The sequence below is a fragment of the Spirosoma sp. genome, from assembly GCF_026391055.1.
GTDB lineage: Bacteria > Bacteroidota > Bacteroidia > Cytophagales > Spirosomataceae > Spirosoma.
In genome coordinates, this window is the sequence record NZ_JAPLET010000019.1 from 57,672 (window position 1) to 115,342 (window position 57,671).

Annotated in this window: 47 protein-coding genes (2 of these 47 cut by a window edge); 24 read left to right on the forward strand and 23 right to left on the reverse strand. The window is 48.9% G+C overall.

Annotated elements, in window-relative coordinates:
• A protein-coding gene (locus tag NT073_RS11010; protein ID WP_297372944.1) for an MMPL family transporter crosses the window boundary here: on the reverse strand, window positions 1-1,758 show its 5' portion. The gene continues 573 nt to the left of window position 1, outside the view; 1,758 of the gene's 2,331 nt are visible here — the first part of the coding sequence; it begins with the start codon at window positions 1,756-1,758; its stop codon lies beyond the left edge, outside the window.
• A gap of 547 nt (window positions 1,759-2,305) precedes the next feature.
• Between NT073_RS11010 and NT073_RS11015 the strand changes: the two genes are divergently transcribed.
• Both NT073_RS11015 and NT073_RS11020 read left to right on the forward strand, forming a co-directional pair.
• Window positions 2,306-4,678: a glycosyltransferase family 4 protein gene (locus NT073_RS11015; protein ID WP_297372946.1), complete on the forward strand. Its 2,373-nt coding sequence runs from the start codon at window positions 2,306-2,308 to the stop codon at window positions 4,676-4,678.
• A gap of 131 nt (window positions 4,679-4,809) precedes the next feature.
• Window positions 4,810-6,300 (forward strand): glycoside hydrolase family 130 protein, encoded by a 1,491-nt coding sequence (locus tag NT073_RS11020; protein WP_297372948.1) that lies wholly within the window; start codon window positions 4,810-4,812, stop codon window positions 6,298-6,300.
• A gap of 100 nt (window positions 6,301-6,400) precedes the next feature.
• Here the strand turns inward: NT073_RS11020 and NT073_RS11025 are convergent, their stop codons facing one another.
• The 3 genes from NT073_RS11025 to NT073_RS11035 form a co-directional block, all read right to left on the reverse strand.
• Complete coding sequence (locus NT073_RS11025; protein ID WP_297372950.1) at window positions 6,401-7,261, reverse strand: DUF1735 domain-containing protein; 861 nt, start codon at window positions 7,259-7,261, stop codon at window positions 6,401-6,403.
• A gap of 64 nt (window positions 7,262-7,325) precedes the next feature.
• Window positions 7,326-8,825, reverse strand: a complete 1,500-nt coding sequence (locus tag NT073_RS11030; RefSeq protein ID WP_297372952.1) for a SusD/RagB family nutrient-binding outer membrane lipoprotein — start codon at window positions 8,823-8,825, stop codon at window positions 7,326-7,328.
• A 24-nt stretch (window positions 8,826-8,849) separates the two neighbouring features.
• Window positions 8,850-12,104: a SusC/RagA family TonB-linked outer membrane protein gene (locus NT073_RS11035; RefSeq protein ID WP_297372955.1), complete on the reverse strand. Its 3,255-nt coding sequence runs from the start codon at window positions 12,102-12,104 to the stop codon at window positions 8,850-8,852.
• 753 nt (window positions 12,105-12,857) lie between these two features.
• On the opposite strand from NT073_RS11035, the gene NT073_RS11040 reads away from it, so the two are divergent.
• The 4 genes from NT073_RS11040 to NT073_RS11055 all read left to right on the forward strand — a co-directional run bounded on the left by NT073_RS11040 (window position 12,858) and on the right by NT073_RS11055 (window position 18,939).
• Window positions 12,858-16,073 carry a SusC/RagA family TonB-linked outer membrane protein gene (locus tag NT073_RS11040; RefSeq protein ID WP_297372956.1) on the forward strand — a complete coding sequence of 1,072 codons (3,216 nt, stop codon included), beginning with the start codon at window positions 12,858-12,860 and terminating at the stop codon, window positions 16,071-16,073.
• A 96-nt stretch (window positions 16,074-16,169) separates the two neighbouring features.
• Window positions 16,170-17,615: a SusD/RagB family nutrient-binding outer membrane lipoprotein gene (locus NT073_RS11045; protein WP_297372958.1), complete on the forward strand. Its 1,446-nt coding sequence runs from the start codon at window positions 16,170-16,172 to the stop codon at window positions 17,613-17,615.
• Window positions 17,616-17,989: 374 nt separating this feature from the next.
• On the forward strand, window positions 17,990-18,499 hold the full coding sequence (locus tag NT073_RS11050; RefSeq protein WP_297372960.1) for a hypothetical protein: 510 nt from the start codon (window positions 17,990-17,992) through the stop codon (window positions 18,497-18,499).
• 50 nt (window positions 18,500-18,549) lie between these two features.
• Window positions 18,550-18,939 carry a hypothetical protein gene (locus NT073_RS11055; protein WP_297372962.1) on the forward strand — a complete coding sequence of 130 codons (390 nt, stop codon included), beginning with the start codon at window positions 18,550-18,552 and terminating at the stop codon, window positions 18,937-18,939.
• A gap of 91 nt (window positions 18,940-19,030) precedes the next feature.
• Here the strand turns inward: NT073_RS11055 and NT073_RS11060 are convergent, their stop codons facing one another.
• From NT073_RS11060 to NT073_RS11090, 7 genes are all read right to left on the reverse strand, one after another.
• Window positions 19,031-20,506, reverse strand: a complete 1,476-nt coding sequence (locus tag NT073_RS11060; RefSeq protein WP_297372964.1) for a hypothetical protein — start codon at window positions 20,504-20,506, stop codon at window positions 19,031-19,033.
• 56 nt (window positions 20,507-20,562) lie between these two features.
• Window positions 20,563-21,639 (reverse strand): plastocyanin/azurin family copper-binding protein, encoded by a 1,077-nt coding sequence (locus tag NT073_RS11065; RefSeq protein ID WP_297372966.1) that lies wholly within the window; start codon window positions 21,637-21,639, stop codon window positions 20,563-20,565.
• Between the two features lie 29 nt (window positions 21,640-21,668).
• Window positions 21,669-22,658 (reverse strand): methylmalonyl Co-A mutase-associated GTPase MeaB, encoded by a 990-nt coding sequence (gene meaB / locus NT073_RS11070; protein WP_297372968.1) that lies wholly within the window; start codon window positions 22,656-22,658, stop codon window positions 21,669-21,671.
• A 53-nt stretch (window positions 22,659-22,711) separates the two neighbouring features.
• Entirely contained in the window at window positions 22,712-23,440 is a 729-nt protein-coding gene (locus tag NT073_RS11075; protein ID WP_297372970.1) for a 2-C-methyl-D-erythritol 4-phosphate cytidylyltransferase, read from the reverse strand.
• 71 nt (window positions 23,441-23,511) lie between these two features.
• Window positions 23,512-24,555, reverse strand: coding sequence for a tRNA preQ1(34) S-adenosylmethionine ribosyltransferase-isomerase QueA (gene queA / locus NT073_RS11080; protein ID WP_297372972.1), 1,044 nt, complete (start codon window positions 24,553-24,555; stop codon window positions 23,512-23,514).
• A gap of 117 nt (window positions 24,556-24,672) precedes the next feature.
• The gene (locus NT073_RS11085) at window positions 24,673-25,035 is read right to left on the reverse strand and encodes a hypothetical protein (RefSeq protein WP_297372974.1); all 363 of its coding nucleotides are present in this window, start codon (window positions 25,033-25,035) and stop codon (window positions 24,673-24,675) included.
• A 155-nt stretch (window positions 25,036-25,190) separates the two neighbouring features.
• On the reverse strand, window positions 25,191-25,835 hold the full coding sequence (locus NT073_RS11090) for a DUF1080 domain-containing protein (RefSeq protein WP_297372976.1): 645 nt from the start codon (window positions 25,833-25,835) through the stop codon (window positions 25,191-25,193).
• A 234-nt stretch (window positions 25,836-26,069) separates the two neighbouring features.
• Between NT073_RS11090 and NT073_RS11095 the strand changes: the two genes are divergently transcribed.
• From NT073_RS11095 to NT073_RS11105, 3 genes are all read left to right on the forward strand, one after another.
• Complete coding sequence (locus tag NT073_RS11095) at window positions 26,070-29,588, forward strand: PAS domain-containing protein (RefSeq protein WP_297372978.1); 3,519 nt, start codon at window positions 26,070-26,072, stop codon at window positions 29,586-29,588.
• Between the two features lie 201 nt (window positions 29,589-29,789).
• The gene (locus NT073_RS11100; protein ID WP_297372980.1) at window positions 29,790-30,683 is read left to right on the forward strand and encodes a PE-PGRS family protein; all 894 of its coding nucleotides are present in this window, start codon (window positions 29,790-29,792) and stop codon (window positions 30,681-30,683) included.
• 64 nt (window positions 30,684-30,747) lie between these two features.
• The gene (locus NT073_RS11105; protein WP_297372982.1) at window positions 30,748-31,929 is read left to right on the forward strand and encodes a sodium:proton exchanger; all 1,182 of its coding nucleotides are present in this window, start codon (window positions 30,748-30,750) and stop codon (window positions 31,927-31,929) included.
• Between the two features lie 8 nt (window positions 31,930-31,937).
• Here NT073_RS11105 and NT073_RS11110 read toward each other — a convergent pair whose 3' ends face one another.
• Window positions 31,938-32,264 carry a hypothetical protein gene (locus NT073_RS11110; RefSeq protein WP_297372984.1) on the reverse strand — a complete coding sequence of 109 codons (327 nt, stop codon included), beginning with the start codon at window positions 32,262-32,264 and terminating at the stop codon, window positions 31,938-31,940.
• 95 nt (window positions 32,265-32,359) lie between these two features.
• Here NT073_RS11110 and nhaD point away from each other — a divergent pair, with 95 nt between their 5' ends.
• The gene (gene nhaD, locus NT073_RS11115; RefSeq protein WP_297372986.1) at window positions 32,360-33,655 is read left to right on the forward strand and encodes a sodium:proton antiporter NhaD; all 1,296 of its coding nucleotides are present in this window, start codon (window positions 32,360-32,362) and stop codon (window positions 33,653-33,655) included.
• An 80-nt stretch (window positions 33,656-33,735) separates the two neighbouring features.
• Window positions 33,736-34,446: a hypothetical protein gene (locus NT073_RS11120; RefSeq protein WP_297372988.1), complete on the forward strand. Its 711-nt coding sequence runs from the start codon at window positions 33,736-33,738 to the stop codon at window positions 34,444-34,446.
• Window positions 34,447-34,505: 59 nt separating this feature from the next.
• On the opposite strand, the gene NT073_RS11125 is transcribed toward NT073_RS11120, so the two are convergent.
• The 4 genes from NT073_RS11125 to NT073_RS11140 are packed head-to-tail and all read right to left on the reverse strand — an operon-like array spanning window position 34,506 to window position 36,554.
• Window positions 34,506-34,805, reverse strand: coding sequence for a transcriptional regulator (locus NT073_RS11125; protein WP_012925786.1), 300 nt, complete (start codon window positions 34,803-34,805; stop codon window positions 34,506-34,508).
• Window positions 34,802-35,455 carry a hypothetical protein gene (locus tag NT073_RS11130; RefSeq protein ID WP_297372990.1) on the reverse strand — a complete coding sequence of 218 codons (654 nt, stop codon included), beginning with the start codon at window positions 35,453-35,455 and terminating at the stop codon, window positions 34,802-34,804. The genes NT073_RS11125 and NT073_RS11130 overlap by 4 nt, the downstream gene beginning before the upstream one ends.
• A 47-nt stretch (window positions 35,456-35,502) precedes the next feature.
• Window positions 35,503-35,871, reverse strand: coding sequence for a diacylglycerol kinase family protein (locus tag NT073_RS11135; RefSeq protein ID WP_297372993.1), 369 nt, complete (start codon window positions 35,869-35,871; stop codon window positions 35,503-35,505).
• Complete coding sequence (locus NT073_RS11140) at window positions 35,868-36,554, reverse strand: DUF1361 domain-containing protein (RefSeq protein ID WP_297372995.1); 687 nt, start codon at window positions 36,552-36,554, stop codon at window positions 35,868-35,870. Before NT073_RS11140 ends, NT073_RS11135 begins: the two co-directional genes overlap by 4 nt.
• A 313-nt stretch (window positions 36,555-36,867) precedes the next feature.
• Between NT073_RS11140 and NT073_RS11145 the strand changes: the two genes are divergently transcribed.
• The 5 genes from NT073_RS11145 (at window position 36,868) to NT073_RS11165 (ending at window position 42,098) form a co-directional block, all read left to right on the forward strand.
• A complete protein-coding gene (locus NT073_RS11145) occupies window positions 36,868-38,229 on the forward strand; it encodes a DUF1800 domain-containing protein (protein WP_297372997.1) in 1,362 nt (453 codons plus the stop codon).
• A 52-nt stretch (window positions 38,230-38,281) separates the two neighbouring features.
• Window positions 38,282-39,823 (forward strand): DUF1501 domain-containing protein, encoded by a 1,542-nt coding sequence (locus tag NT073_RS11150; RefSeq protein ID WP_297372999.1) that lies wholly within the window; start codon window positions 38,282-38,284, stop codon window positions 39,821-39,823.
• Window positions 39,824-39,926: 103 nt separating this feature from the next.
• Complete coding sequence (gene mazG, locus NT073_RS11155) at window positions 39,927-40,766, forward strand: nucleoside triphosphate pyrophosphohydrolase (RefSeq protein ID WP_297373001.1); 840 nt, start codon at window positions 39,927-39,929, stop codon at window positions 40,764-40,766.
• Between the two features lie 50 nt (window positions 40,767-40,816).
• Complete coding sequence (locus tag NT073_RS11160; RefSeq protein WP_297373003.1) at window positions 40,817-41,560, forward strand: metallophosphoesterase; 744 nt, start codon at window positions 40,817-40,819, stop codon at window positions 41,558-41,560.
• A 319-nt stretch (window positions 41,561-41,879) separates the two neighbouring features.
• On the forward strand, window positions 41,880-42,098 hold the full coding sequence (locus NT073_RS11165; RefSeq protein WP_297373005.1) for a hypothetical protein: 219 nt from the start codon (window positions 41,880-41,882) through the stop codon (window positions 42,096-42,098).
• Window positions 42,099-42,234: 136 nt separating this feature from the next.
• Here NT073_RS11165 and guaB read toward each other — a convergent pair whose 3' ends face one another.
• Together guaB and NT073_RS11175 are read right to left on the reverse strand one after the other, a co-directional pair.
• Entirely contained in the window at window positions 42,235-43,707 is a 1,473-nt protein-coding gene (gene guaB / locus NT073_RS11170) for an IMP dehydrogenase (RefSeq protein ID WP_297373007.1), read from the reverse strand.
• 149 nt (window positions 43,708-43,856) lie between these two features.
• Window positions 43,857-44,291 (reverse strand): DUF2141 domain-containing protein, encoded by a 435-nt coding sequence (locus NT073_RS11175; protein WP_297373009.1) that lies wholly within the window; start codon window positions 44,289-44,291, stop codon window positions 43,857-43,859.
• A 40-nt stretch (window positions 44,292-44,331) separates the two neighbouring features.
• On the opposite strand from NT073_RS11175, the gene recJ reads away from it, so the two are divergent.
• Together recJ and lptB are read left to right on the forward strand one after the other, a co-directional pair.
• Window positions 44,332-46,086 (forward strand): single-stranded-DNA-specific exonuclease RecJ, encoded by a 1,755-nt coding sequence (recJ, locus tag NT073_RS11180; RefSeq protein ID WP_297373011.1) that lies wholly within the window; start codon window positions 44,332-44,334, stop codon window positions 46,084-46,086.
• A gap of 151 nt (window positions 46,087-46,237) precedes the next feature.
• Window positions 46,238-46,969, forward strand: coding sequence for an LPS export ABC transporter ATP-binding protein (gene lptB / locus NT073_RS11185; RefSeq protein ID WP_297373012.1), 732 nt, complete (start codon window positions 46,238-46,240; stop codon window positions 46,967-46,969).
• A 22-nt stretch (window positions 46,970-46,991) separates the two neighbouring features.
• On the opposite strand, the gene recO is transcribed toward lptB, so the two are convergent.
• A complete protein-coding gene (gene recO, locus NT073_RS11190) occupies window positions 46,992-47,684 on the reverse strand; it encodes a DNA repair protein RecO (RefSeq protein ID WP_012925799.1) in 693 nt (230 codons plus the stop codon).
• Window positions 47,685-47,771: 87 nt separating this feature from the next.
• Here recO and NT073_RS11195 point away from each other — a divergent pair, with 87 nt between their 5' ends.
• On the forward strand, window positions 47,772-48,608 hold the full coding sequence (locus tag NT073_RS11195; protein ID WP_297373014.1) for a fumarylacetoacetate hydrolase family protein: 837 nt from the start codon (window positions 47,772-47,774) through the stop codon (window positions 48,606-48,608).
• A 38-nt stretch (window positions 48,609-48,646) separates the two neighbouring features.
• On the opposite strand, the gene NT073_RS11200 is transcribed toward NT073_RS11195, so the two are convergent.
• Both NT073_RS11200 and NT073_RS11205 read right to left on the reverse strand, forming a co-directional pair.
• A complete protein-coding gene (locus tag NT073_RS11200) occupies window positions 48,647-49,786 on the reverse strand; it encodes a 5-(carboxyamino)imidazole ribonucleotide synthase (protein ID WP_297373016.1) in 1,140 nt (379 codons plus the stop codon).
• Between the two features lie 87 nt (window positions 49,787-49,873).
• A complete protein-coding gene (locus NT073_RS11205; RefSeq protein ID WP_297373018.1) occupies window positions 49,874-50,566 on the reverse strand; it encodes a head GIN domain-containing protein in 693 nt (230 codons plus the stop codon).
• A gap of 288 nt (window positions 50,567-50,854) precedes the next feature.
• Between NT073_RS11205 and NT073_RS11210 the strand changes: the two genes are divergently transcribed.
• Window positions 50,855-51,541, forward strand: a complete 687-nt coding sequence (locus tag NT073_RS11210; protein ID WP_297373020.1) for an ABC transporter ATP-binding protein — start codon at window positions 50,855-50,857, stop codon at window positions 51,539-51,541.
• On the opposite strand, the gene NT073_RS11215 is transcribed toward NT073_RS11210, so the two are convergent.
• Entirely contained in the window at window positions 51,518-52,351 is an 834-nt protein-coding gene (locus NT073_RS11215) for an aminotransferase class IV (protein ID WP_297373022.1), read from the reverse strand. The two genes, NT073_RS11210 and NT073_RS11215, sit on opposite strands and share 24 nt — an antisense overlap.
• A 75-nt stretch (window positions 52,352-52,426) precedes the next feature.
• Here NT073_RS11215 and NT073_RS11220 point away from each other — a divergent pair, with 75 nt between their 5' ends.
• The 3 genes from NT073_RS11220 (at window position 52,427) to NT073_RS11230 (ending at window position 56,812) form a co-directional block, all read left to right on the forward strand.
• On the forward strand, window positions 52,427-53,926 hold the full coding sequence (locus NT073_RS11220; RefSeq protein WP_297373024.1) for a TolC family protein: 1,500 nt from the start codon (window positions 52,427-52,429) through the stop codon (window positions 53,924-53,926).
• 68 nt (window positions 53,927-53,994) lie between these two features.
• Window positions 53,995-55,410, forward strand: coding sequence for an efflux RND transporter periplasmic adaptor subunit (locus tag NT073_RS11225; RefSeq protein WP_297373026.1), 1,416 nt, complete (start codon window positions 53,995-53,997; stop codon window positions 55,408-55,410).
• A 397-nt stretch (window positions 55,411-55,807) separates the two neighbouring features.
• Window positions 55,808-56,812: an NAD(P)H-dependent glycerol-3-phosphate dehydrogenase gene (locus tag NT073_RS11230; RefSeq protein ID WP_297373028.1), complete on the forward strand. Its 1,005-nt coding sequence runs from the start codon at window positions 55,808-55,810 to the stop codon at window positions 56,810-56,812.
• A gap of 108 nt (window positions 56,813-56,920) precedes the next feature.
• Here NT073_RS11230 and NT073_RS11235 read toward each other — a convergent pair whose 3' ends face one another.
• Entirely contained in the window at window positions 56,921-57,112 is a 192-nt protein-coding gene (locus NT073_RS11235; protein ID WP_297373030.1) for a hypothetical protein, read from the reverse strand.
• Window positions 57,113-57,254: 142 nt separating this feature from the next.
• On the opposite strand from NT073_RS11235, the gene NT073_RS11240 reads away from it, so the two are divergent.
• Window positions 57,255-57,671, forward strand: the 5' portion of a protein-coding gene (locus NT073_RS11240) for a sigma-70 family RNA polymerase sigma factor (protein WP_297373035.1). 171 nt of this gene lie beyond the right edge of the window; 417 of the gene's 588 nt are visible here — the first part of the coding sequence; it begins with the start codon at window positions 57,255-57,257; its stop codon lies off the right edge, out of view.

Genomic DNA, 57,671 nt, shown 5'->3' on the forward strand with positions numbered 1-57,671 from the left:
TACGCGCTTGCCCGTTGCCCGATCTATGTTGAAAATAGAGTCGGCTTTGGGCTGCAATTCCCTGAGCAATTGAGTGGTTCGCACGGTGCCCACATCGGGCATCTGGAAGCTCACACGGGTGTACCGATATGTACTGTCGAGATAGGCTTTGAACGCAAGCCCTCCGCCCGCGTTTTTTGCTCCCTTCAACTGGGGAGCGTAACTGGCCAGCTGATTCAGTTCGAGCGCACCGGGGAGTGCATAATATTTTGGGTCGCCACCACGGTAAGCCTGATATAGAAACTTGACCGCTTCGACCAACGAAAGGGGGCGGGTGAACTCGCCGTATTTATTGAATTCACGCTCAAGCAGCTTTATCTTGGTTAACGTCTGGGGCGTAAGCACCCGCCCCGCGCGTTTGGTATCAATGCTAACTTCAAAGGGCATTACGCCCTTAAACCGACTCTCAATGAACTTTAGATCGGTATAAATCGGATCATTTTTTGGCAGATCATCGACAATAAAACCAATGGGGTTTATCTGTAGCGCCCCTACAATGGAAATGGCCGTCAAGATACCGATAAACGTATAGATGGCCGTTCGGCGGGTGCGTACCAACTGGTCTACCCAGGTCAGAAAACCGCTTACCTGCCTGCGTTCCAGATGGCCACGCTGCTTAGTCGATGGCTGTTTCAAGTAACTGAAAATAATGGGCGTCAGGATGAGCGATACGACATAAGTCGTCATGATCCCGAAGGCCGATACCAGACCAAACTGAACCAGAAGGGGGCTGCCGGTGAAGTAGAAGACAAAGAAGCCGATGCTTGTGGTGATGTTGGCAAAGAAGGTCGTTTCGCCCACTTTCTCGGTCGCGATCATCAGGGCATCATGCTGGCTCCGGTGCCGGTTCAGCTCCTCATGGTATCGGTTAAGCAGAAAAATGACGTTGGGAACACCAATAACGATAATCAGGGGAGGAATCAGGCCCGTCAGCAAGGTGATGTCGTAGCCCAGCAGAACAATGTAACCCGTCGCCCAGATTACTCCCACGCCCACCACTGCCAGCGCTGCCAATACGACCGTGAATGAACGGAAAAAATAAAAGAGAATCAGGGCCGTAACCAGAAACGCCAGTCCCAGAAAGAGAAACATCTCTTTACTGACCTTAGCTGTAAATTCAGTGCGTATATAGGGCATCCCAGACATGTGTACTGTGCCGTCGGAAGGGGAAGCCATTGAACTAACCAGCTGGTGCTGCCGACCAAACGAATCCGCAACAGCTTCGACCCGTCTGACGAGCGAAATGCGGTTCTTGGTATTGACAACTTTCTGGTCGAAGGTAATCGCCATCAGGTGCGCCCGCCCGCTGCTGTCGGTTACCAAGCCCCGGTAAAAGGGGAGGGCGGCAATGCGCAATTTCAGGCTGTCGAGGCCCGCTTGTGAGTTGAGTGGCCCCGAAATAAGCGGGCGAACGCGGAAGGTGTGCGCCGAATCGTCGCGGGTAACGCCGACTAAGTTTGCGTTGGAGACTACATCTTTGATGCCTTCAATACGACGGATTTTCTGCCCCAGCGCGTACCAGTCGTTGAAAAAGCCGAGCTGGTACATACTATCGGTCTCAATGGCAAGTACCATTACACTGCCATCCTGCCCAAAGCGCGATTTGAAGGCCTCGTAACGCTGGTAATCAGGGTCGGTAACGGGCAGGATTTTTGCCAGTTCGTACGATAACTTGACTTTACTGGCCTGATACCCCATGAAGACTGTGCCCAGGAGCACAGCTACTAATAAGACGATTCTATTTGTTAAGATAAACGATGCGATACGGTGCCAAATCATACCTGAATGAACGCGAAATAAGTTTGCAAGGTACGGAAAAACGGTGGCGTACGACGAACAAACCCATCGTTTGGCGGGTAGATTGCAGACCTGGCAGGTAAGAGGGGTATACTATAACTGGCTTATACGCTGATAAAGTATACGCGCTGTCATTTGGGAATCAACCCGGAATCGGTGTGAAAGCGGACTACAACAAACGCATCAGAAAGAGTTAATGTAATTGGTAAGTTCGTTCATGAAAGTCGAAAAAAAGTAGTTAATTATATTGATCGATATACTTGTTGTCCTGTACATTTCCTTTCGTATGCAGCAATATTAATCCATAAATTATAGGGTAAAATGAAGTTTTTGTTGGATAATAATTTGTAATGAAGGAAGCCGTCATTGCAAGACGGTTAAATCCTTTCGTAAAACCAAACAAAAGAGTCTATAACTCGATTATAGTAACAGACTTTGTGGTATTTATAAATTCCCTAACAGAACAATCATGACAACTCATACGCACCGCACCGGAAGCTTATCTAACCGGCACTCTGAACAACCAGATTTAGACGCATCAGTATGGGGCCACAATCCTAAGAATGTAGCATTTATTGGTGACTACCTTCCCCGCCAATGTGGCATTGCTACCTTCACTTCCGATCTCTACCAGTCGTATAATTCGTTTATTCCGGATTCCCGTGCGCTGGTGGTATCCGTTAATGATACACCCGAGGGATATGACTATCCGTCTGAAGTTCGATACGATTTCTATCAGCACGACCAGCCCGCCTACCGTAAAGCGGCCGAGTTTCTGAATTCCAAAGATGTAGATGTCGTCTGCCTGCAACATGAATACGGTATTTACGGTGGTCCGGCAGGAAATTATATTCTGACGCTGCTGCGAAATCTTACGATGCCCATCGTGACCACCTTTCACACCATCCTTAAAGACCCCAATGAAGATCAATTGCTGGTGCTGAAAAGCATTGCCGATCTATCATCGCGAGTAGTGTGTATGTCGGAGAAGGGCCGCGATTTCCTGATCAATATCTACGAGATTCCAGAAGAAAAAATAGACCTTATTCCACACGGTATTCCCGACATGCCCTTTGTCGATCCGCATTTCTTTAAAGATAAATTTGGAATGGAAGGTAAGCAGACCTTGCTGACGTTTGGCCTGCTTTCGCCGAATAAAGGCATTGAAAACGTAATCCGGGCGCTGCCCCGTATTGTTGAGCAGTACCCGAATGTGGTGTATATGGTTTTGGGCGCTACGCATCCGAACCTGCTCAAGCATGAAGGGGAAGCGTACCGAGATAGCCTCAAAAAACTGGCCAGCGACTGCGGTGTTCGCGATCATATCCGGTTCTATAACCAGTTTGTCGAATTGGATGGACTGCTCGAATACCTGGGTGCGGCCGATATTTACATTACGCCTTACCTGAATCCGGCCCAGATTACCTCCGGAACGCTATCATATGCCTTTGGCTGTGGAAAAGCAGTTGTGTCAACACCTTACTGGCATGCGGAAGAATTGCTGGCCGACGGACGGGGTGTTCTGGTTCCTTTTGGCGATTCGGAGGCAATTGCTGCCGAGATTATCAACCTGCTGACCGATGAGGCTACCCGCCATCAGATGCGTAAAAAGGCTTATTTGATGGGCCGGGAGATGATCTGGGAGCGGGCCATAAATGCCTATGCCAATTCATTTGCCCACGCCCGCCAGGAGCGCATGAGTACGTTTAATAATCAGGCTTTATATACGATGGGGTCCAATAGCAGTGCTACATTTAAGTTACCTACCCTGCGACTCGATCACCTGTTTCGCCTGACAGATTCGACCGGTATCGTTCAACATGCCCGGCATCACCTGCCGTTCTACGAAGAGGGCTATTGCACGGATGATAACGCCCGTGCGCTAATTCTGGCGTTGACTATCAATACGGCCGGATTAAGCGATCCTAAACTGGCAAAAGCAGCCGATAACTACTGTGCGTTCATCAACCACGCGTATACTGATGAACACCGCCGTTTTCGTAACTTCATGAGCTATGACCGGCGCTGGCTCGAAGAATTCGGGTCTGACGACAGCACCGGACGCACCATTTGGGCATTGGGTACCTGCATCGGGCAATCTTCTGACCGTAACACGGTTACCTGGGCCATGAGCCTGTTCGAAAAAGTATTGCCAACGGTGGTGTCGATGTCGTCGCCCCGCTCGTGGGCTTTCGCGCTACTTGGTATTTATGAGTACCAGAAAAAATTCAATGACGACCGGCTGGCCAAAACCATTGAGCGCCAATTGCTCGATAAACTGACGTTCCGTTATACCGAAACAGCGACGGAAGAATGGCCCTGGTTTGAAAACACGCTGTCGTACGACAACGCCGTGCTTGCTCACGTGCTGATCCGGTCGGGTGATTCGCATCTGGTCAACATTGGCCTGAATTCGTTGAGGTGGCTGGTCAGTTTGCAAACATCGCCACATGGCCATTTCCAGCCAATAGGCTCCAACGGCTTCTATACCAAAGGGCAACCCCGTGCCTTTTTCGATCAGCAACCACTCGAAGCTCAGAGTACGGTTTCTGCCTGTCTGGCCGCTTTGGCGGTCACGGGTGAAGACGAGTGGCACCGGACGGCCATTCGGATATTCAAGTGGTTCTCAGGTTTTAATGACCTGGGCTTGCCGTTGTACGATCAGCAAACCGGCGGTTGCCGCGATGGGCTGCACATCGATCGGGTCAACCAGAACCAGGGCGCCGAATCGACGCTTTCCTACCTGCTGGCGCTGGCTGAGCTGTATACAGTGCAGAAGCAACGTCCGGATACCAAAGCTGTCAATGTAAGCATGCCAGTACCCGCCTTAATGAATGGGTAATAACAGGCCGGAATAATAACTTAATGATTGATTAAGTTGTACAAGAGTAAGTACCTTATAAAACTGGTTTATGAGGTACTTACTCTTTTGCAGCTTTGTAACCTGCCTTACCTACTAACGTTTTTAAACAGATGAGTATCAAAGCCATTCGTACGGGCATCGTGCTTCGGCCAGACCCCACCCGTGTGCTGTTTCGCCCGTTTGATCTGGGGAGCACCACCCGAACACTGAAGATTGTGGCCAGAGTGGGTAGCATGACGGATGAAGAGGCCGGAAAAAAACTGGATGAGGTTATCCGCGAATTTGGCGGCCGACATTATAAACTAGAGCGGTTTCTGCTAAATCGATTTGAGCAGATTAAAGCACATCTGCTGACGGATGAGCCACTGACGGAGGACCGTAAACTGTTGCTTGGTGCATATTTTACGATGGAATACTCGCTCGAATCAGCAGCCCTGTTCAATCCGTCGATGATCTGGCACCCAGACCAAACCAATGTTCCACCCGGCTATAAACGCTTTATACTAAGTTTACGGGCAACGGGCGAAGGACATGTGTCCTCTATTTCGTTTCGGATGGGGTATATTGATGAAGCCGGTAAAATTGTGCTCCGGCAGCCATCCCGTTATGTAACATCGCCCGAAATTGTTCCGAATCATCGCTTCAACCGGGCACAGTTCGAACGTAAATTGTATGAACTGCGGCTGGAAAACAGCATTCAGGAGAAAATGATGGTAGGGCTGGGCGACGAATTTGCGCTGTCGGAACTGGATGCGCAGATCAAACGTGTACTAGCGCAGTTCCGGTACAATGCCGAATACGAAACCATTGCGAGCGGTTTGCTGGCCTTGGCAAAGTCGAACTACGAAATTCATTTCGACGATGACCAGAGCCTCGACGAGCGATGCATTTTTCCCACTTCGCCCAACGAAACGAATGGCATTGAAGATGCCCGTTTTGTGCAGTTCACCGACAACGATGGCGACGTAACGTATTACGCCACCTACACTGCTTACAATGGCCGGGTAACCTTTCCGCAATTGCTGGAGACCAAAGACTTTACGCATTTCAGCGTGAGTACGCTGAATGGTGCCGAGGTGTCCAACAAAGGCATGGCATTGTTTCCGCGGAAGATCAACGGAAAGTACGCCATGATTTCGCGCCAGGACGGCGAAAATATCTACCTGATGTATTCCGATGATCTGTATTTCTGGCAGACAAAAGAACTCATTCTCAAACCAACGTTTCACTGGGAGTATGTGCAGTTGGGGAACTGCGGGTCGCCCATCGAAACGGAAGCCGGTTGGCTGGTGCTGAGTCATGGCGTTGGCCCCATGCGCAAATACGCCATTGGTGCGTTTCTGCTTGACCTGAATGATCCTTCGAAAGTGATCGGCCGTACCAGCGAACCCATTCTTAGCCCTGATGAGAACGAACGGGAAGGATACGTACCCAACGTAGTATACAGCTGTGGCGGACTCATTAACAATGGCGAACTGATCATTCCCTACGCCATGGCCGACTACGCCAGTAGCTTCGCCACCGTCAACGTAGCCGAACTTCTGACCGAACTTACCGGACAAAACAAAACCGAAGACATAGCGGCTGAGAATGTTGCGTAACGATTTCGTTTTCTACAAGACGGAATACTATCGTCAACTCCGGCTTCGCTAACTAAAAAAGCCCCGCTATTCAGATAGCGGGGCTTTTTTAGTTAACGAATTATTTCAATGTAATCACTTCATTGATTACTCGGTCGCCACCGGCTCCGGCGTATTTGTAATTTAGGGTAAATGCGTGCGTAGCCGGGTCGTATTTGTTCACACCAAACTGAACGGTAGCTGCATTGGCGGTTCCTTTTGGCGTCAGCGTTACCGTGTTGTCGGGATTTACGGTTAGCCACATCTGAGCTGCATCGCCCAAATCGGCATATTCCGTCTGAACAGTCGTTCCGTTGACCGTCGACAAGGTTTTATCCTTGTTAATCGCCCGGGTACCCGCAGTTGGGTGATTGAATGTACCTACCGCCCGGTAATCGCCATCGTACTGATTCTTTATTTTCAATACGATAATTTTTATCCCGTAATTGCTACTCACGGCAACGTTGTTCGACGCACTGGTGATTTTAACCGGCAGCGCGTATTCAGCGTCATTGTAGGCCGTTGGGTCCGGTACTTTATCGGTTCCCGAGAAAAAGGAGAGGTTGATGGGAGCCAGTCGGCTACCGGCTTTCACCGTAGCCGTCAGCGACGACACCTGATACAGCGTGGCGGGCAGCAATTTGTACGATGTTTCATTCGCCGTATTATATGCATCCAGCGTGGCCTGGTCGATTGAAAGTGTAACCGTTACATCCTGCGTAGGCGGATTGGGCGACGCAATGTTCACATCGAAGCTGTAGTTGGTTGGGGCTGTCTGAATCGGCAAGCCCTGATTGTACTCAATACCGTAAAAAGCTGATGAGGGAATCTCGGCAACGGCACCGACACCCTGGAAATTGGTGAAGTGTTCGTCATCTTTCAGGCAACTGGTCATACTCATGGCCAGGCCGCCCAAAACGAGGCTATACAAAAGTTTTTTCATGATCGTCAGTGGTTGGATCGGTCAGATACGAGCTTGTATTGCCGGTATCTGACCGGTGTTATGGTTATCTTACCCAAAAGATTTTTGATGTAAACTGATTGATATCGCCCTGCTGCCGTACTACGCTGCTGTTGTAGTTGTATTCGCTCTGTGGATAAAACAGCCGGACGGGTATCTGTTTGACGGATGTGCTGGGGTCCTGCGAAATAGGTACATTTGGAACTCCGAGTCGCCGGTAGTCCGACCAGGCTTCAAACGGCGACCAGCCGTTGAGCGAGGCCCACTTCTGGGTAACAATGAGCTGAATCTTATTCGTCGAAGCATCCCAGCCCACATTTGCCGTTGCCTGTGCATAATAGGCAGCTGCATCGGCCGCTGTAAGGCCTACATTGACAAATGATTCGGTGATTGCCTGTTGATAAAGCGTCTTTGGATCACCTTCGATCCAGCCCCGCTGGGCGGCTTCGGCCTGCAGGAAGAAAGCCTCGTGCGAGGTCATAATATAAGCGGGCTGATTGACATCGCTCAGTAAACCGGGGCCAATGCCCGACGTCTGGTTGTTTGCCACTGGCGCGATGGTACCGAAAAACGTACCGTTGAAGGTAGTCCCTGACCCACCAACCGGAGCGTAGAACCGGGCTAACCGGGGGTCGTTGGTCGATTGATAGAAATCAATGGCGTACTTGTTGCTCCGGTTAATGTTATAGGCTTCAATTGGCTGGCCGTTCACCTGATAGCCGTAGGTGCCGTAAAACGGGCTTTGCTGACCCGCCGAGTTCGCATAGCCGGGGTTGACTGCCGCATTTTCACCACTTTTCAGAAAGCCATAGCCCGAGGCTTTAATCGTTGCCAGCTGCGTCTGAATAAACGCCTGCCGGTCGGCCTTCTCCGACTGACGCAGCAGCATCCGTAATTTCAGCGTGTTGGCAAACCGACGCCATTTGGCAATGTCTCCTTTAAACATAATGTCGTTGGTTCCCGGATTAAGCACCGTACCGCCCTGAGCCGCCAGTTTATCCGCATCGCTGAACAAGGTCAGGGCTGCGTCAATCTGCTTGAACAGATCCTCATAAACCGCCGTAGCGTTATCGTACGCTGGCTGCGACGAGGCTAAGCCCTGCAGCGACTGGGTATAGGGAATGTTTCCATACGTATCTACCAGAATCTGAAAGTGCAGTGCCTTCATGATTTTGGCTATTCCCTGAACCAGAGGTTGCTTTAGCGAAGCGGCCTGGGTTTCGGTGTAATCGTAATTTTTCAGGATTATATACCCGTTATCCCAGATGCCCGTACCGAAATTGGAGGTAAACTGGTAGTTTTTGTCCGACGTAGCGATGGAGTAGTTTCCACTCCAGTTCCAGTAGCCCATCCACAAGTTCAGAAAAGTGAAACTGGTTGAGAAGTACGACCCGGACGAACTAAGGGCAGAGGGCAGTACCAGTACCGGCGTAGCGGCTGTTACCTGGTTAGGATTATTATTGATGTCGAGGTAATTCTTCTGGCAACCGGACGCGAAGGTCATCAAAGCTGCCAATACCCCGATCGAAAGTTTCCTGAGGTTCATATTTCGTGTTGATAAGAGTATGACTTAAAACCCAACACTCAGCCGGAAACCGTACTGGCGGGTTGGTGGTGTCTGGTATTCGTTCGTAACGCCCTGGGCATTGCTATTGTCCAGCGAAAACTCGGGGTCCGTGAATACGTTTGTTTTCGGCCGAAGCATCAACAGGTTGCGGCCCGTTAAGCCCAGGGTCAGTGATCGAATAAACTTGATATTGCTGAACAACTGGGTCGGGAAGTTGTAGCTTAAGGCTACTTCACGAAGCTTCCAGAAGGCCGCACTCGTCACATAACTCGACACAGCGTTGTGATAGCCCGAATTCGTCCAGAATTCCAGATTGCCATCGCGGGTCGATACGCTGGTATTGGGCGCATAGGTGGTAGTTCCATCGGGGTTGGTGGTAGCCAATACGGAGTTCGGATAGATGAAGTTCTGCCGTCCGTTGTAAGTCGAGCGGATACCGGCTCCTGTAAACTCCAGCGCATTTCCCAACTGGTTATAAATCACGTTGCCACCTCGGTACTCAACCAGCGCATTCAGCGTTAGTCCTTTGAATGCAAAGGTGTTATTCAAACCGAACCGGTACTTTGGCTGTGTATTGCCCAGGTACTTGATGTTAGCATCCAGAATAGGGTAGCCCGTTGATGGGTTAATAATCGACTGACCAACAAACTGGCCCGTAGCATCATAATAGGCAGCAGTGGGGTCGGTATTCTGTACACGGGCAATATCTGTCCCGAAAAGAGACGGATAGGTGTAATTCACGGCGGCATAGATATTGGCCGATGCGGCACCATTGGCCTGCGTGATATTGATACGATCCAGGTTCGGATAAACGGACGTTACCGTGTTGTTCAGGTAAGTAAAGTTTGTGTTGATGTTCCAGGTAAAGCCACCCGTATTGATAATCGGTCGAAGGGTCTTCAACTCCACTTCAATCCCATTATTGACCATGCTACCTGTGTTGATCAGTGCACTGCCATAGCCCGTAGCCCGCGAAACCTGAATGGGAACCGTTTGGTTAGTAGTTTCCATCGTGTAATACACGACTTCGGCATTGACCCGGTCGAACAGGCCAAACTCAACACCTACTTCCTTGTTCGTGGTGAATTCGGGTTTCAGGTTGGGGTCATTCTGCTGGGTGCTGAGCGAAAAGCCGGGCTGGCTGCCGTAGGGGAAGCCCGAACCAGGGTTAAATACGTTCTGTAACTGGTAAGGCCCAACGCTGATGTTCCCTGCTCTGGCAATACCCCCGCGCACCTTCAGATAGGAAAGGGCGCTACTTCCCTTCAGCGCAGGAATGGCTTCTGTCAGGATAACCGATGCATTCACGCCGGGGTAAAAATAAGACCGGTTACCGGCGGCCAGCAACGAGGTGTTATCATAACGGCCGGTAGCGTTGATGAAGGCGAAATTCCGGAACCCGGCGGTAAAATCATAAAAATAGCCCAACAATCGGCTCTGGTAGGAGTTCTCACTGGCAAGCACATTACCCAGCCGGTTGGCAATGTTATAGGTACCGGGCACTACGAGTGAGGTTGCCGTCGTCGAGATAAACCGCGAATTGTCGACCCGGGCCTGTTGCCCCAGAATGAGCTTAGTGGTGAAGTTCCCAAAATTGGGAGCTATCGTAATCAGCAGGTCGCCTGTAACGCGGGAAGTAGTACGACCGTAGTCACTCACGTTACCATTCACCTGTTTCAGCGACGAGGGAATATTTCCCGCACCCCAAGGGTCGCCCAGCGCGTAGGTACTGAACGAAACAGCCGCCAGGTGCGATTTAAACTGTGTGTTGGATACCTGACCACTCACCCGGTAGGTAACATTGAGCCAGTCCGTAAACTTGTAGCCAACATCGGCCGTCCCCTGAATCGAGTATTTGTTGGTAACGGCTCGAGAGTTGTCGCCGGTTACCTGCCACCAGGGGTTTGGGTAATAGGCATTGAAATAACCGTTTACATCGCCGTACGGGGAGTTAATATCTTTGATACGCGGATCGTTGAGTGGCGCATGGGCGGGCTGGTTCAGCAGGTTCCAGTACAGCGGGCGCCCCTGGCCGAAATCGCCGTTCTCCTGATCCGTATTTTCGTAAGTGAACTGCATTTTGGCATTGGCCGTAAAGCGATCTACCGCCCGGCCGCCGTTCACGGTGAAGTTGGTACGGCTGTATTTATCATTGGGAACAATTCCTTTCTGATCGACGCGCTGGACACTAAGTCCAAAATAATTCTGAGCATCGCCCACCCGGTAGGCCAGATCGTGCTGTTGCGTAACGCCCGTATTGAAAAATGCCCGGCGGGGGTCCTTCCCCGTTGATGAATAAGGTACCTTCAACGTGTCGATTCGGATGGAGCCATCTGGATTTATGACCTGCACTCCATAGCCCAGCGGTTGCAGCGAGCCGTTATACAGAGGACCGAACTGCTGGTTCTCATAGGGTACGTAAAGCCGCTGGCCGTTGGCATCCAGAAATGGAGCGCCTTCGCCCCCGTTGGAGCCATACAGGCGCTGCAGATCTGGCATGTACGACACACTTTCTAACTGGGTGTTATTGGTATAGGAAATTTGGGGCTTATTGTTTGTTGTACCGCGCCGGGTAGTGATGACCAGCACACCATTAGCTGCGTCAGAACCATATAAAGCCGCAGCGCTCGGCCCTTTCAAAATGGAGCTGCTTTCTATGTCGTTGGGGTTAATAGCCGACAGAAAACTCACGTCCGTCAGGGCGCCGTCAACGACCAGAAGAGCCTGGTTGTTGCCCAGAAACGAACGATTCCCCCGAATGGTTATACGTGGGTTCGAACCGACGCCATTGTTGACGGCGTTGATCTGCAGCCCGGCCACTTTACCGGTCAAGCCATTCGCCAGATTAACCGGAGCTGCCTGGTTGATCAATGTGTTGTTGATCTTGGTGACAGATGTGCCAATCTCACGTTCGTTGCGCCGAATACCAAAACCCGTAACAACAACTTCATTGAGGGTAGATGCATCGGCAGCCAGCACTACATTAATCGTTGTACGATTGCCCACAGCTATATCCTGTGGTTTGAAGCCAACGAACGAAAATGTCAGCGTTGTGGCGGAGCCTGCATTTATCTGGTAAGTACCATTGGCATCGGTTGTGGTGCCGCGGGTGGATCCTTTAACGACAACGCTCACACCGGGCAATGTGGAGCCATCATCTGATGAAGTGACCCGGCCAGTTATGGCTATCTCCTGGGCTAGCACAGGTAAACCAACCAGCAGCAATAGCAGCCAGCTTCCTATTAGAGCTTTTTTCATAAAAGTTGATGATAAATAAGTTAAGAAATAAACTACCTCAGTTGAGGGAAAAGAATCTTCAATTTCTTTGAGGATTTCGGAATAACAATAACTTAAAATGCTAGCTAACAGGATTTTAATCTAGCATTAATGTCATAAAAGGTGAGGTAAATTTCTATGCGTAGTATCGAGTATTTATACTAAAAATATACTTCAGTAATTACTCAATTTATTAGTGAGTAATTAAATTTAAATTCTCTTTTTAATGAATGCTGTGTTTACTTATGCTGAGTTTAGCTTAATAAGCCATATTATATTTTACTATAGTGTTAGTAGAATAATAAATTCTGAAATGAAAAAATACTTATTATAAAGTCAAAAAAAATATAAATTCCATATAAAATAGTTTAGAGATGCTGATTCCAAACGAATCAAAATGATTTGGATTTTTAAGTAAAATCTTCTGATAATTAGATAGTTATCTTCCTTTTATTGCCCCAATAGTATCGTAAGTGAAATTTTTTAATGGAGAGTAACGTACTGTTAAATTCATGTTAATGAAATTTAATTATTGCCTTTTACTGGATAGAGGGATATTCTTCTGATAAAATCCGGCTATTGTTAAAAGGGTAAAATATTATTCTGTATAATGACTTTTTGTTATCTCGGGAATACTGTAAACCAACTGCATCGGAATATTTATTTTAACATATTTTTAATAATTTTGGGGAAGTGTTTTTTTGAGTTTTTCTTTCTTAACTTAAATCATGTTCTATGCGTAAATTTCTATTAACACAGTTTGTCCTGTGTTTATTCGCACTTCCATTGATAGCTCAGGATGTAGCCATCAGTGGGAAGGTCACATCGTCGGAAGATGGTTCAGTGCTTCCCGGTGTTAACATTACAGTCAAAGGAACGTCTCGCGGAACCAGCAGCAATGCTGAGGGAACGTTTCAACTTAACGCTCCAGCCAACTCAAGGCTGGTATTTAGTTTTATAGGCTTCACAACACAGGAAATTGCCATTGGCAACCGAACAAACATCAGTGTTAATCTTGCCCCCGACGCGTCTCAGCTTCAGGAGGTTGTCGTTACGGCGCTGGGTATCTCCCGCGACAAGAAGGCACTGAACTATGCCGTTCAGGACTTGAAAGCCGATAAACTAAACTTTGCACGTGACCAGAACGTGGGTAACGCGCTGGCCGGTAAAATTGCCGGTGTGCAGGTACTCGGCCAGTCGGGTGCTAAGTTTGGTAACCCCAACATTCGCATCCGGGGTGTTAACTCGCTGTCGGGTGGTGACCCGCTCTACGTTGTAGACGGTACGCCAACAGACATCAGCCAGGTGAACATGGATGATGTGGAAAACCTGACCGTTCTGAAAGGACCCTCAGCAACGGCCCTGTATGGTAACCGTGCTTCGGCTGGTGTTATCGTCATTACGACCAAACGTGCCAAAGCCGGTGAAACCCGTCTGGACATTAACCACAGTACAACGCTCGACATGGTAGCCCTGCTGCCTAAGTACCAGAACGAATACGGTGGTGGTTACTCGCAGGAGTGGGAAACGTTCCAGTTCGATCCATCCATTCATCCGGCGGCCTGGTCGTCGTTCAATGGACAGAAAATTCTGGATTACTCGGCCGATGAAAGCTGGGGGCCCCGTATGGATGGCTCACCCCATCGGTCGGCGTTTTCCTGGCAGCCAGGTGCTGAATTTGGTCAGCTGACGCCGTTCTCGCCACAGCCCAACAACGTTCGCGACTTCTTCGAGAAACCGATCAGCAACAACACGAACATTGCTTTTGCGCGCGGAACGGAGGCTTTTCAGAGCCGTATCTCGTATACGCACATCATCAACAACGGGATTATCCCCAATTCGTCGCAGTCTCGTGATTATGTCAGTGCGAAGAACGCCATCAAGTTTGCTGAGAAACTGACGGCTAATTTGAATATCAACTACACGTCGACAAACACGAAAAACCAGCCTGCCGACCGGTATGGCTCGTCGGGAGGAACAACGCCACAGAACAGCCCGCTGGGTATCTCCAACACAACCCTGAACGGATTCAACCAAACGATCGGGATGTTCAACCAGTGGTTCCAGCGTCAGTTGCGGATGGAAGACTTGCGTAATTACAAAAACCCGGATGGTACCTTCCGTAGCTGGAACATCGGTGGCCCACTGGAAGCGGCTCCTAAATACTGGGATAGCCCTTATACTCAGGCCTACGAAAATACCAATACCAACCGGAGCGACAGGTTATTTGGCGATATTGGCCTGACCTACCAGTTCACTCCTGCCCTGAAAGCTTCGGCTACGGTACGCCGTGACCAGAATGCCTACTATCAGCAGGGACGAGTGGCGATTGGTACACTGAATGAAGGACAAAAAGGCGGATTCTCGACTTTTAACTCCAACAGCCGCGAGAACAACTATGAGTTGCTGGTGAACTACAACGAGAACTTTAAGAACCTGTCTGTCGTCGCCAACGCGGGGGGGAACATCCGTTACAACCGTACTGATGGGCTTTTCCAGGCTACAGTAGGAGGCTTATCGGCGCCGGGTTTCTATAACATCGCGGCTTCTATCGACCGGCCACTCGCTAACAACTATTTGTATGAGCGCCGGATCAACAGCGTATTCGGAAACGTAAGTGTTGGTTTCCGCGATTTTGTCTTCGTTGAAGCATCGATCCGGAATGACTGGTCGTCTACGCTGCCTAAAGCGAACAACGCCTACCTGTATCCGTCGGTATCGGCCGGTGTTATCCTGACCGAGTTGCTGCCCAAGAGCCAGGTACTTTCCTACGCTAAAGTTCGGGCAGGGTATGCCCAGGTGGGTACCGATGTTGGCCCTTATCAGACAGCCCTGGCCTACACGTCCGGGCAGCCTTACGGCAGCAATGCAACGGCATTTTTGCCTGGTACACTGCCAAATGCTAGCCTGAAGCCCGGCTTGTCGTCTTCCTATGAAGGTGGTATTGATTTGAAATTCCTGAACAACCGGATCGGTGTGGAATTTACTGCCTATCAGAATGACAACAAGAACCAGATCATCCCACTGCCGGTAGCCCCAACGAGCGGGTACACCAATGCCGTGGTAAACGCCGGGTTGATCCGCACGTCGGGTCTGGAACTGCACATTTACGCCAACCCGATCCGGTCGACGTCTGGCTTTAACTGGGAGTTCGACATCAATGCTGACCGCAACCGTTCGCAGGTAGTCGAACTGGCCAATGGCCTGACCAACTACCAGATCGACGGTCCGCAGTGGCGTACACTGACGCTGAATGCCCGTACAGGCACCGATGGCACGCCCCGCGATTGGGGTACGCTGGTAGGGCAGGGGATTCAGAAAGATGCCAACGGTCGTAACATGGTGTATGGCAGTGGTCCAAACGCCGGTTTGTACATCAAGCAGGATAACGTTGAGCTTGGCTCAGTACTGCCCAAGTTTAAAGGCGGCTGGTTGAATACCTTTAGCTACAAAAACGTGACCCTGCGTGTAAATACCGATTTTGTAGTTGGCGGTAAATTCTTCTCTACGACTAAGATGTTCAATGCCGGATCAGGTCTGGCTGCAGAAACAGCTGGTTTGAACGAGCTGGGTAAGCCACTGCGTGATGATCCGGCTTCGGGCGGAGGTGTTCTGCTGGATGGCGTAACCGAAGACGGCAAGCAAAATACGACGCGTGTTGATGCGCAGAACTTGTATGAAGGCTGGCTGTTCGCTCTGAACGAGCGCTGGATCTACGACAAAACGTACGTGAAACTGCGTGAAGTTTCGTTCGGTTACAATCTGCCGAAGCAAATGCTGGGCAAGTGGCTGAAGTCGGCAAATATTTCGTTGATTGCCCGTAACCCGGTTCTGATCTACAGTGCTATTGGCGGTGGTATCGACATCTCCGAGTCCGAAACGATCTGGTACGAAGGCGGTCAGTTGCCTCCTGTTCGCTCGTTCGGTGTAAATCTTAGATTAGGCCTCTAAGTTGATAGGAACAAGGTATTATTTCTCCCTGAAATTCGTTTTTAGCGATAGGGAAATTATGCTGTGCTATTGACCTCATAAACGACTTAATAAACAATGAAAGGATATAAATATTTGCTTTTTACAGGCTTGCTGACCACAACCCTGGCCTGTAATGATTTTGGGGATATAAACGTAAACCCCAACAGTGCCCTGTTTCCCAACACAGCCAGTTTGATTACGGGGGCGGAACGCACGGTAGGAACAATGAACGCACAGGTCGGACCGGGTGGGTTTAACATTGCCCCTGCTTTATACGTACAGCAGTTCTCGGACGTAACGTATATTGAGGACTCCCGCTACAAGACAATCAACTTCAGCTACAACGGCTTGTATTCTGGGCCGCTGGTGAACCTTCAGGCGATCATCGATCAGAATACCAACGAAGCAACACGGGGACTTGCCGCTACCTACGGCTCCAATGGAAACCAGATTGCTATTGCCCGTATTCTGAAAGCGTACGTGTTTCAATATATTACCGACCGCTGGGGCGATGTGCCTTACTCGCAGGCTCTGAAAGCCGATCAGAACTTCTCACCCGCTTTCGATAAGCAGCAGGATATTTACAACGACCTGTTCAAGGAGTGGAAAGCAGCGGCCGCGCAGTTTGATGGCGGTAAGGCCGTCACCGGTGATATTATGCTGTCCAGTAACGCTACCCGCTGGAAAAAATTTGCGGCTTCCCTGCGGTTGATTGCTGCGTTACGGTTGTCGAAGGTTGACCCAGCCAAGGGTAAAACGGAGTTTGCTGCGGCCCTGGCTGATGGCGTACTGGCGTCAAACGCCGACAACGTTCAGTATAAGTATCTGGCGGATGCTAACAATGAAAATCCGCTCTATACGAACTACGTACGGTCGAACCGGAAAGACTTCGCCCTGAGCAACACGTTTGTTAATTACCTGAAGCAGGTGAACGACCCTCGTTTGACCGTCTTTGCGGCCAAAAACCTGAAAGGTGAGTACATAGGTGCTCCTTACGGTGTTTTCCCGGCTCCTGGTAAAGCTCAGGATTATTCGCTGGCAGGCGCTGCTATTAGCGCGCAAACGGCTCCGGTTAACATTATGACCTATGCTCAGGTGTTATTTGCACAGGCCGAAGCTGTTAAGCTGGGCTGGATTACCGGCGATGCCAAAGCCCTGTATGAATCGGCAATTAAAGCGTCTATGCAGCAGTGGTTGGGTTCATCGTACACAGATGCCGCTTTGGCCGCCTATATTGCTCAGCCAGATGTTGCCTATAGCGATGCCAAGGCTATTGAGCTGATCGGGAATCAGCGCTGGATTGCGTTGTTCTTCCAAGGAACCGAATCCTGGAACGAATGGCGTCGGACGGGATACCCAAGCTTAAAACCGGCACCAACCACCCTGAACGGTGGAACAGCTATCCCCCGCCGGTTAGCTTACCCAACCACAGAAACAACACTGAATGCTAAAAACTATGCTGAAGTAGTGACCCGTCAGGGAAAAGACGATCAGTATACACGCGTTTGGTGGGATAAATAATTGATCGTAGCATAAAAAAGGGGGGCGACAATGTCGGCCCCCTTTCTGCATTACGCTTTATCCAACTATTAAAAATTCGTACATCAATAAAACCCTTTCTTGCATGAGCAATGCTTGTTTCTAGTTAAGTATTCTTATTTACTAGATTAGCAAGAGAAGTAAGGGTTGTGCTAGTGCTTACGACTAGGGTAGAAATATAAGGGATAACGGGATTTCTCAAGGGGGTACTATACCCAATGTATATTAAGCGGTAGGTATATATATTTTCCGGTAAGCCACTTCTCGGCTAGTGTAAAAGACTTGAATGCTAGGAAAAGTGCGCAAACTTTTTGCCAGAATGGAAGTTAATCTATTAAATAAGACGACTCAACGCCATGAAAGACGAAAAGGATGTAGATCGGGAAGATGCTCAGATAAACGGCCGCACAGAAGGTCCATTTGGTACGGATGATACTGATATAGACCGCGTAAGGACGGATAATAAAAATACGTTTGAACAGGAGAATACGGCCAATGGCCTCGATAGCGAACAGGTTCGGGGCGGACAGGATGGTCGCAACATCCGGGGCATGGGTAGTACCGATATGGATAGCAAAAACGGTGTTCTACGCATGGGCGATATTACCAACAGTACTATGGAAGTTACCGAAGAGGGTATGGAATCGGCAGTAGCCGACGGTAGTAAAACGAATACGTCAACCGTAGACGTTACCACCGAGGGGCCAGACGATTATGCTTCGGCCGATCAGGTTCCGACACCAAAAGCGCAGGAAGCAGCTAAAAAGCAAGACGATGGTCGGCAGTCTGACAACGACCAGCAGCAGGAGCGTGAGGAGGATGTAGCCGAAACCGGCACAGATCTGAACAACCAGCCAACTTATTAATGATTACCAACGACTTTTCTTAAATTCTCAACACTTAACTAATTAACGTTATGAGCGTAAGCAGCAATTCCCGCAAAGAAAGCACTGAGTCCTACGCGGCTCAGCGTATGCACAGCACAATGGGTATTCCCCCTGAGTTGGCACAACTAAACGATAAGAACTTGGATAATGACTTGCCATCCCGCGTCGCTGACAGCAGCGATACCGATGTGCCGGGCGATATGGCCGATGCAACGGCAACGGCTGCAGTAGCTGATGATAATGATGTTATTTCGAGTGAAGCGATCGAAGAATCGAAGCGGGCTTCGTGGGGGCAGGCACCTATGTCGACAGACGATGATGTAGAAGTCCGCAATGCCGACTGGAATACAAGTACGGACGGAGAATCTGTTCCGGTTACCCGCGTTAACGAGCCAGACCGCACCCTAGGCAACTCCTGAGGAGTGGATTGGTCAATATAAACAGAGACGTTTCACCAGACTTGTTTTGGTGAAACGTCTCTGTTTAGTGGGTATACCAACGCAAAAAAAGCTATTCCACCAGCTTATTCAGGGTATAGCAAATCAGGTGGTTCATCAGCTTTTTCTGTCCATTACCAGCGGCCAGGTTACCCAGCGTCAGTTCGTAGATACGGTTCGGTTTTATTGTTTCCAGACGCAAAAGAACGGTTCTGCGGTCGGCCGATACCTCGACATCGGAAACAGAAACCGACTGCATATCCATCTGTGGTGAGCCATAGGCCTGGTGGTACTCATAATAATAGCTTCGCAGCTTGTAGTTAGTTATCTCACGCGCCGTTGCCTCATCTAAAGGCTGTGTAAAGGTTAGGGTAAAGCCGGTGTGCGTCAGTTTCATCGCCATGATATCCAGCGGAACACCACCCTTATAGCGTATCCGCTGAATACCCTTTGAGCCAAGCCAGCCATGATCGGTCTGGCCCAGATACAAGCTGCCATCGGGGCCAAAGGCCAGCCGGTTATTGCCAATTCGCATGGCGACTCCGTTAGAACCTGCTTTGCTGAAAAAAGGAATACAAGCACCCTGAATCTGTCCATTTACTTCGTCGGGCAGAATTCGTAACAGGTGGGCGTAATCCATATCGCCTACGAACATCTGTCCGGTAAACGGCCCAAACTTACCACCCGTATTGTCAAAGACAACCTGGGTGGGGGAGTGGGCCATACTTTCGTGCGGAAAGGCAATACTTTCGACCGTTCTCAGACTGTCGAGTGTGCGGACCGGTAAGGTGAGCGGGTCGACACTCGGAAAGCCCGGACGCCAGACAAGGCTGGCCGGATGGCCATAAAACTTCCCCTCTTTAACGTGGTAGAGCTTACTTGTACCCAGCCAGTCACCCTGGTTATCGGTAACAAACAGTCGTCCTTTAGCATCAAAGCCAATGCCGTTCGGCGACCGGAATCCACTGGCAAACGGCTTTACTTTGCCATCCGGCGTAATCTGAAGTACCCAGCCCCGATACGGAACACAGGCATACATGCGCCCCTGCCGGCCAAGAGGCTCATACTGTCCCCGAACTTCATCACGAATACCCGCGCCGTTTGAGCCTGTGTTCAGACTGATGTACAGATTTCCTTTAGCGTCGCGGACAGGGCCAAACGCAAACTCATGGTAATTCCCAGACATGCCATACTGATCGGTAACAGTTTCGTATAGATCAGCAACGCCATCGCCATTGGTGTCGGTCAGGCGGGTTAATTCCGGCCGCTGAATAACGAGTAGCTCCCGATTGCTGACGGCTACCACGCCCAGCGGATCATGGAGGCCATCGGCAAAGAGTTTCCATACTTTTGTCTTCGGATTGTAAAGCATAATCTCCCCCCGATGAAAGCAAGCGGCCATTCGTCCATCGGGCAGGAATGAAAGCCCACCCGTTTCAGCGACTAAACCGGCTGGAGTAAGAATCGTTTCTACCTCATAATAATCCGAAATCGTATCAGCCGGAGTAGCCGCAAAGAGAAACGAGGAGAGGATAAGGAGAGCGAACATATCTTTGGAGGCAGTGGTGAAGGTATGCGATGAACAACAGAAGTATCTGGCTCAAATCATACATCATACATCATTTTTAAAATCACCTGTCTGGTTCCGGGTGGCAGGGTTAGTATTTCTCTCTGAAAACGGCCCAGGGATGATTGGAGTCGAATACCTGGCTGCGGTTTGTTAATGAACGATAACGACTGTTTGGTTGGGCTAAAAGTGAACGTACGGATCAACCCGCGTCCGGCGGGAAGGGGTTTGACCAGTTCATGTACTTCGACCCCATTTATAACGTACCAGAACTCGGGGTACCGATTAACGAGCCGGTATCCTTTGAACTGTGCCTTAGGTACTGCATTACCAACTCGCCAAGGAAACCCGCCCGTATCCCGAAAGTAAATATCACCGACCACCTTTGTCAGCAACTGTCCTTTCCCTTCCCATTGCTCCGTATTATCGACAAATCCACCCGACCAGGCGTAGCGTATCCGGCATTCACCAGCATCAAATACATACGACTGGCCACCATTGGGGCCTGGTAAGCCAACGGCAATGGCCGCCGGACCGCAATCAGGCATAAACGTTCGGTAAACGGCCGGGAGTTTCATCGGAAAAGGATGACCGGATACAGTCGGGTGATGCCCCCGATGCGCAGCCTCTTGCATACGGGTGGGGTTAGGTATGTTGATGTCCTGATCAGGTGCAGGAAGCCGTTTTACATCTTTTGTAGCGTAAATAATGCCGTACATGATGGACCCATGTCCCGGAAAGGTGCATACGAACGGGTAGCCGCCTTCGGCCAGTTTCACGGTTATGGAGTCGCTATTGCCGGGCTCAACGCTGGTGGTGTGAGCCAGTACATCGTCGATAGCGGGAATGTAGTGTTTTTGGGCCCCTTTATCGCCCAGGGCCAGGGCAAACTCTACCACCCGAAGCCGGGAGTTTGGCCGGGTAACTACCAGGTTATGCGCCATGTCATCTTTGTTCTGGAAAACGAGCGTCAGGCGCGTATTAGGCTTCACAACAATGCGTTTCTGGCTGTACTGTAAGCCACCCGTTGCAGAGATCTGAATCACCGTATCCCGTTGTGCATGAGCGGATATACAGAGTAGTAAACAGCTGAACTGGAAGAGAATTTTGAGCATGAGTATGGAAGCGATTACAGCCCTCAAACCTACTGATTATCCATTGAATAATGAAGGAGCCGGTCAGCCGCCGGAGCCGGAAGGAGGGCTCCTGTCCGGACTTGTTCTTCAATAATTGACAGTTGGGTTCGTATGCCAGGCTTCTCATAGAAACGGCTCTCGAGTCGTTGTCTGAGTAAAGACCGGAACCAGCTAAGTTGTTGTTCCTGTCGCCGGTGAGCACGATGTCCGTTCTGCGCCGTTAATGCCTGATGCGCCTGTATCGTTTGCCAGATGGTGGCTACACCATCGGTCGTTACTGCAGAGCAGGTCAGTACCGGCGGAAACCAGCCCGTACCGGTAGGCGGAAACAGGTGCAGGGCGTTCTGGTACTCAAGGCGGGCACGATTGGCCGCTGACTCGTTGGTCCCATCGGCTTTGGTAATGGCCAGCGCATCGGCCAGTTCCATAATGCCGCGTTTCATGCCCTGTAGCTCATCTCCTGCTCCGGCCAGCATGAGCAGCAAAAAGAAGTCGACCATGCCGTGTACGACCGTTTCCGATTGACCTACGCCGACCGTCTCGACCAGAATGATGTCAAAACCAGCTGCCTCGCAGAGGAGCATCGTTTCGCGAGTTCGATGCGCCACACCCCCCAGCGAATCACCGGCCGGAGAGGGACGGATATAAGCATTTGGATTCACTGAGAGGGTTTCCATCCGGGTTTTGTCTCCCAGCAAACTACCGCCTGACCGCTGGCTGGTAGGGTCAACGGTGAGTACGGCAAGGGTATGACCCAGGCTGGTTAAGTATGTGCCGAACGATTCAATGAAGGTGCTTTTTCCTACGCCAGGTACACCCGTTATACCAATTCGGGTTGATTTTCCGGTGTTCGGAAGAATATGTTCCAACACCTGCTGCGCCAACGCCTGATCGTCGGCCCGTCGGCTTTCGATGAGTGTAATTGCCTGACTAAGCACCAACCTGTCACCGGCAAGTATTCCGGTAGCGTATTGATCTGTCGTAAGTCGATGGCGCATGGCAGAGCAGTAGAGTGGTTGAATGTGCAGTAAGTGACAGTTGCTGTCTTGGGCTACCTTAAGTCGTCTGGGGTGGTAATTTTAATATTTTCGTAAGCGCCATCAATCAGCGTAATCGGAAAACCGGCGAACTCGACAACGCTGGCGCAGTCGGTGAAGAAAGTTTGCTCTTCCACTTGAAAAGACTGCCTGAATAGGTCCAGCCGAAACGTTTGGGGCGTTTGCACGAGTCGATATTGAGCGCGGTCGACTGCCTGACTGGTGCCATCGGCTCCAACAACCCGTACCGAATCCTTAACCGGGACACAGGTTACGGCCGAACCGGTTTGGGCGGCTGTTTCAAAACTGTTTTGAATAATAGCTGGCGTAACAAATGGCCGGACACCATCATGAACCGCCACTAATCCATCCGGAGCATCTATCGCCTGAAGCCCATTGCGTACCGACTGAAACCGGCTATTGCCACCAATGACCGTCTGAATGGAGGGGTGGAAATTATGCTCATCGCACAGTTTATTCCAGATGGGCATATCCCGGGCGGGTAGTACGACAATAATGCTGACCGCCGAACGCCGGGTGTATCCGGTCATTTCCGTTGTCTGAGAGGACACAGGCCGGTCGGGGAGTTGAACCGCCAGAAACTGTTCGATAGTATGTTGAAGGATGGGTTTGCCGTTGAGAAGTAGAAACTGTTTGGGTACGTCCGACTTCATTCGGCTGCCACTGCCGCCGGCAACGATGATGGCAAAAAAATTAGTGGTAGGTAGTAAAGGGTCTGTCATACGTGAAAAACTCGCTCGACAAAGCTACTTACTACTTACCACTAATCAATTGCCGTGAGGGCACCTATACCTTAAATAATCAGCATGGCATCGCCGTAGCTGAAGAAACGATATTTCTCTTTAATCGCTACCTGATAGGCTTCCTTGATGAGTTCATGGCCACCAAACGCACTGGTCATCATGATAAGGATGGACTCGGGCAGATGAAGGCTCGTCAGCAAGGAGTTGGCGATCTTGAAATCGTAAGGCGGGAAAATAAACCGGTCTGTCCAGCCCTCAACAGGTTTTAACCGGCTGTTGGCCGAAACCGACGACTCGATGGCTTTCAGAGAAGTTGTACCCACGGCACAAACCCGCTTACCGGCATCAAGTGCCTTGTTCACGATCTGGGCTGAATCTTCGGGAATCCGGTAATTTTCGGAATCGGTCTTATGCTTTGTAAGATCTTCTACGTCAACCTGACGGAACGTTCCTAAGCCAACGTGCAGTGTAACAGGCGCAAAGTTGATCCCTTTAATTTCCATGCGCTTCATCATGGCACGGGTAAAGTGCAGACCGGCCGTAGGAGCCGCCACTGCGCCCACATGCTGAGCAAACACCGTTTGATAGGCGTCGCGGTCAGCGTCTTCGGCTTCCCGGTTCATTTCGCGGGGAATGGGTGTTTCGCCCAGTTCGTCCACGGCTTTCATAAATTCCTCGTGGTTGCCGTCGAACAGAAAGCGGATTGTCCGACCACGTGAGGTTGTATTATCAATAACTTCAGCAACGAGGTCACTATCTCCGAAATAGAGTTTATTGCCAACGCGGATTTTGCGGGCTGGGTCAACCAGTACATCCCAGAGTTTCATCTCGCGGTTCAGTTCGCGCAGGAGGAAAACTTCAATCTTAGCACCCGTTTTTTCTTTATTGCCATATAGGCGGGCTGGAAAAACTTTTGTGTTATTGATCACCATCACATCGCCATCGCCGAAGTAACTCAGCAGATCCGAAAACTGCTTGTGTTCAATAGTTTTCGCTTTTCGGTCAACAACCATCAACCGTGATTCACCCCGCTCGACCGGGTATTTGGCGATAAGACTTTCGGGTAAATCAAATTTGAATTCGGATAACTTCATAATCTATATAGCACGAAAAAGAACGGCGCATTTTTTGTAAAGGCCGCAAAGATAACTAAAAATCCCGAAAAATTTCACATCTTCCGGGATTTTTCTTGCAAATATCATTCAAATGACTTATTGGTCGGCTGAAACGGTGTCGATGGGCTTTACAGCACCATCCGTATTCACCTCGGCGCGGTCAGAAACGTTGAATTTAGCCATTAATTCAGGCGACACTTCGTTAGCGTAAGTGCCCTGTGCGGATACAAACACACCTTTCATGCCGTTAGCGGCTGTTATAGCATACAAGGTCATTTCATCGCCGGGGTCGGATGTGCCCTCAAAACGGTGGAATTCGTCGACGTTAAATTCTTCCCCTTTCAGCTTTGTTTCTGTACTCTTCTCTTCCAGGAAATCGTGTTTCGGGCCAAATTCATGCGTATAACCGCGATTCCGAAGGTCTTCCATAGCTTCGGTAAGGGTGGTGAAATGGTTCATAAGCGTAGAGCGATTGTGTATGCTAAGTAAACTCAAAAAGAGCCGTATGGTTTGAGGGGAGGCATGCGACGTAACGCAGGGGGTAGAAAAGGAGCCGACATTGATTGCCGTTAGCCCTTTTCCACCCCCTGCGTTACGTCGCTTCTCCCTTTCTTTTAATCGGGTAAGACTTTGATCTGGATATCTTTATAAAATACTTTGCTTTTCGGGTCGTGGCCTTGTAAGGCAACGGTACCGCTGCTCAGCTTTTTTGTCGACTTGCCTGTGCTGATGCTGTCTGGTTCGGTATAATCGTTAATGACTTTGTCATTGATTTTAATGATTACCTTTTTGCCCTGCACAATAATGTGTTCCGTATACCATTCTTCGTCTTTCACGAAAACTTCCTTAACATCCTGAAGGCCGTAAACGCTACCCGTTTTACGCCAGTCGGTATGGGTTTGATTGACCTGGATCTCGTAGCCTTTGGATGGCCATCCCGATGGCTGATAAGCCGTATGGATAAACATCCCCGAGTTTGAGCCCGGCATGGTTTTTACTTTAGCCTTCCATTCAAAATTTTTGAAGTTGTGGTCGTTCACGGGCCCTTCGTAAAATAAATGTGCCCGTGGACCGGCTACAACAATGGCACCATCCTGAACACTAAACGTCTCGGGGCTCTCTTCAGTTACTTTCCAACCATTAAGTGTTTTGCCGTCAAAAATAGTCACCCAGCCCTTTGCGGCAGGACGGCTAATAAAACTAACACAGAGGCCAACCAGTAGCGTAGCTACTAACAGGCGGGGTAAGGTCTTTTGCATAAGGATTTAAATCAACTCAGTGATATTGTTCAGAAAGTAAAGCAAAAACAAGTCTGAAACTAATGTTTCAGCTTCAATACTTATAGGCTATTCATTGGGGTAAAGTTCGTTGGAGAGGTTCACACGAGTTGGCAGATCATGATTAAAAGACACATGCCGGAATCTGTTTACCGTAATTTTAAGTAACTTGCTAAGCGCTTTTTAGACTATATTAATAACAACGTTATCGTTCTGATGCTCGCCGATTTACCAACGAAACTTTCTTTAGCTCAAGTTTTTGATACGTTACCCGATAGTGTGTTTTGGATGCGTGCCGTGCGGGCAACTGAAGAAAACACTGACAGTCAGGTACGTGGAGATGCAGGCCTAACTGCTGGCCGGCTAATTGACTTTGTCGTTGAGTATGTCAATCCACGCGTTAGCGAACTGTTTACGGGTGAAGCTCAGGTAGAAATTGGTTTATCCGTTCGTTCCGGAGATTATTGGCATTCGGACTTTACGGAAGATGTATTTCAACAACTCTGCCACATCATGGAAACAGGGCAGTCCATGGAGGTTGAGTATTTCAATCCTGTGCTCAGACAGTGGCTTTGTGTAAGCCGGTCCAAAGCAGGTGATGGTGTTCTGGGAATTGCCCGAACGATTGCTACCCCCAAAGAGGTGGTTTTAGAAACGGAACGCCAGCGGTTACTGCTGGATAGTATCCTTAATACATCCCTTAGTACGGTATTTGTTTATGAAGCCATCCGCGATCAGAAAAACGAGATTCAGGATTTCAGTTTACGCATGGTTAATAAACAGGGCCGGATAGAAGCCCAAACCCATGCCGGGTTCGATGTGGTTGGTAAAACCTTGCTGACTATAAACCCCAATTCGCGACAGTCAGGCCAGTTCAACCTCTTTGAACAAGTAATTGAATCGGGCAAGCCTATTGAGGTTGAACAGTACTATGCTTTCGCGGATGTTTGGTATAACACATCCATAACCAAATTGAATGATGGGGTTGTGGTCATGGGAAATAATATTACCCATCAGAAGATAGCGGCTCTGGAGACAGAACGACAGCGAACATTACTGAATGAAATCATCAATATATCTCAGGATACCATTCTTGTGCTGGAGTCGATTCGGGATTCGACCGGAGCGATTTCTGATTTTCGATTTACCCACGCCAACCCTGCGGTAACATCTTTGCTTGGGCAGTCTATCGAGACGCTGCTTCAACGGACGTTTCTGTTCTTCTACCCGGGTACGCAACAAGAAGGATTGTTCAGGATCTATCAGCAGGTTGTCGAAACCGGTGAAGCCTACCAGGGCGAACACTTTTATAATCGGGATGGCCTGAACAACTGGTTCGATATTTCAGCGGTGAAGCACGGAGACGGTCTTGTGCTCACTATAACCAATCTTACCAAGGCCCGGCTCGCGGAACAGGCTATTGTTCAATCGGCAGCTAATTTACAAGCCGTTATTGACGTAGCCCAAACGGGTATTCTGGTTATCAGTCCAGTTTTGAGTCCGGAGGGAGAACTGCTGGATTTTCGCTTTAAGACCATTAACCGTGTGATGGCGGCACTCATTGGGCAGACGCCTGATAAGCTAACGGGAGCTGTTGTGTCGGACTGGTTCACTGGGTACCGGGAAATGGGACTGTTCGAACGCTGTCGGGACACGTTCGAAACCGGAGAAAAGAAACGATTTGAACTGAATTACGCTGTCGATCATCAGAACATCTGGTTCGACGTAAAAGTGATCAAGTTTGAGGGCGAACTGCTGGTTACATTTACGGACTACACAACCCTGAAGCAAACTCAGCAAACCCTCGAACAAACGGCCATAAAGGCTGGTCGTCAGGCAGAGTTACTCAATAGTGTACTGGATAGTTCAAACAGCGGAGTAATTGCGTTTGAAGCCATTCGGGATGAGACGAATGCGATCGTCGATTTCCGGTTTTTGGTTGCCAACCAGAGCTCGACAGGTATGCTTAACAGAAGCCAGGAAGAAATGATCGGGAATACCCTGCTGACAATTTTTCCGGGAAATGTGGAGAGCGGTCTATTTAACCTGTACAAGCGAACGACTGAAACCGGTGAGCCGAGCTATACGGAAGTGTATTACAATCATGACGGGCTGGATTTCTGGCTCGAAATATCGGCCCAAAAGCTTGGCGATGGTTTTGTGGTCACGTTCACCGATGTAACGGCGGCCAAACGATCGGGTATACTGGTCGAAAAGTCGGCGGCCGAACTCCGTACGGTTATCGATTCGGCACAGGTCGCTATTTTCCTGATCCATCCAGTGTTCAATGACGTTGGCCGTATTGTTGACTTTCGGTTTCGGACGGCCAATCAAATGATTGCCGGTTATGTAGGTCAGGAGCCGGACGCTCTGATGGGGGAGTTGGTAAGCCGTTGGTTTCCGGAATATATGACCAACGGGCTGTTTATGCGCTATGTTGCCATTTTCGAAACCGGACGCACGCAGCATTTCAACTTCCACTACGAAACAGAAACAAACGATTTCTGGGAGAGCTACACGGTCCTGAAATTGGGCCACGATGTGCTGGTTACGTTCTCCGACTACACCGAACTCAAAAAACTACAGCAGCGGTTAGAGTCCTCCGCTACCGAACTACAAACGGTTATTGACACCTGCCAGACCGGAATCTTCCTGTTCACGCCCGTTCGCAACCTGGCTGGCGAGGTGTATGATTTTCGGTTCAGACTGGCTAACCAACAGCTGGCATCCTATGTGGGTGAAGAATCGGAAGCCGTAATTGGGGCATTGGGGAGCACATACTTTCCTGATTACAAGACGAACGGGCTATTTGAGCGGTATTATAAAACATACAGCACGGGCCTGTCGCAACGGTTCGACTTTCATTACTTTGGCAGTGGCATTGATGTTTGGCTGGACATTATGACCACTAAAATGAATGACGATGTGCTGGTGACTTTTGGCGACTATACATCTCTTAAGCGACTTCAGCAGGAGCTGGAAAACTCGGTGGTTGAACTACAGCGTTCGAACAAAAATCTGGAGCAGTTCGCCTACGTAGCCAGTCATGACCTGCAGGAGCCACTGCGTAAAATTCAGGCGTTTGGCGATCTTATTCAGTCACAGTTTGCGCCGGTAATCGGTAGCGAAGGCACCGATATGATCAACCGGATGCAGTCGGCAGCTGCCCGTATGCAGGTTCTGATCAAAGATGTTCTGGCTTATTCCCGCATTGTAACGAAGCAGGAAACAGTTGGCCCGGTTAATTTGAATCAGGTTGTAGCCGATGTACTCATTGATCTGGAAACGGCCATTACTGAGAAAAAAGCAGTGATAACCGTGGATGCTCTGCCAACTATCCGGGGCGATGCGGCTCAGCTACGTCAACTTTTTCAAAATCTGTTTAGTAACGCCCTCAAATTTACCCGGTTGAACGATGCTGCTGAACTGCCGACAATTTATATCAACGCCCGTCAGCTCTACGGGCGCGAGCTGACTGAACCCTCACTGCTTCCTGCGGATGCCAATCGATTGTTCCACCTTATCCAGGTAACCGATAATGGAATCGGGTTCGACCCCCACCAGGCCGATCGGATCTTTCAGGTATTTCAACGCCTTCATGGCCGCAGTGAATACCAGGGAACAGGTATTGGACTTGCCATTGTGCAGAAAGTCATCGATAATCACCAGGGGCATATCTTCGCTGAAGGACGACCAGGCCAGGGTGCCACGTTCCGGATTCTTTTGCCTGTTTAAAGGCAGACTACAGGAATTCTTTTTTGTTGATACTAGTCATTCTGAATTTCAGTATCTACTTCGTAGTCGGGTAGATACAGCCGGTTTATAGCGTTTATAATTCACTTTTTCGACATGCCGGTTACGCAATTCCGGTTAGAGGGCTAATCATTTTTGATATTCTGTTCGTTACTTTGACAACAGAATCAACCGGAAAACTTCATGCGTAATTTCACTTTGCTGGTTTTAGGGCTGGCGTTCACTGCGTGTAAACTCAATGTACCCAGTGTATATGATGTCAATTTTACATCAGATCCAACAGTAGCCCCCGTTGCACCAGGTCAAATTGATGAAGCCTCCGGAATGGTCGATAGCCGAAGTCAGCCGGGTAATATCTGGATTGAACAGGATAGCGGCAGCCCCGCTGAACTGGCCCTGTTAGGGTACGACGGAACCGTTAAAGGAAAGATTTCCGTGCCATCCATTCAAAATCGGGATTGGGAAGAACTATCTGTTGGGCCAGGTCCAAAGGATGGGACAAACTACCTGTACATAGCCGACATTGGCGATAACAATGCCCAGTACGAAACCTGTCAGATTTACCGCATCCCTGAGCCTGCAAATCTACAGTCGCCCATTGCCGTTAGTGATATCGGTCGTATCGACTTCCGGTATCCACTGGGGCCGCGTGATGCCGAAGCGATGTTTGTTGATCCGCAAACCAAAGACATATACATCATCTCCAAACGGGAAGAAAAAGTACATCTGTACGGACTGGCCTACCCGCAAAGTACCAACAGCTTAATTACAGCGCAGGATTTTGGTGAACTGCCTTCTTTTGGCGGTGGTTTGCCGAACTACGTAACCGGTGCATCCATTTCGCCCGACGGCCGCGAAATTCTGCTCAGAACATACACATCCATGTATTACTGGAAGCGGGATGCCGGGCAAAGCATTGCTGATGCCATGCAGTACGGCACCCGGCGCTCATTGGCTATTCGTCTGGAGCCGCAGGGTGAAGCCGTTTGTTTCGACAAAGATGCCAAAGGCTTCTTCACTATTAGTGAAAAAGCAAATGCACCCTCGGTGAACTTATATTACTATGCCAAAAAGTAGGAGGGGCATAAGCAGCGTGCGCGGGGTAATGGTCTGAAATAAATGCAATCAGTTAACTTGCCGCATGGATTCATCGATTTTAATTATAGTCCTGAGTTTATCGGTATTAATTTCCTACGCTTTTGACTTATTCAGCAGCCGCTTTAAGACGCCTTCCGTTTTGCTGTTGCTGCTGCTGGGAATGCTGACAAGACAGGCAACGGCGTACTTCGATGTTCAAGTGCCCTACGTTAATGCCATCCTGCCAACACTCGGTACGCTTGGCTTAATTCTGATCGTACTGGAAGGTGGTCTTGATATTGAACTTAACGCCGACCGGCTAAGTGTTTTACGGCGAAGCCTCCTGGCGTCCCTGCTGGCCATTGCCGGCGGGACGTTGCTCATGGCTGGTACCCTTTATTTGCTGCTGAACGATTCATTTTATCATTGCCTGATTGCGGCATTGCCCTTTTCCATTATCAGCAGTACCGTGACGGTGCAAAATGTGGAGCAACTCTCAACCGACCAGCGCGAATATGCCATTCACGAATCGGCCTTTGCCAGTATTCTGGGGATTATGGGGTACAACTTTCTGGTTTTAAGCCAGGGTTCGGTGCTGGGGGCTGTTTGGCTTTTCACGCGCGACACGCTTGTAATGGCCCTTATTTCGCTGGTATGCTGCTTTTTGTTGTTGTACCTGATTGGCCGGATTAACCACCGAATCAAATTTCTACCCATCATCTCCGTATTGTTTCTCGTCTATGCCCTGGCCGAAATTAATCACCTGTCGTCGTTGCTGCTTATTCTGATATTCGGGCTTTTTCTGAACAACACCGAACTGTTTATACGCGGACGACTGAGCCTGATTTTAAAAAATGATTTGTTCGAGAAAGAGCTTGATCAGCTTAAAAATCTGACGGCAGAAGGCTCCTTTGTGGTTCGGACATTTTTTTATCTGATCCTGGGGTATGCGGCCATTCCGTCCGAATTAGTGGACGTTGACGCGCTGATTGTGAGCGCACTGTTCATCCTGATAATTCTTGTCTGGCGGTGGGTTACTCTCCGGCTTACGTACTGGGGAACGTCGAGTCCTTTGTTATGGATTGCCCCCCGAGGATTGATCACGGTTTTGCTTTATCTGAACATCCCGGAAAATTTGCGGCTGCAGGGCTTCCGCGAGGGTATTCCCACTATCGTTGTTGTGCTTTCTTCATTGGTTGTTATGCTCGGAGTGCTATCGTACAAGCCTGCGAAAGCAGCCAGATAATAGCTGGCTCAGTCAGCATTCCGGGTTAAGTAGGCCCAGAAAGACCACCACCGGCGGTATTGTAAATACTGTGTATCATCTTCGTGGGCGAATGCTTCCCGCTCAAAACTTATGTTTCGGTAGGCCCGGTAATGGTGTCGATACTGAAGTCGGCGGATGAGGTATTCGAGGAAATACCACAAGTAAAACGGAAAAATGCCCAACTCGGCCTGCTGGCGTAAATGGATGCGTTCGTGGTTAAGCAGGGTAAGACCGGGTTTGCGGTGCTTGACCAGGATAAAGGGAAAAAGAGCCATCCCGTCGGGGCCAAGAGACGAAATACGAATTACAAACATAAATCGACGAACGTTCACCCTTAATTAACACGAATTACGAGCAAAAGTGCTCAACTCAATAAAAAAGGCATTCATCAGTCGAGTGCTCTTCCTCTATGACTCTATTACTTGCTCTTCTCTTCATAATTGGGTATGTTCTAATCACCCTTGAACACCCAATAAAAGTTAACAAAACTGCAACCGCGCTGATCACTGGCGTTGCCTGCTGGGTCGCCTACGCCTTGCTGAATACAGAAGTCAATCTTGTTGGTGAGCAGCTAAAGCACCATCTGGCCGATACGGCCGAAATATTGTTCTTCCTGATGGGAGCCATGACGGTGGTCGAATTGATTGATGTGCACGACGGCTTCACCCTTATAACCGATCGCATTGCCAGCCGCAACATGCGAACGCTGCTCTGGATCATCAGTCTCCTTGCCTTTTTTATGTCTGCTTTGCTGGATAACCTCACGACGGCCATCGTCATGGTATCGGTTGTACGCAAGCTTATCAAAAATGCCGAAGACCGACGTATCATGGCGGGTATGATTATCATTGCGGCCAATGCTGGTGGTGCCTGGTCGCCCATTGGCGACGTGACAACAACGATGCTCTGGATTGGTGGGCACATAACCTCATTTCATATTATCCGTTCGATGCTGTTTCCGAGTCTGGTTTCGCTGCTGGTGCCGCTAGCCCTGCTGACTCGACTCTATAAACCCTCATCGGAAAGTAAACCGGCCCGGGAGCAGGCTGGGATCAGCCGTCCATATGTGACACCTACCGCCCGACGAGAACGCCGGACTATGCTGGCCATTGGCTTAGGAGGCATGGTGTTCGTTCCTATTTTCAAAACGTTCACCCATTTGCCGCCGTATATGGGAATGATGTTAGTGCTGGGAATTATCTGGGTAGCTTCCGAAATACTCCATAGTGAGAAAGATGAAGCCGAACGCAAGAAATTCACGGCTGCTTATGCGCTCAGTCGAATCGACACATCCAGCATTCTTTTTTTTCTGGGTATCCTGCTGGCGGTGGGCTCACTGGAAGCAACGGGTATATTGAAGTTGCTGGCGGCTTCGCTGAGCCAGGCGGTTGGCAATGTAGATGTAATTATCTTCTTAATCGGAGCCGTATCGGCGGTAGTCGACAATGTCCCTATCGTGGCCGCTGCTATGGGTATGTTCGACATGCAGAGCTATCCGGTCGATGCTAAATTATGGACATTTCTGGCGTATTGTGGTGGTACAGGTGGGAGCTTGCTCGTTATTGGTTCCGCTGCGGGTGTAGCCGTTATGGGCATGGAAAAACTGGCTTTTGGCTGGTATCTGCGCAAAATAAGCTGGCTGGCGCTGATTGGTTATATAGCCGGAGCACTAGTTTATCTAGCTGGTTTTGCCCTGCTAACGTAACCGCTCATCAAGTCGTAGTTGTAGCCTATCAAATTATGAACTAACTAGCCTCTTTAATCTTTATTATTCGTTGAAAAACCATGAAAAAACTAATACTAATCGCTGGCTTGGCAGCCTTATCCTGGCAGTCAGTAGTTGCTCAGACAACACCAACAGCCGACGAAGTGGTCGATAAATACATTGCGGCCATTGGAGGGAAGGATGCGCTTATGAAAGTAACCGACATGACTACCAGCATGTCCAGCGAAGGGCAGATGGGGGCTATTATGATTACGCGCAAGCAGAAGTTGCCCAACCTGTTTTCAATGGTGATCAACGCCAATGGCATGGAGGTAATGAAACAAACCGGCGATGGTACCAAGATTACAATGGGAGGTATGCAGGGTAGCCGTACCATTGACGGGGCCGCAGCCAAGCAGATGACCGTCATGAATGTTCTCTTTCCGGAACTACACTATGCCGAAAACGGGGTAAAAACAACCCTTGTGGGTACAGAGAAAGTAGATGGGAAAGACACCTATAAACTTAGCCACACCACAGAGGATGGCGCTACAACCTGGACTGACAATTTCGACACCACAACTGGGCTGAAAGTACAGGCCATCACAACGGCAAAGTCGCCCCAGGGTGAAATGAAGTCGACCATGAGCTACAGTGACTACAAAGACGTAAATGGTATCAAAATTCCGATGACCATTCTTCAGCAATCGCCCAGAGGCCCAATGACCATGACGGTCGATAACGTCAAGATCAACAAAGGACTGAAAGACTCCGATTTTACGGTGAAATAGATTGGTTGATGTCCCGCCAAGGACAACTGGCTCCGGGTTTTTACCCGGAGCCAGTTGTTTTATAAGCCTTTAATAAAGGCTTCGAGGGCGTTCAGGTGGTCCGAAAACGCCTGCTGACCGGCCTGCGTAGCCGAGTAAGTAGTATTGGGTTTTCGCCCGATGAATTGTTTTTGTACGGCTACATAACCCGATTCCTCCAGGGCACGCAGGTGGGTAGCCAGGTTGCCATCGGTCAGGCCGAGTAACTCTTTAAGCGCGTTAAAACTCATCAGATCATTAACCATCAGGACCGACATGATGCTTAACCGCGCTTTGCTTTCAAAGGCTTTATTAAACTGTGCCAGCAAATCTGTCTTCATGCGGTGAGGGTTCGTTCGTATTTGTAATACATGGCCAAGCCATATATAATGTGCAGCACACCAAAGCCAATAGCCCAGGTCAATAAATTATATCCCGGCAAAAAAAGTGACAATAACCCTAGCCCAATTTCGCAGTAAGCCAGCGACTCCACGTCGCGCAGGGTGTATTTACTGCCATTGAGCAGGGCAAGTCCATAAAAGATCAGGGTTACCGGAAACGTCAGCCAAATCAGGTTGTATTGTAGCAACGCTAGGCAAAAAATGCCGCCTGTTGCCAATGGAACAAACATGGCCCGAAAAAGTCGCTGCGACGATTGATTCCAGACGGTCTGCCCTTGCCGCCGGGCTTGGCGAACGGTAAAGTAAGTACCCGAGAGCAGTGCCAGTACCAGAACAATAATCCCTACCGTTACCAGAAATTGACGAATATCCTGCTTATTGAGATCGGTGTGGTAATCGCCTGCCCCGTTGGACAAAAAAACAGTAAATAAATCTGTCTGTAGCCGCATCGAAACAACAAAGGCACCTGCTAGCGCAATCAGACCCGCCGAAACGCCCGACAAGCCGCTTAGGGACAGGAATTTTGAGGATCGTTCCATCAGGCTGCGGATTTCCGTCAGCGTTTGCAGATGTTCGCGCGATTCGTACATGAGATAAAGGTAAAAGGTTGACTAATCGATTGATTATGAGTAAGGGTTTAAAAGAAAATAGCCAGTAGATGGCTACCGATAATAATCAGTCCTGCGAGCACCGCCGTAATGGTTAGAATAAGTACAGCACCTGACGACAGATCTTTGATGGCTTTGATTTGCGGATGTAAGCCGGGTGATACAAAATCGCATAGTTTTTCGATGGCGGTATTGAAGGCCTCAGCGGCCCAGACCAGACCAATCTGGGTAATGATAATAGCCCACTCAATCCGGCTTAAAGACAGGGCAAAACCAGCAATGACCACTACGCCCGCAACCAGCAGATGCACTTTGGCATTATTCTCAAAGCGAAATAAATCCAGAATACCCTGTCCGGCAAACCGAAAGCTGCGAAACACTTTACGGATATCAATCATTTGACAAAGGTATGGCTTGTCTTGCTCTCATGGTCAGTATACCAATAAAAGGCTACGTAAACAACAAACAGAACGAAGCCGTAGGCAATAGTTAATTTTATGCTCAGATGATCCTGATAGGCATGGGCAATGGCCCTGGTCAATTCGGATGGAGTAGTTAAAACGTTCCAACTGTTCCACCGGCCAACCCGGCCCAGGTAAATACCAAAACCAGACAAAACTTGACTGCCCATGATAAATACCCAGGCTCTTAAAACTCCGATAAGCGGTCGAAGCATTCGGTGAACAATTAGGATTGAGTAAAGTCCGGTCAGTAAGCCTGTTAAGGCAAAAATAAAGAGCGTCATTGTATCGAACCAGAGCAAAGGCTGTTCGACGTTGCGAATATGGAACAGGTCGGTAATGATGTAAGGAGCATTGGGTAAAAATGCCAGCCAGCCAGCCAGTCCAGCCGCCAGTAGCCACTGATTTCGAAAACCTGCTGTTCGTAAATCACGGAGAACCAGCACTACACCTAGTGGGAACCAGGCCAGAACCAGGTTCCATATAAGCATGACAAAAAACCACCAGTTGCCGGTCAGTAAGCCTCGGGTGGTGACCAGAATCAGCCCCGTGAGTGTAAGTAATGACAAAGCCTGGAGGCTTTTACCCGAGCGGTCGCTAGAAAAGTGAGTCTGATTCATGTGAGCAGAAAAGATAATTTTAATTTCGTAAAGTACTTTGTTGTGCAAAGTAAAAGATAAAATAGTATTCTAGCTACCATACAGGCGAAAATAATTCCATTGGTTTAACATTAAATTAATCAGGCACCGACACAGCCAGAGGCATCGCCTATCTCTATCTGACTATTTTAATGTGAATCAGTAAACCATATAGGTAGAGTAGTATATATCTTTAGGATACTTTTTTCAGAAAGGATTTATACTTATCGGATTTATTTTTTTACGTCTCGTAAGGTGTTTTGTGTACTTGTTTTATTGGAACAATAAGTAAATCATGATTGCCTGGAACAGTGATACAGCCCGTCATCTATTGGCTCGCTGTCTTTTTGGGTATACCCGCAGCGACTTAAGTAAGGCGCTCTCATATGCGTCAATTAGCGACTTTGTGAGTAAAGAGCTACTGGCCGATATACCTCAACCGGCACCCGTAAATAGTTGGGTGACAGAAACGCCGATTGCCAACAACGGTGCGGTAAATAGCCTACGTTACAAGGAGCTAACTACCTGGTGGTTGAATCGGATGCTGACAGAAAATACCTCCATGCAAGAAAAAATGGTCCTTTTCTGGCACAATCACTTCGTGTCTGATCGGGCTAAGGTCAGTTATCCGCAACACATGTACCAGCAGAACGCGCTGTTTCGGACGCATGCGTTTGGTGATTTTCGGCAGTTTACCAAAGACGTGACAATAAATCCCGCTATGCTGATCTACCTGGATGGGCAACGGAGCAACAAAAACGCGCCTAACGAAAATTATGGCCGCGAACTGATGGAACTCTTTACGCTGGGTATCGGCAACTACACAGAAACAGATGTTAAGGAGGCTGCACTTGCGCTTACAGGATGGTCGGTGAATGGATTGAACACCGTTTTCACAAAATCAAATTTTGCCGATAAGAACAAGACGTTCCTGGGTAAGACAGGTAATTTTACATACTCCGACATTGTCGACATCATTCTCACCAAAGATGCAGCCGCCGAATTCATTTGTCGGAAATTATACAAAGAGTTTGTCTTTTATATGCCCAATGAGGTATTTGTCAGGCAGATGGCCGGAGTGTTCAGATCAGCGCATTACAGTGTTCGGGCTGTCCTGCAATTTCTATTGACTTCCGATGAGTTCTTCAAGCCTGAGTATAGGGGTTCTAAAATTAAAAGTCCGACCGAACTGGTCATTGGTACCCTGAAATTTTTGGGTATTACCAAACCAGACTTCGAATACCTTGCCGATACGTCGGCCATGCTTCAGCAGTATTTGTTTTCGCCACCCAATGTAGCGGGCTGGCCGGGCCAGCGTAACTGGATCAGTTCAAATACGTACCCGGCGCGGGCTGGTTACTCCGACTCGCTGGTGAATGGACGTAAAGGTAACGGACAGACCCTGTCCTTTAAGGTGCTCCCGATCGACTATGCCCGAAGTTATACTAGTGCAGAAGATGCGCCACTGTTTGTCAGAGATGTGATTGCTCAACTGCTCATTATTCCGCCAAGTGCTATGAAAGAGAAGCTATTGCTGGATACCCTTTTAGACGGAACGATTGCGGCAAACTGGTCTACTAGTACGCCAATGGCTGATGCGCGCATACAAAAGCTACTTAAAGCGGTCATGCGCCTTCCTGAATTTCAGCTGACCTGAGTAGCGGGTACCACATCGGTCAATTTGTCATTCGTCCAACTATCGAGTATCTATGAAACGAAAGGAGTTTCTACGACAATTAAGTTTGCTAACCAGTGGAGTTGCCTTTGGTGTACAGGGGGTGCCTGTTCGGACCTATGCGCATAACCCATTCATGTTAGAAACGGCGGGTACTAACGGAAATATACTAGTGCTTGTACAATTGCAGGGTGGAAATGATGGACTCAACACGGTTGTACCCTATGAAAATAGTATTTATTATCAAAGGCGTCCGACTATCGCTATTCCTAAAGCGGGTGTGTTACCCTTAACCAGTCAGCTTGGTTTAAATCCGGCAATGAGCTCGTTTCGTGAATTGTACGATAATGCACAATTAACGATTGTTGAGAATGTTGGTTATCAATCGCCCAACAGATCACACTTTCGATCAACGGATATTTGGTTGTCAGGCTCCGATGCCGAGACGCTGGAATACGACGGCTGGGTGGGCCGGTATCTGGCCCATAAATTTCCGGATTATCCCGTGTCATTGCCGGAGCAACCGCTGGCTATTCAACTGGGTTCGGTAGAGTCGATGCTCCTGCAAAGTCCGGTAGGGTCTATGGCTACGGTGTTCGAAAGCCCGGATACGTTCTATCAACTGGTGCAGGGGAACAGTGCCGAGTCGGCGTCTGTTCCCAACACGGTGGCTGGCGAAGAGCTTAAATTTTTACAGCAGATGGCCGCCCAATCCATTCAGTATTCCGATATTATCAAGAAAAAGGCAGACAGCGGAAAAAATGTCGTGGGCTATCCTAATACGAGCCTGGGAAAGCAATTGGCTATTGTGGCCGATTTAATTTCCGGAGGGCTCACAACGCCGGTTTACCTAACGACTCTGAGTGGATTTGATACCCACGCCAATCAGGTAGTGGCCAGTAATGTAACAACCGGCCAGCACGCCAATCTGCTTAAAACAGTAGCCGATGCGGTGGCCGTATTCACGAAGGATTTAAAGAGACAGAATCTGGCAAACCGGGTAACAGTTATGACGTTTTCTGAGTTTGGCCGACGCGTCAATCAAAACGGAACAACGGGTACCGATCATGGTACGGCGGCCCCGCTTTTTGTCGTTGGTAATTCGGTACGCGGTGGGATAGTAGGCACGCCACCCGATCTAAATAATCTCGACAGTAACGGCGATCTGAACTTTAAAAATGATTTCAGGCAGGTTTACGCCAGTGTTCTTCGCGACCATCTTGGCGTTGATGCGATCAATACAAAGACAATTCTGGGGCGTGATTTTGAGACTTTACCAATTTTTCGCCAGAATTCGGCGCTGGAGGTTACCGAAGGTATCTTTGCGTTAGGTCAGAATACCCCCAATCCCTTTGTCAATAATACCGACATTCAGTTTACCCTGAAACAGGCCAGTAACGCACGGTTAGTCGTATATGACCTCGCCGGGCGTGAGGTACTTGTACTCCGGGAAGGTCAATTTGATGTTGGTAATTACAATATTCACTTCTCCGGGACTAGCCTGGCTGCCGGGCATTATCTGTACAGCCTGCAAACCGATTTTGGGCGGCAGGTAAGGCGTATGGTGAAAGTGTAAACGAGAAAACAGGAAAGGATTGCAATAACCGGATGAAGTAGTTTTTACCTACTTCGTTTATCCTCTTCTACATCGCTTATTGCTTTTACAGTATCTTTACCGCATGACGTTTTCTGAATTATCCCCCCGCCGTCAGGAACAGCTGATGGCTTTTGACCGGCTCCTGACCATCATGGACGAGTTGCGTGAGCAGTGTCCCTGGGATCGCAAACAGACGTTGGAAAGCCTGCGTCACTTAACCATTGAGGAAACATACGAACTCTCCGATGCCATCCTGGAAAATGATTTACCCGAAATCCGAAAAGAGATAGGGGATATTCAGCTACATCTGGTCTTTTATGCTAAAATTGCCTCCGAAGCACCTGCCGATTCGCCGGACCGATTTGATATAGCCGATGTATTGAACAGCGTTTGTGAAAAACTTATCAGCCGCCACCCGCACATTTATCCGGATGCTAATGGTAGTAAAGTTATTGCCGAAAACGAAGAACAAGTAAAAGCTAACTGGGAGCAACTTAAGCTAAAAGAAGGGAACAAATCCGTGCTGAGCGGGGTGCCGGGTTCCCTGCCTGCCTTGGTAAAAGCTATGCGTATTCAGGAAAAAGCCAGGGGTGCCGGTTTCGACTGGGACGAAAAACAGCAGGTGTGGCAAAAAGTAGAAGAAGAGATGCAGGAGTTCAAAGCTGAATTTAATGCGGAGTCCGGAATGGCGATTGATCCTCAACGGGCCGAAGCCGAGTTTGGTGACTTACTTTTTTCATTGGTCAACTACGCCCGTTTTATCGATATAAATCCTGAGACAGCTCTCGAACGCACCAACAAAAAATTCATTAAACGCTTTCAGTATATCGAAGAACGAGCCCGTGCCAATGGTCGAACACTCAGCAGCATGACACTAGCCGAGATGGATGTATACTGGAACGAAGCCAAGAGCGTGGGGTAACGTATGCTTAATGACTTTTTGCACCCCACAACTAGATTATTCATCAAATCATGCGCATTGCTTTTCTAACCGACATGCATCTGGGTGCCGAAGGTGAACTTCCGGAGGGAGTTGATGTTCGGCAAAATTTTCTCAAAGCACTGGCGTTCCTGACTGAGTTGAAGCCAAGCTGTTTGGTATTAGGTGGTGACTTTTGCATTTCTGCCGGCGACTCGTCCATCTATCAATGGGTGAAAAAACAGGTTGACGAACTACCTTTTCCATACTATGTGATTCCGGGTAATCATGACGACCCAACGATGTTAGCCGATATCTTCAATAAAAGGCATGACTTGCACGGGGGAGAACTGTACTACGCGCTGTCGCTGGAAGGAAGGCCCACTTTATTTTTAGATTCATCAAAAGGGGGATTTTCCGACCAGCAATGGACCTGGTTTCGGGACTATTTATCCGCTCTTCGTGACAACAATATTGTGGTGTTTATGCACCATCCGCCCCTACCGGCGGATGTTCAGTTTATGGACCGAAAATACCCCTTTCGGCAAAGCGAGGAGTTTATTGAACTCGTTCGCGATTTACCTTGCCATGTAACGGTAATTTGCGGTCATTATCACGTCGAGAAAGTAGTGCAGCGTGGTAATTTATTAGTACTGATTTCTCCGTCTACCTTTTATCAGATGAAGCAGGATACAATCGGGTTCTCGGTTGATACCTTACGCGTTGGTATCCGCGAAATAAATTTGACCACTCATGGCACCAACAGTACTGTCTATTACGTAGATCCTAAAAGTTAAGCCCAGTGTTCAGATTATTTTACAATAGCGGCTTGCCACTCGTCAAACATGGAATGACTAACTCACACATACAGAAAAGTACTATAACTATAGAGGAAAGTTATTATTCGGTATAGTTATAATTACTCAATATTATATAAATAAATTTAAAATCAAAAAATATTGTTTATATAGAGTTTATATAGATCGTTTTTTATAAATTTGCCAGACCTTCCGTATTTAATTTCGTACTTTCCTTGATAAGTAAAATATGGTATTACTTTTTACCACCATTGATATACTAGGTAATGAGCGAGAATACTCGTGGTGGTTTTCCACTATGGAGTACGCTCTGGATGTGCTGAGTTCGTTATGCTCATCAGGCAAATGCATCTGTAAAGCTGAACTTATTGACCAGGGGCTTCACACGTCGCTTCCTATCGAGGCATTTGATGGAAGCCCTGTGTCATTGCCTATTCAGGAGCTGGAAAGCCAATGGCAGGAGTTGTTATATGCTCCAACTGCTGGTGATTCTACATGGCCGCTGGCAGGCTGGTAGGTAGTAAACGTTTGTTACGGTGGCGAAATTAACCCTATTTCCATTACACAGTTTAATCTCACTATAGCTGTAGGATGCAGGATAGATGAGTTAACCGTTTTCCAATATATCATCCATCCTGCGCCCTGCCTCTTTTTTATCGTGCCGAATAATTCGGAGCTTCTTTCTGAATCTGAATATCGTGCGGGTGACTTTCGCGCGAACCGGCTGTGGTGATTTTTACAAATTTAGCCTGTTGAAGCGTCGGAATATCAATGGCGCCACAATACCCCATCCCGGCTTTCAGCCCACCAACCATCTGGTATATAATCTCCGAGACTTTACCTTTGACCGGTACTCGGCCAACGATGCCTTCGGGTACCAGTTTCTTGATGTCATCTTCTGCATCCTGAAAATAGCGATCCTTCGAGCCGTCTTCCATGGCTTCTACAGACCCCATACCCCGGTAGGTTTTGAATCGGCGCCCTTCATACAGGACGACTTCGCCAGGTGCTTCTTCGGTACCCGCCAGAAGCGAACCAATCATGACGGTGCTGGCTCCTCCGGCAATGGCTTTGGTAATATCACCCGAAAAACGAATGCCGCCGTCAGCAATGACCGGAACACCCGTGCCCTGTAAGGCTTTTGCGGATTCATAAACGGCTGTCAACTGCGGCATACCAATACCTGCAATGATCCGGGTGGTACAGATACTGCCAGGCCCTACGCCCACCTTTACCGCATCGGCACCAGCATCAGCCAGGGCTTTAGCTCCTTCACCAGTGGCTACGTTTCCGGCAATGACCTGTAGTTTAGGGAACAGTTCCTTGATTCCCCGAACAGCATCCAGAACACCCTTCGAATGCCCGTGTGCGGTATCGACGCTGATCACGTCTACGCCCGCCTTCACTAGTGCTTCGATGCGCCGGTGCAAATCGGGCGTAACGCCAACGGCAGCACCTACGCGTAAGCGCCCCAGTTCGTCTTTACAGGCGTTAGGATGGCTCTTTTTCTTCAGAATGTCTTTGTAGGTAATCAAACCGACCAACTGGTAGGTGTCATTGACAATCGGCAGTTTTTCAATCCGGTGCTGCTGAAGGATCGTCTCAGCTTCTTCGAGCGTTAGGCCTTCCCGGGCTGTAATCAGGTTTTTTTGTGTCATGACAGCCGTAACGGGCTTAGTCATATCGTGCTGAAACCGCAGATCCCGGTTGGTCAGAATGCCAACCAGCTTACCCGATTCGTCGATAACCGGAATACCGCCAATTTTAAACTCGCGCATGATCTTGTGCGCGTCGCCTAAAGTAGCCGTTTCAAGAAGTGTGATGGGATCAATGATCATCCCACTTTCTGAGCGCTTGACTTTTCGAACCTGGTCGGCCTGAGCTTCAATGCTCATATTCTTGTGGATAATACCGATACCGCCTTCCTGCGCCATCGCAATAGCCAGTGCCGACTCAGTAACGGTGTCCATTGCCGCCGAAATGAGTGGAACGTTTAGCCGGATGTTGCGGGTAAGTTGGGCAACGGTTTGCGTATCGCGTGGGAGAACCTCCGAATAGGCGGGTAGCAGCAGTACGTCGTCGTAGGTGAGAGCCTCGTAAAGAAATTTACTGGTATCTAAGCTCATAGCAAATAAACAAGTGGTGTTATTTGCCGGACAAAAGTACGAAAAAAACTAATCCAACCAGCGTGTCGTTCAGGATTAATACTGATTTAACGATTTATTGACAGACTCCGTCAAAGGCAGATATGTTAGCCGACCGGAAAATGGACCTTTTAACCCGAGATTTTATCCAGTTTGATCCGGATCGTCTTGCCGCCGTCGCTAACGCTGAATTCGCAGTCGCCAAACTTAGGTGCTGACAGCTTGGGCCGGAAATCATTGCTGAATCCATAAGGCTCTTTTGGAATGCCAAACATCCGTTTATCCATTTTTCCGTTTCCATTTTCGTCGTGATACACCGCAATTGCGTACTCGCCGGGCTCAACCAAAAAGGTAGTTTGTACGCGTTCGTGCGTTGCGTCGACTTTTTTACCTTCTATGGGCTTCCCTTCGGGGAAATCTTTTCCGGGTTTAAAAAGAGCTACATACACGGCACCTTTTAACGTGCGAACGTTATGTACTTCAACGGTTAAGTTTGTTTTTTTAGGGGCATCCAGGTTTGGAAAACTAGCGAAGAAGAGTGTGAAAATCGAAAGCAAATAGAGCATACATTGAGTGTTTTTCTAAAAACGGATTTATCTTGCAATTATGATAGCCCAACCGCCCCCTGCTTCCAAACGATGGATCACGAAACCTTTGCCCGATTCAGCAGAGCAGCGGTCAGCTATTGAAACATTAACCAGTTCGCTGGGTGTTAGTCCTTTTTTGGCCGCACTTTTAGTCCAGCGTGGCGTACAAACCTACGAAGAAGCTCGGACGTTCTTTCGACCGGAGATCAATCATCTGCACAATCCGTTCGAAATGAAGGACATGGACAAGGCCATTACACGCCTGCAAATGGCCATGCTTCCCGAACGGCAGGAAAAAATTCTGATTTACGGCGACTATGATGTCGATGGTACAACCTCGGTGGCACTCGTTTACGGATTTTTGAAAAGTTATCATCCGGCCATCGACTATTACATTCCCGACCGCTACAAAGAAGGGTATGGAATTTCGAAGCAAGGCATTCAATGGGCGGCCGAGAATGGCTTTTCACTGATAATCGCCCTCGATTGCGGCATTAAATCCATTGACCGGGTAGCCGAAGCCAAGGCCCTTGGCGTCGATTTTATTATCTGTGACCACCACCGCCCCGGCGATCAAATTCCCGACGCAGCCGCTGTACTTGACCCGAAACGGGACGATTGTGCGTATCCTTACAAAGAACTGAGCGGTTGTGGCGTGGGCTTCAAATTGCTCCAGGCTTTTTGTCTGCACAAAGGCATTGACCTAAACGAGCTATACCCAAGCCTTGATCTGGTGGCTGTCAGTATTGCATCGGACATTGTGCCGCTTACGGGCGAAAACCGGGTACTGGCTCATTACGGCCTGAAACACCTGAATGCGTCGCCACGCACCGGGCTGAAAGCGCTGATTAAAATTGCCGGATTTTCGCGCGAGCTGGATATCACTAACCTGGTTTTTGGCCTGGGTCCCCGTATCAATGCGGCCGGACGTATCCAGCATGCCAAAGCCGCCGTGCAGCTGTTACTGGCCGAGTCGGAAGAAGAAGCCGACGAATTCGCCATGGCGGTCAATAAACACAACAACAGCCGACGCGAGTTTGACAGTTCAATGACCGAACAGGCGCTGGAGATGATTCGGGGCAACGAATCCTTACTTCAGGCGAAGAGTACAGTCTTGTTCGATGCCAGTTGGCATAAAGGCGTAATCGGCATCGTAGCATCGCGCTGCATTGAGCATTTTCATCGACCCACTATTATCCTGACACAGTCGAACGATAAAGCCGCCGGGTCGGCGCGGTCGGTGCCGGGTTTCGATGTGTACGAAGCGATTGAGGAGTGCGCTGATTTGCTGGAGCAGTTTGGCGGACACACCTTTGCCGCCGGAATGACGATGTCAGTGGACAACATCGATGCCTTCCGGAAAAAGTTTGAAGAAGTCGTTTCCAGCCGCATAAAAGAAGAACACCTCACTCCGCTGATCGACATTGATCTACCGCTGGACTTTAGTGAAATCAGCGATAAGCTTTACCGGATTGTCCGGCAGATGGGACCATTCGGTCCGCATAATCTACAGCCGACATTCATGACAGAGGATGTGTATCTGGTGAGTGAGCCGATCATCATGAAGGAAAAACACCTCAAAATAAACGTTCGGCAGGGCGATATGGCCCCTCGCCGGTCTGGACCTACCTTTACAGCTATTGGTTTTGGCATGGCGCATATGGCCGACTTACTCCGTCCCGGTAACCCCTTCTCTATTTGCTACCAGGTTGATCAGAATCATTTCAACGGGAATGTGTCGCTGCAACTGATGCTGAAGGATATAAAAGTATAAGGCTCCCTTTTTCCATAAAATTTGTTAATAAACGGGTGTTGTCGCCTGTTGAAGCCAAAAATAGTTGGTGGTAGGATGGATTACCGCGAACTTTGTAATCGTCGCTGTCAGCTGTAGCTGTTTAGTCCGATGGTTTAGTGAACGCCTTCACATGATTCTCAGAACTGAAAATTTAATAAAGAAATACGGGGCCAGGTTAGTCAATAACAACGTATCGTATCAGGTTGAAACCGGCGAAATCGTGGGACTACTCGGACCAAATGGTGCGGGTAAAACGACCTCTTTCTACATGGCTGTGGGGTTAGTAAAACCCAACAGCGGGAAGGTGTTTATCGACGATCTGGATGTGACCAACCTTCCTATGTACAAACGGGCTCGGCTCGGACTGGGCTATCTGGCGCAGGAAGCCTCCGTCTTTAGGGATTTGTCGGTAGAGGAAAACGTACTGGCCGTTCTCGAAATGACCGATCTTTCAAAAGCACAGCAAAAACAAAAAGTTGAAGAGCTGCTCGAAGAGTTTAGCCTCACGCACGTTCGGAAAAGCAAAGGAAAGGTGCTGTCCGGGGGCGAACGCCGACGCACTGAAATTGCCCGCGCGCTGGCCGTTGACCCGAAATTTATTCTGCTCGACGAACCTTTCGCTGGTGTTGACCCCATTGCGGTCGAGGACATTCAGAGTATCGTTGCCAAGCTCAAACACCGTAACATCGGCATCCTGATCACCGATCACAACGTAAACGAAACACTCTCCATCACCGACCGGGCGTATCTACTCTTTGAAGGTAAAATCCTTAAGCAGGGCACCGCCGAGGAACTGGCCAACGACGAACAGGTACGCCGGGTATACCTAGGGCAGCATTTCGAGCTGAAACGAAAAGTGTAGTACCGCCCTTGGGCATATTGTGCTATCCAAAAACTTCGCGAAGTACCGGTAATGACTTTACTTCGCCGAGGGAGTCGATGTGAATGTGATAGTATGATACAAGCGCATCTGCCAGTTCGTTGCGGGCGGAGCGGCTTAACTTAATGGGCGTGCCATAGGGTTGCCGGAGCATGACATTCAATGCCGTATCCATCTCCTCATCAGGCAGGAAAGGATAGGAGTTTTCCCGAAGCTGATCTTCAAATTCGCGTGCCGACTCAGGGCCGAAGCCCAGAAATGAAGAGAGCTTTAACAGGAACGCGAGGTGAAAGTTTTCGTAATTCGTTGTCGCTTCTTCCAGAAAAACCACCGACTCCACCAGAAAACGGAACAGCACAGGACTACCTGCTTCTTCCTTCAAAACTTTATTCAACATCTCCGTCACAAACATCGCAATAGTAGACTTCCCTACTTCGAAGGGTAAGCTCTGAAAAGGGTAGTTCGTTTTAACTTCCGAAAGTCGAGTCAGATCGCGGTCGCTTTTGTAATAAACGACCATTTCCAGCAAGGTTAGTGGCTGAAACAGAGCGATTTTGTTATTCTTGCTCCGGGCCGTTCGAACACTGTTGATAATGTAGCTTTGGAGGCCAAACTCCTCGGTGTACACGCGGGCAATAATGGACGTTTCGCGGTAACGAATATAACTGAGGGCAATACCCCGTGTTTTTTGCAGCATCTGGGTTGACAGTAAACTATCTAATATAACACCTTTAAGGGATAAATAGGTCTGTTTGTCGACCAATTACTGCTTAGTTTGTCCTCTATGAAACTCTACAAAACCCGCTTCGGCACTGTCGTTGAATTAGAAAATCAATTTTATTCCGTCCCTGTCGATAGTTGGGATGAACTAATCAATCGGGATGATCTGCACGAATTTTTGACCACCCTCACTGCTGTAGCGCCATCAACCGACGAATTTCAAAGCTGGACGACGAATGGATTGCTGGCACCCATTGGCCGACAGGAAGTGTGGGCTTCGGGCGTTACCTACTTGCGTAGCCGAGATGCCCGAATGGAAGAGTCCAAAAAATCGGGAGGAGATAACTTTTATGACCGGGTTTACGACGCCGAACGGCCCGAACTGTTTTTTAAATCAACTCCCGAGCGCGTAATGGGGCCGGGCCAAAAGGTCCGCATCCGTGCAGACTCGAACTGGAATGTACCCGAGCCGGAGCTGACGCTTTTTATAACGTCATCGGGTAAGATCGTGGGTTACACCTGCGGCAATGACATGAGCTCTCGCAGCATCGAAGGGGAGAATCCGCTGTATCTGCCACAGGCCAAAAGTTACGATGGCAGCGCAGCCCTGGGACCGTGTCTGTACGTACCCGAAACGCCGATTTCGCCCGAGACACAAATAACTCTGGACATCGTTCGGGCGGGGCAGACTGCCTTTACCAACAGCATTGCCATTAACCAGATGAAGCGGCAGCATACCGAACTTGTTTCGTATCTCTACCGCGAGTGCTCTTTTTCCTTTGGGTGTTTCCTGATGACCGGCACCGGCATCGTTCCGCCCGATAGCTTCACGCTTCAACCGGGCGATGAAGTTAGAATTACTATTGAAGGAATCGGTACGCTGGAGAATGTAGTGGCCTGATCGAAATTTTAAATGTAGAGACGCAAAGGGTTGCGTCTCTACATTGTTATCACTCGAATACCTTTCTGAACCTCAGCTACCTTCTCCCGCAGGGCATCCAGCGAATCGTCCATAACCGTTACGTGGCCCATTTTACGAAAAGGTTTCGTGATGGCTTTGCCGTAGAAAAAAGGGAACACACCGGGCATAGCCAGTAAATGTTCCAATCCTTCGTATACAGCTGGACCCGTGTGGCCGTCTTCGCCAAGGAGATTCACCATGGCGGCTGGCTGGTAAATACTTGTATCGCCCATTGGGTAGTTGAGGATGGCCCGCCAATGCTGCTCAAACTGCGACGTAACATTAGCCCGGATGGTATGGTGGCCGCTGTTGTGGGGGCGTGGTGCCACTTCGTTAATCAATACATTGCCGAGCTTATCCAGAAATAATTCAACTGCCAGCAGGCCAACAATACCGAAAGCATCGGCCGTCCGATGGGCTATATCCTGAGCCTTTCGGTCAATCTCATCTGAAATTTCGGCGGGAGCAAACAGGTATTCAACCAGATTGAGTTCCGGATGAAAAACCATTTCAACCGTTGGGAAGGTCTGTACCTCGCCCCGTTCGTTTCGGGCAACAATAACCGCCAGTTCCTTCTCGAAATCAACGGCTTTTTCTAGCACTCCCGGTGCATCGAAGGCTTTGCCCACATCGGCTACGGAAGCAATGCGCTGAACACCCCGGCCATCGTAACCATCCCGTCCCAGTTTGTGAAAAGCGGGTAAAATGTCGGGCTGATGAATTTCCACCAGAGCAACATCGGCCCGATTTTCGGTCAGAATGAAATCGGCAGTGGGTAAGTTATGATCACGATAAAATTGCTTCTGTAGCCGTTTATCCTGGATGACCCGAATGACGGAAGGCTGTGGAAATACCTTCTTGCCTTCCCGTTCGAGTGCTTCGAGGGCGTCGACATTAACACGCTCAATTTCGATGGTCAGCACGTCGACAGATTGCCCGAACTGGTAAACCGTATCATAGTCGGTTAACGAGCCTTGAGTAAACTGACTACATAAATGCCGACAGGGGGCTTCTGCATCGGGGTCGAGGATATGAACGTGGAGGTTCCAGTCAATGGCGGCTTGTAAGAGCATCAGGCCAAGCTGGCCACCGCCGAGGATACCGATTGTGGGTGTCAAAATGGTGAAAGAGTGAAAGAGTGAAAGAGTGAACTCGCAGGCAAAGTTATCGTTTCACGCTTTCGCTCTTTCACATTCCCGCTGTTTTTAATCTCGTCGGGTAATATCCGACCCGCCCGATTTGCTGCTAGCCACTACTTTTGCCGATCCGGAGTAGTAAATATCCGAGCCACCAGACGCTTTCATTGTCAGCTCTCTGCTGGCGTTGACGTATACATCCGATCCGCCCGACGAATTGGCATTACATATGTCGACAACTAGTTTACGTGCGTCGAGGTCTGAGCCGCCGGAGCCGCTGGCATTCAGCGTCCGGGCCGATCCTTGGAGAGTAGCATCGGCCCCACCTGAGGCTTCAATATTTAGTTCATCAGCTTTGAGCGTCAGTTTTACTTCGGCACCGCCCGACGCTTCGAGGTTTAAATCGTTAAATGTCAGTGTTCCCTGACCGGTAACATCCGAGCCGCCCCCTGCCTGTAGGTTGTCCAACTGCCTGAAAGTCAGGTAAGCTATTATGTGCTTGTTGCGCCCCATAGTCCAGTTCATCCCTTTTCGGTCGATGTTGAGTTCCAGCACGCCGTTCCTAACTCTTGAAATGACCTGGTCTTCATTATAGCCTTGTACCTCAAGAATCAATTTTTCTGCGTTACCTTGGGTTAAATGCACCTCGATGCCACTGTTAACGCTCAACCCTTTGAAGCCCGAAACGGACCGCTCTTTTTTCCAGTCGGTGGCGTACATGCCTATAGTGATCATAAAAACTACTAAAGCGATTGCTTTCATGGGAAGAATGGGTTTAGATTTAGAAGAAGATGGTAAAAAAAGAAAATTCGTTGCATTGTGAATGAGAAAAGGTGTCCGGTTTCAACGATATCTTTGTCCGTAAGCGGACGCTGTAAACGATGTATTTATTAGTAAGCGTCTGTTAATTAATTGCTTATAATTCTGGCACGTCACTTGAGCAATCAGAGTAAAGAATTTAGATTGAGCTCAGAAAGTGTAGAGAAGGATAATCGAGCGTGTCTACCTGAACAAGTCTAACCTACACAACCTTTTCAAAAGTAACTGATTATGATTCAACTTAACAACGTTTCCAAGTACTATCCGGCGGGTTTTGGACGGGTGTACGTTTTACGAAATATTACACTCGACATTGCTAAAGGGGAGTTCGTATCCATCATGGGGCCATCGGGTTCGGGCAAGTCAACATTGCTCCACATATTGGGGCTGCTGGAAGAACCTTCCGAAGGCGAGTACCTGCTCGACGATCAGCCGGTACAAAAGCTTTCTGAGAAAAAGCGTACCGAACTTCACCGTACGCAAATTGGCTTCGTTTTTCAGGCGTATCACCTGATTGATGAACTTACGGTATATGAAAACATCGAAACACCCCTGCTGTACAAAGGGCTAAGTGGATCGGAGCGTAAAAGCCGCGTAGCCGAACTGCTCGACCGGTTCAATATTGTTGCCCGGAAAGATCTGTTTCCATCGCAGTTATCGGGCGGGCAGCAGCAGTTAGTGGGTATTGCCCGCGCCCTGGCCACAGAGCCAGGGGTTATTTTTGCTGATGAACCAACCGGCAATCTGCACTCCGACCAGGCCCGTGATATTATGGAGTTATTCCGCGAACTGAACCAGAAAGACGGCGTAACCATCGTTCAGGTAACGCACTCGGAGGTGAATGCCGAATACGGGTCGCGGGTGATCCGACTGAAAGACGGCTGGCTGGAGCCTTCAGATGTGAAGCTGGTTCAATAAAGACAAGAGCTGTTCTTTAGCCGTTATCGATGTGTTTATGATGCAGTTTTCTACCTGATTCAACCACTGAATCCCCATAACATTTGCACAGAATACGGCCTCGGCCTGTTGAAGTGTTTCTGGCTTATACAGACCTTCAGTAACCGTAATGCCAAAGGCAGGCGCAAGACGGAGGAGCTGCCGACGGATAATTCCATTGATACAGCCTGTCTGGAGTGAAGGGGTGTATAGCTTTCGGTTGGTGTACCAGAACAGAGTAGAGGCCATACACTCGGCCATGTGACCCTCCGTGTCGAGCAACAACACATCATCGAGGGAGTGTTGCTCTTTGAACACACCCGCCAGGATGTAGGGAAGTGCGTTCAGGGTTTTGCAGGCAGAAATAGGGGAGTAGCTTAACCGGAAGCCGTCGTAAATAGCGGCCCGGTCTTTTTCTGAAATCGAAAAAGGATTACCGGGTCTGGCCGATATGAGGACGTTTACGTTGTTTGTGGTGGGTGTGTACAAGCCGCCGGCCTGTCGCCACACCTGAAGCTTAATCCGGGCGGGTTGATTAGTAAGCCCGTTAGCCTCAAGAAGCCGTAAAAGTGTTTGGTGAAGCGCATCTGCCGTAAGGTTTTCGGGGGGCGTTACCTGCAGCGCAGTCATACCCGCAGAGAGCCGGGCGAAGTGGTCATTCCAGAACCAAATCCGGTTCGATTCATACCGAATCGTTTCAAAAATTCCGTCGCCATAACTAAATGCGCGGTCGTTTATCGAAAGTCGAAAATCGCTTTCGAGAAGTATATCCGAATTATAAACCAGAAACATGCTTAGTTTGCGCCGTTTATCCCAAAACGATAGCCGCGCCGAAGGTAAGTTTGTAACATTGAACCATCAAATAGTATGTGTATGCAAGTGGCGTGGAAACAGATGCGGGTTGTAGTAGCCCTATTAGTAACGGCAAATTTGTCGGCAACATACGCACAGAGTACGGGCTCAGCCATATCGCCGGGCACCGGAGCCGTTGCACCAGCCCGGGTAAACCTACAGCAATGTATTGAGATCGCCCAGCAGAACAATATTCAGATTCGCCAGGGGCGGTTAACGATTGCCAATAGTGAGCTGCAATTACATCAGGCGCGACTAAACCAACTGCCGACCGCTGTTTTCCAGGGTAACCAATCGATAAACGGAGGACGTAGTATCAACCCGCAATCCAACGAATTCGTCCAGCAAACGATTAATTCGAGCAGCTTTCAGCTCAACACGTCAGCGACGCTTTATAATGGTGGCGTGTTACGCAGCACGGTCAAACAGAATGAACTGGCGCTTCAGGCTGGTCAGCAGGAGTTAAACGCTACCCAAAACAATGTTTCGCTGACGATTGCCCAAAACTACCTGAATGTACTGACCGGTACGGAACAGTTGGCGGTGGCGCAGCGCCAAGCCGACGTAACACGGGCTCAACTCGACCGTACGCAGCGGTTGGTAAATGCCGGATCCGCTCCCGAAGCTAATCTTTACGAACTGCGGGCTACGCTCGCCAGTAACGAAGTAGAAATTGTAACCGCTCAGAATACACTCGATCTGGCCAAAGTAGCCTTATTGCAGGCGATGAATGTGCCGATCAACCAGAATTTTGATGTGGAACCAATCAGCGTTCCCGATCCTGGCCTGGATCCTTATACCGCTACAGTACAGCAATTATACGATGTTGCTTCCACAAATTTACCGGAAATCAAAGGAGCTGACTTACGGGTCAAAAGCGCCAATTTAGGTGTGCAGGTGGCCAAGGGCGGGCTTTACCCAACGTTATCATTAAACGGGAATCTTAACACCATTTATTCCAGTGCTGCCAGCACAGTAACGCCTAACGGGCAATCGACCCAACAGACAATCGGCTTTATTACGGACCCCGTAACGGGCACCCAGATTCCCATCAACACATCCGCGCCTGGCTATGATCGTACCGGCATATCGTATGGCACGCAATTGAGCAATAACTTTAGCCAGTCTGTGTCGCTGTTTCTGCGGGTTCCGATTTTTCAGGGCAACTTATCGCGAAACCGGATCACTACGGCTAAAATCCAACAGCAAAATGCTGAGTTAACAGCCCTGAATACTCGGCTGACGCTACGTCAGCAGATTGAAACGGCCTATACGCAGGTAAAAGCCGGAGCGAATCGGTACCGGGCGACACAAGCGCAGGTTGCCTCGCTGGAGAAGGCGTTTCAGGTAGCTGAGAGCCGATTGAATGCCGGTGCCATTAATGCAACGGATTACAGCATTGCCAAAACGAACCTCGACCGCGCTCGTGCCAGCCTGGTACAAGCGAAATACGATTACGTGTTTCGGACAAAAATTTTGGATTACTATCAAAATAAACCGCTTAGTTTTAATTAAGTTAGTGAATTAGTGAATGGGTGAACTTACACAAGCTGCTCATTTACTCATTCACTAATTCCTTAACCATGAAGAAGAAGTCAAGTCGAATTTGGTGGATATTGGGTGGACTAGTTGTCCTGCTCGTTGGTGGTTTGGTGGCTGCAAAACAAACCGGAATGATTGGCAAGCCGAAATCGACAGAGGTCGATTTCGCGACAGTCAAACAGCTCGACATTACCGAACGGGTGAGCGCATCCGGGCGTGTACAGCCACAGGTAGAAGTAAAGATAAGCCCTGATGTATCGGGCGAAATTATTGGCCTTTATGTAAACGAAGGAGACCCTGTTAAGGCAGGCCAGCTTCTATGTCGTATTCGCCCCGACAACTACGAATCATTACTGGCACGAGCACGGGCTGCTGTCAATCAGAGCCGGGCGCAGTTAGAGCAATCAAAAGCATCGGTAGCTCAGTCGAGTGCACGACTAATTCGAGCCAAATCGGACTACGAACGGAATCGCAAGCTATTTGCGGATAAGGTAATATCAGCGGCAGATCTGGAAACCAGCGAAGCGAACTTCAACGTGGCTAAGCAAGAAGTAGAAGCCGCCAACGCCAACGTCCGCGCATCGCAGTTTAACATTCAAAGTGCCGAAGCCAGTCTGCGCGATGCTAACGAAAACCTCCGCAAGACAACTATCTATTGCCCCGTTAACGGTACGGTATCCAAACTAAACATCGAGTTGGGCGAGCGAGTGGTAGGTACATCGCAAATGGCCGGTACGGAAATCATGCGGATTGCCAATTTGCAGAATATGGAAGTGCGGGTCAACGTCAACGAAAATGACATTGTGCGGGTAAACCTCGGCGATACGGCCGACATTGAAGTCGATTCGTACACCACTGCCGGTCGGAAGTTTAAAGGTGTTGTCTACGAGATTGCCAATACGGCAAATGGTCTGACGAGTTCGTCCGGTGCGGCTGCTTCCCTATCCGCCGATGCGGTTACGGAATTCGAGATAAAAGTGAAGATTCTGAACAATTCTTATGCCGATCTACTAGCCGAGAAGGATAAGAAAGGATACCCATTTAAACCCGGAATGACGGCTTCGGTGGAGATCATCACCGACCGTAAGTCGGGCGTATTAGCCGTGCCTATTGCGGCAGTCACAACCCGTGCCGCCGATTCTACAGCGATAGATACCGAAAAGCTTGCGGATAATTCTAATGGTACTGTTGACGAAAAGCCGGCAACTCAAATTGATAAAAAAGATAAGCCCAAAGAGATTGTTTTTGTCAATGCAGGTGGCAAGGCTATACAGCGGGAAGTGAAAACCGGTATCAGCGATTTTGAGAACATTGAAATTATATCTGGCTTGAAACCGGGTGAGCAGATTATTTCGGGACCCTTCATTGCTGTCTCGAAGAAGCTCAAGAACGGTGAACTTGTCGTGAAGCGCGATCCGAATAAAAACAAGAAGAAAGAAGAGGAGAAAGAACAATAATATAATGGGCTGGGAAGCCGCACTCTTTAATCATACATCGTGGCTTCTCAGCCACGTTACATTACGCCTGGTCTCATTGCCGGGCGTTTTTATTGCCCAAAAAACTTATAGGTTTGAAGTCTCACTTAATATTCCTTCGTAAGCTGCTTCATTCGTCAGCAAATCCTCAGTAAAAGTCTGCCGTTCACTGGCGAATGCCTAGAAAACGTTCTGGAAAATGCACCTTTAAGTTAAGCTCGTTAATGAGTTTCAACGCGTTTCTGTAGTATTTTTCGGTTGGTGAATAGAATGTTTAAGACGTCATCCGACAGCTAATGGAGCCAGCTCTGGAAACCTATTCTGAATCCATGTAAGCGTCGATTTGTGCGTTTTCAGGCTTTCTTCCTTACTTTACCCCATGAAAGTAACTCAACCCATTCGACTCACCATGGTAGGTGGAGGCAGTTGGGCCACTGCGCTCGTTAAAATTCTCTCCGAAAATAACGTCAGTGTTAAATGGTGGCTCCGCAAAACGTCCGATGCCGATCACATCAAAAAATTCGGGCATAATCCAAGCTACCTGAGCGATGTACAGATTAACACTCGAAAAGTGAAGGTCTGTACCAAAATTCGGGATTCATTTAAAGATAGTGAATACATTATACTGGCTGTTCCGGCCGCGTTCATCAGTGACGCCCTGACCGGGTTGAAGCCAGAACATTTCGACGGTAAATCTGTAGTTTCGGCTATTAAAGGTATGGTTCCGGGGGCTAATCAACTGGTTACCGACTGGGTTAGTGAGCAGTATGGTGTACCAATGGAACGGATGTCAGTAATAGCGGGCCCGTGTCATGCGGAAGAAGTTGCCCTCGAAAAACATTCGTACCTGACAATTGCTTCACAGAATCCTCATTGTGCCCAATCGGTGGCAGACCTGCTACGGTGCCGTTTTGTACAGACAACTCCTGTCGATGATCTATACGGTATCGAGTATAGTGCCGTTATGAAAAATATCATTGCGTTGGCCTGTGGCATCACGAGGGGGCTTGGATACGGCGATAATTTTCAGGCTGTACTCGTATCAAATGCTATGCAGGAAATTAAACGCTTTGTTGATGCGGTTTACCCAAAGCATCGGGACTTGAGCGGATCGGCTTATCTGGGGGATTTGCTCGTAACGGCTTATTCGCCTTTTAGCCGGAATCGTACATTTGGTACATTAATTGGGCGTGGGTATACAATTCAATCGGCGCAGGCCGAAATGAATATGATTGCCGAAGGATACTACGCGGTGAAAAGTATTTACGAAATTAACCGGCGATATGCGGTGGAGATGCCTATAACGAATGCTGTGTACAATATTTTATACGACAAGGCGGCACCAACGGGCGAGATGAATGTGTTAAAAGGGGTATTGGTATAACTCGCAAATATGGGGTAAAAAATAAGAGCCCCCTGATCCGTCAGAGGGCTCCTATACCGTTTATAGCGATGTCGGTAAGGTTTACCGGCAGTTGTGCCTTAGCAAAAATTACTTCGCGCTATCAGCAGACATCGTCGAAGCCGAATCCGTAGCCATGGTCGAATCCGTAGCCATCATCGAAGATGAATCAGCAGTGGTAGTCGTGGTGGTTTCGGTCGTTTCGGTTTTCTTCGAGCTGCAAGACGTAGCCAGGGCGATCATAGCCATGAAAAAGAAGGCAGATTTCGTGATTGCTTTCATAGTTTTGGGGATGTTTTTGTTTAGTGATTAATAATTAATGTCAACGTTAATACCCGATAGAGAAAAAGGTAACCCATTATTTTTTTTATTTTTTTTTGGGTTACGTCTCCGGCGTTTCCGTATTAAGTAATGACTCAACTCAATGAAGGAAAGTAGGTCGCCCATATTAACTGATGAAGAGTTGCTGATGGGGTTGGCCGAGGGCACTGATGATGCATTGACACAGTTGTATCGACGGTATTTCCCGATGGTACTTCACTTCGTAACCACAAACAGTGGTAGCGAAGATGACGCCAAGGATATCTACCAGGAAGCACTGATCGTGTTGTATGAGAAGGTAAGGAGTGGTTCGCTGGAATTACATTGCCAGCTCAAAACGTATCTCTACTCCGTTGGTCGCCGGTTATGGCTAAAGCAGTTGGCCCAACGCAGCCGATTTATGGTGCGGGATGTAGAAACCCCCGCTTCAGATGAATTTGTTGCCGGGCAGATTGATGAGGATTTGTCTATGCATGAAGAACGTGACCGGCAATTCGATTTGATGGCTGACTCGCTCACC

Bases quoted from the DNA above. Each gene is read 5' to 3' on its own strand.
- NT073_RS11195 (WP_297373014.1), top strand. From the start codon at position 47,772: ATGAAACTCTACAAAACCCGCTTCGGCACTGTCGTTGAATTAGAAAAT.
- lptB (WP_297373012.1), top strand. From the start codon at position 46,238: ATGATTCTCAGAACTGAAAATTTAATAAAGAAATACGGGGCCAGGTTA.
- NT073_RS11100 (WP_297372980.1), top strand. From the start codon at position 29,790: ATGCGTAATTTCACTTTGCTGGTTTTAGGGCTGGCGTTCACTGCGTGT.
- NT073_RS11050 (WP_297372960.1), top strand. From the start codon at position 17,990: ATGAAAGACGAAAAGGATGTAGATCGGGAAGATGCTCAGATAAACGGC.
- NT073_RS11110 (WP_297372984.1), bottom strand. From the start codon at position 32,264: ATGTTTGTAATTCGTATTTCGTCTCTTGGCCCCGACGGGATGGCTCTT.
- NT073_RS11235 (WP_297373030.1), bottom strand. From the start codon at position 57,112: ATGAAAGCAATCACGAAATCTGCCTTCTTTTTCATGGCTATGATCGCC.
- guaB (WP_297373007.1), bottom strand. From the start codon at position 43,707: ATGAGCTTAGATACCAGTAAATTTCTTTACGAGGCTCTCACCTACGAC.
- NT073_RS11085 (WP_297372974.1), bottom strand. From the start codon at position 25,035: ATGAACCATTTCACCACCCTTACCGAAGCTATGGAAGACCTTCGGAAT.
- NT073_RS11120 (WP_297372988.1), top strand. From the start codon at position 33,736: ATGAAAAAACTAATACTAATCGCTGGCTTGGCAGCCTTATCCTGGCAG.
- nhaD (WP_297372986.1), top strand. From the start codon at position 32,360: ATGACTCTATTACTTGCTCTTCTCTTCATAATTGGGTATGTTCTAATC.
- NT073_RS11150 (WP_297372999.1), top strand. From the start codon at position 38,282: ATGAAACGAAAGGAGTTTCTACGACAATTAAGTTTGCTAACCAGTGGA.
- NT073_RS11095 (WP_297372978.1), top strand. From the start codon at position 26,070: ATGCTCGCCGATTTACCAACGAAACTTTCTTTAGCTCAAGTTTTTGAT.
- recO (WP_012925799.1), bottom strand. From the start codon at position 47,684: ATGCTGCAAAAAACACGGGGTATTGCCCTCAGTTATATTCGTTACCGC.
- NT073_RS11045 (WP_297372958.1), top strand. From the start codon at position 16,170: ATGAAAGGATATAAATATTTGCTTTTTACAGGCTTGCTGACCACAACC.
- NT073_RS11105 (WP_297372982.1), top strand. From the start codon at position 30,748: ATGGATTCATCGATTTTAATTATAGTCCTGAGTTTATCGGTATTAATT.
- meaB (WP_297372968.1), bottom strand. From the start codon at position 22,658: ATGCGCCATCGACTTACGACAGATCAATACGCTACCGGAATACTTGCC.
- NT073_RS11215 (WP_297373022.1), bottom strand. From the start codon at position 52,351: ATGTTTCTGGTTTATAATTCGGATATACTTCTCGAAAGCGATTTTCGA.
- queA (WP_297372972.1), bottom strand. From the start codon at position 24,555: ATGAAGTTATCCGAATTCAAATTTGATTTACCCGAAAGTCTTATCGCC.
- NT073_RS11225 (WP_297373026.1), top strand. From the start codon at position 53,995: ATGAAGAAGAAGTCAAGTCGAATTTGGTGGATATTGGGTGGACTAGTT.
- NT073_RS11125 (WP_012925786.1), bottom strand. From the start codon at position 34,805: ATGAAGACAGATTTGCTGGCACAGTTTAATAAAGCCTTTGAAAGCAAA.
- NT073_RS11025 (WP_297372950.1), bottom strand. From the start codon at position 7,261: ATGAAAAAACTTTTGTATAGCCTCGTTTTGGGCGGCCTGGCCATGAGT.
- NT073_RS11040 (WP_297372956.1), top strand. From the start codon at position 12,858: ATGCGTAAATTTCTATTAACACAGTTTGTCCTGTGTTTATTCGCACTT.
- NT073_RS11205 (WP_297373018.1), bottom strand. From the start codon at position 50,566: ATGAAAGCAATCGCTTTAGTAGTTTTTATGATCACTATAGGCATGTAC.
- NT073_RS11075 (WP_297372970.1), bottom strand. From the start codon at position 23,440: ATGACAGACCCTTTACTACCTACCACTAATTTTTTTGCCATCATCGTT.
- NT073_RS11065 (WP_297372966.1), bottom strand. From the start codon at position 21,639: ATGCTCAAAATTCTCTTCCAGTTCAGCTGTTTACTACTCTGTATATCC.
- NT073_RS11165 (WP_297373005.1), top strand. From the start codon at position 41,880: ATGGAGTACGCTCTGGATGTGCTGAGTTCGTTATGCTCATCAGGCAAA.
- NT073_RS11035 (WP_297372955.1), bottom strand. From the start codon at position 12,104: ATGAAAAAAGCTCTAATAGGAAGCTGGCTGCTATTGCTGCTGGTTGGT.
- mazG (WP_297373001.1), top strand. From the start codon at position 39,927: ATGACGTTTTCTGAATTATCCCCCCGCCGTCAGGAACAGCTGATGGCT.
- NT073_RS11090 (WP_297372976.1), bottom strand. From the start codon at position 25,835: ATGCAAAAGACCTTACCCCGCCTGTTAGTAGCTACGCTACTGGTTGGC.
- NT073_RS11030 (WP_297372952.1), bottom strand. From the start codon at position 8,825: ATGAACCTCAGGAAACTTTCGATCGGGGTATTGGCAGCTTTGATGACC.
- NT073_RS11175 (WP_297373009.1), bottom strand. From the start codon at position 44,291: ATGCTCTATTTGCTTTCGATTTTCACACTCTTCTTCGCTAGTTTTCCA.
- NT073_RS11220 (WP_297373024.1), top strand. From the start codon at position 52,427: ATGTGTATGCAAGTGGCGTGGAAACAGATGCGGGTTGTAGTAGCCCTA.
- NT073_RS11140 (WP_297372995.1), bottom strand. From the start codon at position 36,554: ATGAATCAGACTCACTTTTCTAGCGACCGCTCGGGTAAAAGCCTCCAG.
- NT073_RS11130 (WP_297372990.1), bottom strand. From the start codon at position 35,455: ATGTACGAATCGCGCGAACATCTGCAAACGCTGACGGAAATCCGCAGC.
- NT073_RS11020 (WP_297372948.1), top strand. From the start codon at position 4,810: ATGAGTATCAAAGCCATTCGTACGGGCATCGTGCTTCGGCCAGACCCC.
- NT073_RS11055 (WP_297372962.1), top strand. From the start codon at position 18,550: ATGAGCGTAAGCAGCAATTCCCGCAAAGAAAGCACTGAGTCCTACGCG.
- NT073_RS11060 (WP_297372964.1), bottom strand. From the start codon at position 20,506: ATGTTCGCTCTCCTTATCCTCTCCTCGTTTCTCTTTGCGGCTACTCCG.
- NT073_RS11015 (WP_297372946.1), top strand. From the start codon at position 2,306: ATGACAACTCATACGCACCGCACCGGAAGCTTATCTAACCGGCACTCT.
- NT073_RS11145 (WP_297372997.1), top strand. From the start codon at position 36,868: ATGATTGCCTGGAACAGTGATACAGCCCGTCATCTATTGGCTCGCTGT.
- NT073_RS11160 (WP_297373003.1), top strand. From the start codon at position 40,817: ATGCGCATTGCTTTTCTAACCGACATGCATCTGGGTGCCGAAGGTGAA.
- recJ (WP_297373011.1), top strand. From the start codon at position 44,332: ATGATAGCCCAACCGCCCCCTGCTTCCAAACGATGGATCACGAAACCT.
- NT073_RS11210 (WP_297373020.1), top strand. From the start codon at position 50,855: ATGATTCAACTTAACAACGTTTCCAAGTACTATCCGGCGGGTTTTGGA.
- NT073_RS11230 (WP_297373028.1), top strand. From the start codon at position 55,808: ATGAAAGTAACTCAACCCATTCGACTCACCATGGTAGGTGGAGGCAGT.
- NT073_RS11135 (WP_297372993.1), bottom strand. From the start codon at position 35,871: ATGATTGATATCCGTAAAGTGTTTCGCAGCTTTCGGTTTGCCGGACAG.